This window comes from Bacteroidia bacterium (assembly GCA_033391075.1).
Taxonomy (GTDB): domain Bacteria; phylum Bacteroidota; class Bacteroidia; order J057; family J057; genus JAWPMV01.
Genome location: JAWPMV010000001.1, coordinates 6,688,137 through 6,745,807 on the forward strand (window position 1 = coordinate 6,688,137; position 57,671 = coordinate 6,745,807).

Below are 57,671 nucleotides of genomic sequence, written 5' to 3' on the forward strand. Positions count from 1 at the left end.
CGGATAAATATGTAGCTAAAAATAAATTTTTGTAAATCATCCAAACCACACTCGATATGGCCTGATTGTTGTCTTTTAAAGATTATTCATTCTTGTACAAGATTCAATGGGGAATTTTAAAATCAAAGCTTAATGAACTCAGTTTTAGATGCGGTAATTGTTCTATTTTGGTCTACCTTTTTCTTAGCTACTGTCCTAGGGGTTATTAATGAATATCGAAAGCACGAAGAAAACTACAGCGAGGAGCAAAGCCTCGATGATGATGATCCCGTTTTTCTTATGCAGGGACAAATGGAAAAGTAGCTATCCCTATTCAATAGCTAATCTCTTCAATTATAAATCTCTCTTATCGATTAGAGTTTACCATCGTTTTCTACGTACCATTTCAATGCAATGTGAATCACCTCTTTAAGATTGAGTTGTTTCAATTTTGCAATTTCCTTGGCACGATCAAGGACATTGGTGGGTATGCTGGTACTCAGACGAGTTTCGAACTCCTTATTTAATGTTGAGGTATTTTTCTTTTTCTGAGTCCAGGAAGGATTATTAGGAATGATATCATCGAAGGCATTGTTTTCCAGGGCATCTTCTATAGATTCCAGAAAGCTTTTCCTTCGCTTTTTTGTGTCTGCTGTTTTCGAAGAAGTAAATGCGCTTTTCTTTTCTGACTTTTCATCTTGCAAAGCTTTGAGAAAGTTCTTCCTCTTCGCGGGCTTCTGACCCTTACGCATAGGAATCACGTCTTGAAGCATATCATCTTCAAATACATCTCCCAAAGTTTCCAAGAATTTCTTTGCCATCTATTAAGTTTCTTTTTAAAGAGCTACTTCTACTTGTAATCTGTGAAGGACTTCCTCAGCCAGGCTGGTATAATCTATCGCTCCATTGCAATCAGGGTCATATTCAAAAATATGCTGCCCCAAACTCTGCGATTCTGCCAAGGCTACATTTCCCCTGATCTTGGTTTTGAACACTACCTCATCATATTGCTGAGTGGCATGCTCAAGGATATCTCTATGTAATACTTTACGGTGATCAAATTGGGTAGTTACGATTCCCAATAATTCCAGCTCGCTATTCATGCGGGTTTTAACGGTCCGCAAGATCTTGATAAAGTCTGTCATCCCCTGCAGAGCCAGAAACTCCGGCTGTAAGGCGATCAGTACTACATCGCTCGCTGTAAGAGCTGAAATGGTCAGAGCCCCCAGAGATGGCGGACAATCTATCAGAATAAAATCGAAGTCATCCTTAATGGATGAAAGACTTTCCTGAAGGATAAACTCTTTCCCAACTTCCGTATTCTTTTCAAAGCCGGCCAAATGAACGGAAGCCGGAACGATGAACATATCAGAAATAGGTAGAATCATTTTTCTGATATCCTCACCAAATGCCAAAACCTGGTAAATGGTCCGGTCCTGTTTCTTTAGACCTACGGAGAAAGTCGCATTTGCCTGGGGATCCAAATCCAGGATCAACACACGAGCGCCGGTACGGGCCAGTGCTGCTGCCAGGTTAACGGTTGTGGTTGTTTTCCCTACGCCGCCTTTATGATTAGCAATTGAGATTACACTCATAGAAGTTTTTTTGCAAATCCTGTTTGATCAAAATTAGCCAATCGCTAAGAGAATAAAAAATCTGGAGACTGGAATTTCCGAAAGCATTTTATTTAATTTTTTTAGGACCAATGCTTCAACTGATTTTTTTCAAAAATCTGACTATCAGGAATATATATAGCTTCACATAGTTCATTGCTTTAAATTATTTTTTTTCTCCTTCTTATGCGTGAATTCTCAAATTTCGATCCATTTTATGATACTTGCCTTCTTTTTTGACGAAAGCTGAAATCCCCCTGATAAGATTTGATTATATATGCAAAAGCTATTATCCTTCCTCTATTTTATAACTGAATACCCTTTGAAAATAACCATTGAATCATAAAGGCTGGAAAGATAGAAGGGAGAGACCTAGATTTATGAGAACATTCCGTTTGGGTATAAACAGATCTTTCTTATTTCATGAACCATACTGTAATTGATCACTCTCATACAGAGTGGGATTTCTACTTTTGTACAGTAGAAGACAAGCCAGCATCTATTATGCTGGATCTTGCTCTCATAGATCAAGCACCGATAATAGGAAAAATAGATTTTATTCAGGTTGCTGTAGATCTAAACAGTCCAAATGAACACGGCCTTACTATGCCAGGTGAAGCAGAGGTACTATATGTTATGGAGGACAGACTCGCAGAACATATGTCCGAATCACTTGGAGGCATGTATGCCGCTCGCAACACAACCAATGGACAAAGAATTTTTTACTTCTATTGCAATTCTTCTATCGGGCACGAAGCCATCATAGAAGAAGTAATGGAGAGCTTTGGAGATTATACATATAAGATTAAAGCGCATCTCGATACAGAGTGGGCCTTTTATCTCCAATTTATCTATCCGTCCCGGCTAGAGTATCAGTCTATCCTCAATCGTAGAGTTTTGGATAAGATTGGACAGCATGGGGATCCTATGACTGAAGCCAGAAATGTAGATCACTATGTTCACTTTGAGTCTGAACAGGATAGAGAGGAATTCATTCAGGAAGTAAAGCCGGAAAACTTTCGCATTATGAAAAAAGGATTTGATCCGCTGCGAAATGGACTTCCCTATTCTTTGATCATTAGTAGATTGGAGCAAATGGAGACTGCTACCATTGATGAAGCCGTATTCTACCTCATACAGGCAGCAGAAGCCAGTCAGGGAGAATATGACGGCTGGGAAACCGGTGTGATCCTCGAATAAGTGTTTATTTGAAGATCCTGTAAGCCAACCAGGCTGAGATCAGGACAGAAAGTCCGATCAAGATAAAAAGGTAGGTACCCAAGGCAGGTAATTCAAGGGATAAAGCCGAGAAAGAAGCTTTCATCACTTGATTCAAGCCAAGGACAATGCTCACCGCCACGATTAACAAGGATACAAGATTCAAGCCCGTAGAATTTCTAAATTCTGCGGGCATTAATTTTTTATCATTTACCACCAGCAGAAGAAAGGCTGCAACAAAAGGTAGGAGTAATCCATTGAGTGCCTGCGCCAGAATGATAATCGGAATAGGTTTTACTCCCATTACCCCAAATGCCATACCGCTCACTAATACGATGCCCCAGACTCCTATATAAGATCGGGATTTCTCTCCCCATTCATTTCCCTCTTTGGCAAAGATACTTTGTGCGGTAACAGCTGCCGCGAGAGGAGCCGTTACAGAAGAAGTAAATCCGGCAGCGAAAAGTCCAATTCCAAATAAAACGGCGGCCCAGTTTCCAAGACCACTTTGCATAGCCTCAGCCATACCTGCAAAGCTAAAAGGCGCCTGCATAGTGCTCCCCACTAATAAAATGGCCATGGAAATCAATCCTCCCAGAATAATCGCAATCCCAAGCCCCCATCTCATTTCACGTATGTCCTGATTTTTACTCATGCCTGAGCCTAAAAAAAGGTTGTAAGGCACAATGGTAGTACCAATCAATCCAATGACGAGAATGCCCGATCCTTCGGGGAAAGTCGGGATCAGACTGCTTCCCAGTGCATTTCCCCAACTTACCTCCGAACTCAGCGCAACCACAATAAAAGCAAATCCCATGGTAGCGACCACCATTCCCAAAATGCGAGAAATACGCTGGATATTTGCCAGAAGTAGGACACCCGCTGCAAGCAAGGCAATTACAATGGTAAAGATGAGTTGCCAGTTCATGGCCCCACTTTCCCCAAATAATAAGATAGCCCCCGAAACAGAACCCAGGATATTGCCGGCCTGATAAGCAATTCCCCCTGAAATGATCGCAACGGCCATTGCTACCGGAATGAAATGTCCATGCCCATATCGTTTTACCAGGGCTTGTCCAAGATTTAATCCGGAAGCAAGGGGAATTCTGGCAGCTGCTTCCTGTAAAAGAAAGCAGGCAAAAGTGGAAAAGGTCAAAGCCCATAAAAGGCTAAGTCCGTATTCTGCACCTGAAGAGGCTGCAGTTGTAACGGTACCGGGTCCAATGAATGCGGCCGAGATTACCGACCAAAAGATGATACGACTGAGTTTTATTTTCGCCACCATGGTTTTTTCTGAGGCTTAGGAGTAGTAGCTTGAAAGTTCTTCTTGACAAATAAGTCATTTACGAAGTACATATCCACTGCTCCGGCATTTTTTACCTCAATTTTTCCTCTTGGGGTAGTGCTGGCAACTTTTTCGATCAGTTGCTTGGTTCGAGCGGAGATGTTGATTTTGCCGGGTTCTCCACTGGATTCCATTCGACTCGCCATATTTACCGCATCCCCCCAGATGTCATAGGCAAATTTGTGTTGACCAATCACTCCGGCTACGACCGGTCCTGAATTGATCCCTATGCGAAGTTCCCAGGGAGTCTCTCCTTTGCGAAGCTTTTCGGTCCTCCACTTCTTCATGAAAGCCTGCATCTCTAAGGCTACCCCAACTGCATCCAGGGCATGGTCCTTACTAGGATTGGGTACCCCTGCCGCAGCCATATAAGCATCCCCGATGGTTTTGATTTTTTCCAGTCCGTATTTCCGGGTGATATGATCAAAGGTTTCAAAAGCATAATCCAGATCTGCTACCAGTTTATCCGGTGAAAGGCTGGCTGCTATTTTGGTAAAGCCCTTGAAGTCGGTAAATAATATGCTGACTTCCTGATACTTCTGTGGTTTGGCTTTCCCTGCTACCATGATTTCTTTAACAATGGGTTCAGGCAGCACATCGTATAATAAGCTTTCGGATTTTAGTTTCTCTTTTTCTATGGCTTTGGCATGTTTCCTTCTGGAGCGAATCCTGCCAAACATAAATAGCACAGTCAGCAAGAATACAATCCCGCCTCCAAGTCCTAAGAGTTGATAACGTTCTTCCTCTCTTTTCTGGCGTTCCAATTGAGCTTCCTGTTCGGCTTCGATTTTATTTTTCTCAGCCTCAATCATGGCATTCTTAAGCTCTAGCTTGTCCAGCTCCTGTGCCTTCAATTCAATCTCCGCAATCTTTGCATCTCGCTCCATTTCTGCCAACTGCTTCTCAGTTACCAAAGTCTCAGCAAATTCTTCTTGTTCTTCTATTTTTTGCTGAGCATTTTCGATTTCCTGTTGGGCTATTTTAACTTCATTTTCTGCTTCTTCTTTTTCCAGGCGAGTTTCCAAAACAGCCATGCTTGCCGTTTTGATACGATCTGCATTTCGAGAAAGGGTACTCATGCCCAACTTATTTGCCTGTTCTATGCTTTTATCCAATGCCCCAACCGCTGTCGCATGATCTCCCATTTTATTTTGCAATTGGCCAACCTGAAACATCCCCCATGCATATTCATGTCGATTTTTACTTTCGATGGAATAGCGCACACCCGTTTGATAGGACTTCAGGGCAGCCTGATCTTTCCCACTTTGTTCTTCACAGTGTCCGATCAGTCGGTAGTCTTTGGCTATACTGCTTTTATAGGAGGCTTTTTTAGGGATGAGCTGCTTTTTGAGGCTCACGGCTTTATTGAGATTATCCAGGGCTTTGACACAATTCTTTTTGTTGATGTATAAAAGCCCCATATAACTATGGCTTTGAACCACCCCTTCTTTGCTTCTTCTTTTTTGAGAAAGATCCAGAGCTCCCTGCGCAAATTCGAGTGCCGCATCAGGATTTTGGGAGGATACTTTCCGGGCAGCATCCAGGTACATTTTCACCTTATTGAAATCATCAGGAGCTGCAGCTAATTCATTGCGAAGCTCTTCAAGGCTTTGTGCCTGAAGGTTTATACTGATGACTGCAAGGAAGAAAAGGGAACCAAAAAGGGATCTGAAATTCATGTGGAAAGGCTGTCTTTCGAATGAAACAAATTTACGCATCAAAGCCAGAACAAGGAATCATTTCTGTTTAAAGGAGCAATAATTTTGTCTGGTACAAAATATTTTTAGGGGGAGAAGAATCGTAGCTGAACAAAAATGCGAAAGAAAGAAGTAAAAACCTATTATCTTTAGGCGCCGAATTTCTTTCGAGGAAGCCATATGGAGTTTAGTAAAATTAAAGAGAACCTTCAGCTCTCCTCTCTTTTCTCAAAGTTGACAGAAGAAGAACTAGAACGTGTGGCTCAAAGAGCCAAGTTCCGTCAATTTTTTGCAGGAGACGTGATTGTGTGGCAGGGTCAACCCAGTACGACACTTTTCATCGTTGTAAATGGGATCGTAGCAGTGAAACAGGTATCCTCTGACCGGGAACGCCTATTGGCATATCTGATGCCTGGAACCACCTTTGGAGAGGTAGGGATATTGGAGAATGCTCCTCGTTCGGCTACTGTTGATGCCCTAAGTGAAGTAGATGTTTTGGTCATTCAGAGAAAAGATTTTCTGGATATCATGAACAGTCATCCCAGTGTTGCCATAGAACTTGCCAGAATCCTGGGTCGTTATCTGGTCGATTCCAATAGACGCCATAGTAAGGCTTTTAAGGAAAGTAAACTGATCCTGGTTTTTCATCCGGAAGACAAGAACAATGGTAGTACCAGTTTTTCTGCTTTGCTGGCAGAAGAAATGGCCCATACCCTGCATACCCCTACAGCTCTCTTTGAATATCCCAATCCCTGGCGTATTCTCAGAGGATATGATCTGGGGAAAGGCAGCAGTGTATACCACCATCATGAAGGTTACGATATTCTTTTTCCGACCGGAGAAAGATATCTACCCGTAAACACTCGGGTTACCTTGATGCTCGACAATATTCGAAGCAATTATGATAATATTGTCATTCACGTTCGAAACCATGTGGATGAAGGTGTAGGTATCATGGTCGAACAGGCGGACCAGATCGTTGTGATGGTTTCTCCTACTGATAAAGGGATCAAAAATGGAGAAAGGATCATGAAGCAACTTAAAGGGAAAATCAAGCCCAATGAGACTTCGGTTATTACGATCTCCAATCACGGTCGACCTGAATTTAAAGAGCTTGAACCCATTGCCTGGGCAGACTATACCCTTCCTTTTGAAGAAGCCTTCCCAAGATTCCAACTTCCCAATCGAGTAGTCGAAGAAGTCCCTGAATCATTTTCCAGTTTACTATCAAATTGTATAGAAAGACTGGAGCGAACCAATAGCATAGGGATATTTATTCCAACTACTCTGGATGCAGATCAGGAAGCTGACACTTCAAAATATATGGATCAGGCTATGAATTTTATGGCCGAAAGGTTTGGAGGGGCCACCTGCAAAACAGCCAATGGTGTATGGCACAGTGAGAAATTGGGATTGATTGGAGAAGTCGTGTACATCGTCCATTCCTATATCACACAGGCGGATATGAATAGCCATCTGGATGAAGTAGTAGATTATATCAAAATCCTCAAGAAAGAACTCCGCCAGGAGGCTATGGCTCTTGAGGTAAATCAGAAACTGACTTTGATTTAAGATGTGTAAACGTACTGGAGTCTTGGCTTGTTGGAGTTGTATCCAAAAATTTACACCAGCACGCCAGCACCCCAACACGTTTATGGAAAATTCTATATATTATGGTGTAGGACTATTAAAACGAAACAGCCCATGGGAGACCTCAATGTAAAATCTGTACGCACGCAGGAAGAACAGCAAAAATTCGTAAGGTATTTACTTCAAGATACACATGCATTAGAGCGCATGCTGAAAGAGGAATGGTTTGAAGACGATATCACACGAATAGGGGCCGAACAGGAGATGTGCCTTGTGGATAGATTTTGGAAACCCATGCACATAAATCTTCAGGCCCTAAAGACCATAGATAATGATCTTTTCACTTCCGAATTAGCCAACTTCAATTTGGAAGCCAATATGATGCCGCTGGAGTTTACAGGAAGTAGTATTTCTGATATGCATGCTTCTCTGAAAAAAACCCTGGATACGGCTCAGGAAAAGGTAGAGGCTTTAGGGGCAACCATCTTGCTTTCAGGGATTTTGCCCACTATACGTAAAGCAGATGTTGAGATAGAAAATATTACTCCTTTGGATCGCTATCGTGCGTTGATGGATGGTTTAAAAGAACTAAGAGGGGAAGCTTTTGAGTTGCGAATAGAAGGGATAGATGAACTTAATCTGAAACAGGATACAGCTATGTTGGAGGCTTGTAATACCAGCTTCCAGGTCCACCTGCAGGTCGCGCCCAATGATTTCGTTCGCAAATACAATTACGCACAGGCTCTGGCAGCTCCTGTCATGGCAATTTCTGTGAATTCTCCCCTTTTGTTTGGAAGAAGATTGTGGAAAGAAACGCGAATCGCTTTGTTCCAGCAATCCATAGATATCCGCACCCTGACAGAACACTTTAGAGACAGAAGCCCACGGGTAACTTTCGGAAGCGACTGGCTGAAAAATTCCATTATGGAAATTTATCAGGAAGACCTTGCACGATTTCAGGTCTTGCTTTCCACAGACGTAGACGAAGATGTTTTTGAGAAACTTAATAAGGGAATCACCCCCAAACTTCGTGCACTCAATATCCACAACTCAACGGTTTATCGCTGGAACCGGCCTTGTTATGGTATTTCCCCCAATGGCAAGCCTCATTTGCGAATTGAGAATCGCATCCTTCCAGCTGGTCCAAGCCTTCCCGATACCATGGCAAATGCCACTTTCTGGTTGGGATTGATGAATGGAATGGAAGAGACCTATCCGGATATTTCCCAGGAGCTAGACTTTGCCGATGTGAAAGCCAATTTCTTCAAGGCTGCCCGTTTTGGAATGGATACGCAATTCTGTTGGACAAAGGGGCGGAAGATTTCGCCTGCTCAACTCATATTAGAAGAGCTTTTGCCTATTGCAAAAGCAGGCCTTGAGAAAGCCAAAATTTCACCCAAAGATATCGAGTACTATCTGGGCATCATCGAAGCCCGCTGTAAGTCCGGAATGACAGGTTCCCACTGGATCCTTACCTCATTCTCTAATCTTCGCAAAGAGGGAGTAACCCGGGATGAAACCATTTCTGCCATTACCGCATCCATTTATCGTCAACAACATCAAGGCAAACCTGTCCATGAATGGGAGTTGGCCAAATCTGACGATACCGATTACGAACCTACAGCACTCCTTGTAGAAGAATTTATGAGTACCGATCTCATTACGGTCAAAGAAGATGATCTCATCGATTTTGCTGCCAGTTTGATGGACTGGCGAAAAATCAGGCATGTTCCTGTAGAAGATAAAAAAGGTAAGCTTGTAGGAGTATTGACTATGCGGAGGTTGCTACGGTCTTATTTGGAAAGAAATCATGAGAATAAATCGGAAGATGTACCGACCGTAAAATCTGTCATGTTCAAAAATCCCAAAGGAATATCTCCAGAAGATAGCATTCACAAAGCCATGGAGATTATGCAGGATCATCAGATCGGTTGTTTACCTGTTCTTAAAAATGATACCCTTGTGGGCATGATCACCGAGACTGATTTCCTAACGATTACTGGAAATCTGATTCGAAGATTGGCGAGGAAGCTGAACTAGTTTATGAGAATAGGATTCGACGCAAAAAGACTCTTCCACAATTTTACCGGCCTGGGAAACTATAGCAGAAGTCTGCTGAGCAATCTTTCGCAATATGCGAATGAGGATTGGGAACTTCATTTATATTCTCCAAAGCTATCTTCACATGCCCGAGTACAGGAATTTTTGGACAAACCTTATCATCGGCATACAGGAAAGGGAGTATTGTGGCGAAGTAGAGGCATTAGCAAAGATCTCCAAAAAGATGGGATCGATATCTATCACGGCCTTAGTCATGAGATTCCTTTGAGGGTAGGGGAGAAGGGAATCAAGAGCATTGTAAGCATGCATGACCTGATCTTTCTCCATCATCCCCATCTCTATCCCTTTATCGATAGGAAAATCTATAATTGGAAATTTAAATATGCAGCCAAACATGCGGATAAGATTCTGGCCATAAGCGAAAGTACCAAAGCCGATCTCATCCGCTTTTATCAAACAGCCGAAGAAAAGATAGAGGTCCTCTATCAGGCTTGTGATGAACAATTTTATCAACTCAATCCGCAAGAAGTAAATCGACAGGTCCTTGACAGACACCAACTGCCTAAAGAATATCTCCTTTATGTGGGTTCTATTATAGAAAGGAAAAATCTTTTAGGATTGGTTAAAGCCATTGAGATGCTGCCTACTGATCTGCAAATTCCTCTCTTGGTACTGGGAGAAGGAAAGGCTTATAAACAAAAAGTTCAGGAATACATTGCCAGGAATAAGCTGGAGAAGCTATTCGTGTTTTGCGAAGGGGTTCCTTTCTCCGACTTTCCGGCCATTTATCAGGAGGCTAAATCTCTGATTTACCCTTCTCATTTTGAAGGATTCGGGATTCCCATCATTGAGGCCTTATGGAGTCAAACTCCTGTGATTACCTCCCATACTTCCTCTCTACCCGAAGCAGGAGGTCCGGATTCCCTCTATATCGATCCGAAAAAAGTTGAAGAAATCTCGAAAGCCATCGAAAGGGTTTTGACAGATCCAGCACGAGCAAAGTATATGCAGGAAAAAGGAGCCGCTTATGTAAAGCGCTTCCACGGAAAGCTCCTGACAGAACAACTTGTCAATATCTATAAAAGCCTGTAAGTCTTATTTCAGTACCCATCTTCGCATCACAGAATTTTTCCCATTTCTTAACTGGGCATAATACATACCTTTCGCCCAACCTTTTACCTCCACATTTTCTTCTGCTCCATTTCTACTCAATTGAACAGGGATGGTTTGCATTACATTTCCGGTTAGGTTCAGGATTCTGATTTCAGATGGGCCTGGTTTCAATACCTGATAACTAAGCTTGATGGATTCATTCGAAGGGTGAACTCGCACATCTAAATCAAGCCCCTCATCTTCCTGGCCAACCACTATTTTGGTAACCGGACTATAAGCACTTTTCCCCATGCCGCCTTTCATTTTGATTCGATAAGCTAGAATAGAGGTTTCTACTTCATCAATCAGGTAATCTTTGTACTCATATTCCTGCATATCTTCATGGCTTCCTTTAGGCTCTACCCCTCCAATCGATTCATAATGGATGCCATCCTCAGATCGTAAAACTTCGAAGACTTTTGCATTCACTTCTTTGGAGGTAGCCCATTCCAATTGCACCCCTCCTTCTGATAATTTTCCCCGAATTCCTGCCCATCTGATATTGGGACTATTGGAGATATGGCTGACGGCAAAATTGGCGGGGAAGTAATCTGCCCCACTCAATGTCGTTTTATGAGAAACAATGATCGAGCTATAGCTACTACTTACAAAACCTTCCGGCAAACTTTCCTCATCTATTTGAAATTCCGTCATGCCTTTTTCATAGGTTCGGTAAATGTAGTCTCCCTTTTCATTGGGATATATTGAGAGCACCTCATTCTCCTTCGTATTATGCGATCGGACCTTTAAACCGACCTTGTGAAGGTATCTTTCATCAGCATCCAGCTTTTCATTGAGGTTTTTATCATCATAGACCCGTGTACTGATTTTGTAAGGAGCTACAGCCATACAGGAACAATTGCGAGCACCTCCCTGTATTTTCTGTTTACTGATCAGACTCATCAACTGATAATCCGGATCGATCTTGAAAATATCATGGCTTCCTTCTTCTATCTGATTATTCATTATCCAAATATCTCCTTCTGGTCGAATCTCAAAGCCCGTGATATGTTTCAATGCTTTACCAGCATCAAGTATGGGGCCTAAGGGTCGATAGGAGGATCCATCCATCTTAATCTTATTCAAGGAAGTCAATTTTCCTTTGTCTTGGGTCAGGAAATAGATTTCATCTTTCCTAGTATCGATAGCCATGCGATAAATTTCCCCCGGAAAAGACCTGGCCTTTTCCTTCCAATCCGCAACAAACCTTAGATCAGTCACACTTACTGCTTCCCCCTCTCTTGAAAGGGGAAGCTTCCACAATTTATCGTTCTTGTCCCACATCCAAATTTCATCCGCCAGCGCATGATAGGCATAAGCTTTCAGACAAGATCCTTGATCAGGACAAAAAGGCAGGCGGAGTTTTTCTTCTTTGATGAGATCCGTCCGACTATTTAACCATTGCAAATATGGACCTTCAATTCGCCACCAGGAGGCCGTTTGAGGGTCGGCAATAAGGGGATAAGAATCTGTACCTAATTGACTATTGAGAGAAACGCCTACCTCGGTATTTCTATTGAAAAGGATCAATTGGCCCTGCTTGTTTTGAAGCAGGCATTGAGAAGGCTTTCCCGTATAGGAAAGCAGAAGATTCTCATGGGCCTGATTATTGAGGCAGCTGACAGCATGAATGGGATTCCCCTTTTTATCCAGGCCATTCTCAAAGGCCAATAAATAGGGGGTGTCTGTATTCTCAAATTTTATATGGAGATAGACATCTGCTTTGATTTTCCGCGGCGAGATTCCTTCTAAAAATTTAAACTCCAGTTGGAAAACATCCGCTTGTTTCCGGGAATTTAATAAAGGTTTCAAAAGCTTCTTCATGTCTGGACTTTGGAAGTGCTTTCCCATTTTCCAGGGTTGGTGGTTCCACCTCAATTTCTTCTTTTCTCCCTTTAAACTGATTTCTGTAATAGCGAAATCAGCATTGTCTTCCTGAGGATAAACTTCCAGCCATATACTCTTGATTTTCCTGATATGCTGAAGTTCTGTATTATCAAAAGTTAGGCTAAAGCTATTATTTGTATCCCAACTCCCATATTTCCCAAAAACTCTGGGTCGGATGTTGAAGGTATTTATTTCGGGTAATTCAAAAGAAAAGTCTCCTTGAATTCCTGAAAAGCTTTGTCCTAAATACAAATCATAAGGATCTATACTCCCATTTTTATTGAGATCACTGTAAACGCGAAGGTTTACATTACTCATAGGCAAGTCCTCGGCCTCCATGATCCCATTCTTATTGAGGTCTCTAACGACCGTCCCTTTAAGTTGATAGGATTTGCCAACAGAGACCCATGAAAAGTCTATGCTATATAAAACCGCGGCCATAATAATGCCCGCACTCGAAATGAGGCCAGTAGAAAGCTTTAGTTTGTGGGTGAGATTCGATAAAAGGCCTGTCCTAGCGGCAGGGCTTAATTTTTCTTTCCCGGCTTTTTTCATGCAATACGCTGTATTCGTTTATCATAAGCAGATTGAAATTAATTACAATAAATCGTAAATTTCAATCAATAAACTATCAGGCATTACATAAAAAAAAGGCTCATCCGAAGATGAGCCTTTTTGTGTGTGTAACGGGAACGGGATTAATTTCCTTCTCCTTCTACCGCTTCTTTAACGGCTTCTTTTGCTTCTTCCATAGTAGAATCTACTGCTTCTGCAGCATCTTCCATGGCATCACCTGCAGCATCTGCTGCATTTTCAGCAGCATCACCGGCTGCGTCCATAGCATCACCGGCAGCATCTGCTGCATTATCAGCAGCGTTTTCTACTGCATCAGCGGCATCGTTTGCTGCTTTTTTAGTCTCTTGACATCCAAAAGCAAACAAGCTGAACATGAGGGAAATAGCTAAAAAGTTTAAAAACTTTGCTTTCATTTTTTTAATTAATTTGGTTCGGGCCAAATAAACCCAATTAATTCGACTATTGCAAATATTTAAACTCATAATTAGATCAAATGTAGAAAATATCAAGGCCTGGGGATAAGTGATATATCTACCTGATAGCCAGAGAAAAAGCTATTTTTTTCTCATGATGGCGTAGTTGATCAGTTCGTGAAGTGACTGTCGAGCGGGCGTGTCATCAAAGGTATTCAGGATCTCGCGAGCCTCCTCTACATATTGATGCATGACTTCCTCTGAATAGCTTATGCCATTATTCTCTTTGACGAAGTTTATTACATATCCAACCTTCTTGGGATCGGTATTATGATTTCGAATAATGTTGATCACTTTTCGTCGCTCTTTCCAGCTGGACTTATTGAGGACATGGATCAAAGGCAGGGTCATTTTCCTTTCCTTTATATCAATTGCAAGCGGTTTCCCTACATCATCCGTTCCATAATCAAAGAGATCATCTTTGATTTGATAAGCTATGCCGACTTTTAGGCCAAAATCGCGCATATTTTTGATTTTTTCCTCATCATCTGTGGCACTGGCTGCTCCCGTTTCGCAGCAACAGGCAAATAGAGATGCGGTTTTATGCTTGATGATCTTTAGGTAAACGGCTTCATCTATATTGAGCTTTCGGGCCTTCTCCATTTGCAGGAGCTCTCCCTCTGTAATCAACTTTACTGCATTGGAAAAAATCTTCAGGAGATCGTAGTCATTGTGCTCTAAGGACATCAACATCCCCCTGGAAAGTAAAAAGTCGCCGACGAGTACAGCGATCTTGTTTTTCCAAAGTGCATTTAGAGAAAAGAAGCCCCTTCTCCGATCTGCATCATCTACTACATCATCATGGATCAAACTTGCTGTATGAAAAAGCTCCACCAAAGCAGCGCCTCTATAAGTTGATGGATTGATCCCACCGCACAGATTGGCACTAAATAAAACCATCATAGGTCTCATTTGCTTCCCTTTAGTCTTGATCAGATAGCGCATTACTCTATCCATCAAAGCCACGTCGGTTTTCATAGCAGACTTGAAGTACTTATCAAAGTAAACCAGTTCCTGCGCTATGGGAGCCTGTATGCTTTTTAGAGCTTCTGACATATTAGCTGTAAAAGTACATTATTTTCTTCGCTTGTACCTACAATTTACATATTAACTTTCAAAAGTTACTGAAAGTTTTGGCATTTTCCTTGTCTTTCATATACCCTCCTCAGCATCAGCTTTTACCATATATGTAAAAGAATATACTAGCATTTATTGTTTATGATTATTCTTGGGAAAATTTGTAATTTAATAATGTTTACTTTTTCAAAAACATCGTTAGGGGCAATTCAGTTTCATTTGTCTCAGGATAAGGAGACAGAGCAGCGAAATCACAGCCTAAGACGTTAAACTAGAAGAAAACACAAGCCATTGTCCATAAGCTGACAAGTAGCTCGCTGTTCGTTTCTTAACTCACATTTTGACCTCTGAGAACAAGCTAACTTTCCAACAATGAAGCGACTATTCGCAACGTTAGTGTGCCTCACATTTCTCACTTTCAACGGAAAAGCGACCCATATCGTGGGTTCTGAGCTATTCTATGAATGTATAGATTCTGTGAACCACGAATACAAAGTCACCCTAAAACTTTATAGGGATTGTATAAACGGGCAGGCACCTTTTGACGCCTCCATTACTTTATTTGTCTTTCCTGCTAATGCGGGGCCCAATGGTACCCATATCCAAACTGTAACCATTACAGCGCCTCCTAATACTCCGCAAATTGTTCCCGAAGACTTACCGGACTGTGTTGCGCAAACTCCACGAATATGTGTGGAAGAGGGTATTTATGAGGAAATTGTAACCTTACCCCCTCGAGCTGGAGGATATGATCTCGGTTGGTCCCGATGTTGTAGGAACCAGGCCATTGACAATCTGGCAAACCCGCTAGGGCAGGGGATTACCTATCTGGCGCATGTCCCGGACCCAAATGAGGCGAATTGTAACAATATGCCGACTTTTGATGAGGTCCCCCCAATCTTTTTATGCGTAAACCAGCAGTTTAGTTTCGATCACTCCGCATCAGATATTGATGGGGATAGCCTGGTTTATAGAATCGTTGATCCTTACTCAGGATTGAATACAGCTGGAAGAGGAACTGGAAACCCTATGCAAGGAGGACCTGATCCAACAGTTGATCCTTTCAACAATCCTATGGGACCTCCTCCATACGCGACTGTTCCTTTCCTACCCGGCTTTAGTTTTGATGATCCTTTTGGTTCTGGTGATTTTGTCATTGATCCTCAATCTGGTTTTATGACTGTTACTCCCAATCAAACGGGGATATTTGTCTTTGCTATATCAGTATTTGAATATCGAAATGGAGTTCTCTTAAGTGAAAATCGACGAGACTTCCAGATACATATTATCAATTGTTTACCACAAGGGGTACCTCCGCGAATCAACCATAATACAGCGGGATTAACCACCTCTACAGATGGAGATACCATTTATGCTACTGCAGGGGTTCCTTTCTGCTATGATGTAACCCTGAGGGATACTGTACCCGGAGATGTGCTTTCTGCTTATACGGTTAGTGCGGCTTTTGGAAACGGTAATTTTTTCCCGCCTGCTGCTTCTTTTAATTTTAGTGGAGTAAATCCTATAAATGGGCAGGTATGTTGGAATCCTTCCTGTGGCTATGATGGTGATACAATCCCACTTATTGTGGGAGGTTTCGATATAGGAGATTGCCAGAATGTGGGGGATGTTTTTGATACCGTTTGGGTAATTATTGACGTACCTCCCAACCAACCTCCGACCATCACTCCGGATTTAACGGGATTGCAGGTAAGCAATGATACCATTATCATCAATGCCGGTAACAGTTTCTGTTATCAATTCAATGTAACGGATCCCAATCCGGATGATATCCTTTTTGCATTTGCAAATAGTGCCATCTTCAATAGTCCGGATGGACCTAGTTTCAATATCTTAACCCAGGACCCTCTGGTTGGAGAAATTTGCTGGACGCCAGGTTGTAATTTTGAAGGACAAACGGTGGAATTATCCATCGCTGCTTCTGACATTACTACCTGTACCAATTCGCAACCGGCTAATAATACGCTCTTTGTTCGAATAGAATCTCCGCCAAATGCACCGCCAGCTATTGTTACCGATCTGAGCGCAAATGTCTTTAGCAATGACACCATCTTTGTGTCAGCACTGGATAATCTCTGTTTCGATCTGACAGCAACAGATCCGAATTTGGGCGACATCATTACCCTCTCGACCTTGAGTCCGGTTTTCAATGATCCCAATCCACCTACTCTGACAACTACAGGAAATAATCCTTTGCAAGGGCAAGTCTGTTGGACGCCTTCTTGTGATTATGAGAACCAGGTCGTTCCCTTTATTTTCAAAGTCAATGATCCTGGGGTTTGTTCCAGCATAGGAGAAGCTTTCGATACAGTCTATGTTTCGGTTGCCGTACCTCCCAATGATCCGCCAAATATCGTAGCAGATCTCAGTGGAAATTCATTTAGCAATGACACCATTTTTGTTAATGCTAATGATGCATTCTGTTACGACTATGTAGCAAGTGATTTGAATCTAAGAGATAATTTGAATGCCTTTACGGTCAGTACAATTTTCAATGATCCTAATGGACCTAGCTTTAGCTTAAATGGAAATAATCCTGTATCAGGTCAGATTTGCTGGACGCCATCTTGTGATTTTGTAAATCAAACCATAGAGCTAATTATCGGGGTAGGGGATGATGCTCCCTGTACTTCTTCGGCTCAGGCCTTTGATACGGTTTATATTGAAATTGCCTTTCCTCCGAATGATCCTCCGCAAACTTTTGCGAATCTGGCGAACCTGACTACTGATGGGGATACCATTTTTGTGGATGCGCAAGAATCCTTCTGTTTCAACCTTAATTTTACTGACCCTAATATTGCGGATACGCTCACTGCCTTTGCGATCAGCCCGATCTTCAGTCAGCCAGACGGCCCCAGCTTCACCTTCCAGGGAGTAAATCCTGCTTCTGCTCAGGTCTGCTGGATGCCTTCTTGTGATTATGAAGGTCAGCTCATCGAATTGGTATTTAGAGTTGAGGACAATGGGGATTGTGATAATATTCTCGAAGACTTTGACACCGTTTATGTCAAGCTCAGCGACCCTAATACTATCGCACCAGATGTGGGCCACGATCTATCGATGAACCCCAGTGTGGTGGGCGATACCGTTTTCATAGAAATCGGTTCTGGTATGTGCTATGATTTCTTCGTCGCTGATAATACGCCAGAGAATGGAGTAGACTTCGTTCACGATTTTGATTTTGCAACTTTGGCGGGTACAAACCTAACGCTTACCAGTTTGGATTTTGTACAAAGAAATGACTCTATCATAGGTACCGTCTGTTTTGCTTCGGATTGTTCAAATGGGGGTAGTGTCTTCCGCAGTGTAATAACGGGAAGTGATAAAGAAACCTGCCCTCCCTTTGCCTCCAATAGCGATACGGTCTTTATCAAAGTCAATACAGACTTCCGCTCCTTTGCCGGAAATGATATCTCTTTCTGTGAAGGTAGCGGAGGAGTACAGCTCAATGTTACACCTATCGGTGGTACAGCTCCCTATTTCTTCGAATGGGGATGCGATGATCCCAATGGTGCCTGTGGACTCAGCAGTCCTGCCGTTTCCAATCCCATCGTCAATCCTACCGATACCACTACCTATTTCGTGCAGGTAACTGATCGAAATGGATGTACCTCTGAGATCGATGGAGTGCAAGTCAATGTCAAAAAACTGCCCATCGTCGATGCCGGACCCGATCAGTTCCTCTGTGAAGATGGCATTGGAACCAATTTAGAGGTTAACGTCCTCAATCCCATCGCAGCACCCGGACCCTACACTTACACCTGGACACCCGGAGCTACCCTCAATGATCCTACTTTGGTCAATCCAAGAGCCAATCCTACACAAACAACCATCTATACCGTTGTCGTTAGCTCTGCCAATGGATGTACCAGTGATAATACTACCCTCGATACCCTCAGTACCATTACGGTGCATGTCAATGATAAACCCGTCGCAAGTACTGGACCTACGGTCGATATCTGTTTCGGGGATACCACCATGCTGAGAGGATTTGCCAGTCAAGGAGGACCCGACTACCAATTTGTCTGGACACCTTCTACCGGTTTGGATGATTCTACCTCTCAAACGCCTATGGCTTCCCCCCCTCAGACTACCACATACTCATTGGTAGCCTGGTCTAATGGATGTCAAAGTGATGCCGAGCAATTGACCGTTGTGGTGCATACCTTGCCCACTTCTGATCCCGGTCTGGTAGCTGAAATATGCGGAGGAGATTCGGTGCAGTTAAATGGAATTGCAAGTTCAGAGCCTGGAGCTACGCATACCTATCAGTGGACACCTGCCATTGGTTTAGATGATGCCACTAGTGCTATGCCTATGGCCAGTCCTTCCATAACGACCACCTATACTTTGGTTGCTACTTCCAATTTTGGATGTGAAAGTCCGGAGTATAATATCGATGTAAATGTGCTTCCTGCTCCTCAGGCTTTTGCCGGAGTGGATAGTTTCCTTTGTAGAGGAGATAGTCTTGCCTTGCAAGGAAGTCATACGATGATAGGCGGGCCAGCAACTGGACCGGTATTCTATAATTGGGATCCAAGCCCGACTTTGAATGTGCCTACGATCCCCGGACCGAATGCAGGACCTACAGCAACTACTGTATATACCCTGACTGTTTCCACAGGATCCTGCTCAACAACGGATGAAGTAAAAATCGATGTCTTTGATGAAGTCATTGCGGTGGCTTCTGCTGATACCAGTCGTATCTGTGAAGGGGATTCTGTCCAGCTCTTTGTGAGCGGCGGAACACCAGCTTCAACCTATAGCTGGACACCGGGCACAAGCATCGGAAATCCGGGAGAAGCCAATCCACAAGTGGCTCCAGATCAAACGACCATTTACTATGTTACCGTAACGCAGGGTACTTGTAGTGGAATGGATTCGGTGCAAATTGACGTGAATCCAGCTCCTGGAGCTGATTTCTTTGCCAGTCAGGATTCCGGTTGTAATGATCTGACCATTGCCTTTCTGGAGAACTCTGACAATGGAAGCAATTACATCTGGGACTTTGGAGATGGCTCGCCCATCAGCAATGAGCCCAATCCTGAGCATACTTATACAAGCCCCGGAGTATATACTGCCTCTTTCCAGGCATTTGGTATGGGAGGCTGTATCTCCGATATTCAAACCAAAGAAATTACCGTCTTCCCAGCAGGAGTGGCTGACTTTACTTCCAGTCCGGATCTCGGAGCAGAATTACCGCTGCCCAATGTCGAGATTCAGTTTACCAATCAATCCACAGATGCTGTAAGCTTCCTTTGGGACTTTGGAGATGGTAATTTTTCAACAGAAGAAAATCCCCTACATGTCTACAATGAAGCAGGAGAATATACCGTAAGCCTGACCATCACGGATGCAGGAGGATGTACAGATGTCATCCAATACGGTCCTTACAAAATTTTCATCCCGGGACTTTTGATCCCCAATGTCTTCTCGCCTAATGGAGACGGGATCAATGACAACTTCCGCATTACCTATGATGGAAGGGAAGTCTTCACCATCAAGGTCTATGACCGCTGGGGGAGGTTGATGTTTGAAGATGAAAATTCGCCCATAAATGGTTGGAATGGAAAAGCCTCTAATGGACAGGATGCAAGTGATGGTGTTTACTATTACTCCATTAACATTGGCTCGAAAACCTTTACCGGAAATGTCACTCTCTTGAGGTAAGTCCTAAAAATATTTTATAAAAAAGGCCTGTCTAAGACAGGTCTTTTTTTTTGCATTCAATTTAATCCTCATCAATTAAATTAAATGCTTATCATATAGAAGGATAAGCGTATTTTTGGCGTCTAAGCTTTAACCTAATTTAAGGATCAGGAACTACTATAGCATGAAGCGACTATTCCTCTTAATAGTATGCCTCACATTTCTAGCTTTCAATGGCAAAGGCTCCCATATTGTGGGTTCCGAGCTTACATATGAATGCGTTGATTCTGTGAATCATATTTACAATATCAAAGTGATACTGTACCGAGACTGTATCAACAGTAACACTCCTTTTGATCAATCTATCAGCCTATTCATATTTGCTGGAGGAGCTGCTCAAAATGCCGCTCCCTTACAAACGGTAAACATTCCTATACCTACAAATATTCCTCAAATTGTTCCCAATGATTTAGGAGATTGTGTGGTAGGAAATCCTTCCATTTGCGTTGAAGTAGGAGTCTATGAAACGACGGTAACCCTCCCTCCGCGAGCTGATGGATATGATCTGGGTTGGGCAAAATGTTGTCGAAGTGTAACCATCAATAATATCGCAACGCCTATTGCTTACGGTATAACTTTCGCGGCCCATATACCTGATCCTGGAGACGCGCTATGCAATAACATGCCGACCTTCAATCAATTTCCACCAGTATTCCTCTGTGCAAATCAGCCATTTAGTTTTGACCATTCAGCCACAGATATAGATGGTGATAGCCTGGTTTATTCATTGGTACATCCCTACACAGGCGTAAATCAGATCGGTCGGGGAGCAGGAAATCCAGGTCGTGGTGGGCCTCCGCCAACCGTTGATCCTGTCGGGAATCCTATGGGCCCACCTCCCTATACACGATTGCCTTTTCTTCCCGGCTTTAGTTTTGATGACCCTTTTGGTTCTGGTGATTTTGTCATTGATCCTCAGTCTGGTTTTTTAACTGTTACTCCAGCTATGGTAGGAGTATTTGTCTATGCGATTTCTGTTTTTGAATATAGAGATGGAGTTCTGCTAAGTGAAAATCGACGAGATTTTCAGATCAACATCATTACTTGCCTTCCGCAGGGCGCTCCCCCTTTTATTTCACATTCAACTACTGGTTTACCTACCTCTACCAATGGCGATACCATATATGCTCAGGCAGATGTTCCCTTCTGTTATGATGTAACGCTGGAAGATACCATCCCTGGAGATGTACTTTCGGCTTATACAGTCAGCGCGGCTTTTGGAAATGGCAACTTTTTCCCACCTGCTGCTACTTTTAATTTTAGCGGAGTAAATCCCATAAATGGTCAGGTTTGCTGGACGCCCAGCTGTCAGTATGATGGGGATACTATTCCACTAATCGTCGGTGGTTTTGACATAGGGGATTGTGAAAATGTGGGGGATGTGTTTGATACGGTCTGGGTCATTGTAAATAAGCCTCCCAATCAACTGCCGAGCATCGTTCCGGATTTGACAGGCTTACAGGTGAACAATGATACCATCATCATAAGTGCAGGAAGCAATTTATGCTATGATTTGAACATCACAGATCCCAATCCCAATGATATACTCCATGCTTTTCCATTAAGTAGCATTTTCAATGCTCCCAATGGACCAACTTTTAATATAGTGAGCCAAAATCCTATGCTTGCTCAGGTCTGTTGGACACCTGGATGTGATTTTGAAGATCAGATATTTGAATTTCGAACCGCAGCCTCAGATGTATCTCTGTGTAATAATACCCAGCCGGTTGAAAATCTATTGTTTGTCAAAGTAGTTATTCCCCCCAATGATCCCCCAGATATAGCTTTTGATTTAAGCGCTAATGTTTTCAGCAATGATACCATTTTTGTATCTGCACTTGATAATCTCTGTTTCGATATAACAGCGAGCGATCCAAACCTGGCAGACATCATTACCCTTTCGACCCTGAGTCCGATATTTAATGATCCTAATCCTCCCACCCTGACTACAACGGGTAATAATCCGCTTCAGGGACAGGTTTGCTGGATGCCTTCCTGCGATTATGAAAATCAGGTAATTCCTTTCATTTTCAAAGTCAATGATCCGGGTGTTTGTTCCAGCATAGGAGAAGCTTTCGATACAGTCTATGTTTCGGTTGCCGTACCTCCCAATGATCCGCCAAATATCGTAGCAGATCTCAGTGGAAATTCATTTAGCAATGACACCATTTTTGTTAATGCTAATGATGCATTCTGTTACGACTATGTAGCCAGTGATTTGAATGTAGGAGATAATCTCAATGCTTTTACAGTCAGCAGCATTTTCAATGATCCTAATGGACCTAGCTTTAGCTTAAATGGAAATAATCCTGTATCAGGTCAGATTTGCTGGACGCCATCTTGTGATTTTGTAAATCAAACCATAGAGCTAATTATCGGGGTAGGGGATGATGCTCCCTGTACTTCTACGGCTCAAGCCTTTGATACGGTTTATATTGAAATTGCCTTTCCTCCGAATGATCCGCCAGAGACATTTGCTAACCTGGCGAATTTGACGACAGATGGTGATACCATTTTTGTAGATCCGCAGGAATCATTCTGTTTCAACCTCAACTTTACCGATCCCAATATTGCCGATACGCTTACTGCCTTTGCGATCAGCCCGATCTTCAGTCAGCCCGATGGCCCCAGCTTCACTTTCCAGGGAGTAAATCCTGCTTCTGCTCAGGTCTGCTGGATTCCCTCTTGTGATTATGAAGGTCAGCTCATCGAATTGGTATTTAGAGTTGAGGATAATGGAGACTGCGATAATGAATTGGAGGATTTTGATACGGTTTTTGTAAAAATAAATGATCCCAATACGATTGCTCCTAATCTGGGTCACGATATAAGTGGGAATCTAAATACAGGAGGCGATACCATCTACATAGAAATTGGAGGGAATTTATGTTATGACTTTTATGTAGCTGATAATACGCCGGAAAATGGAGTTGACTTTGTACATGCCTTAGAACTTGCAAGTCTGGCGGGCAGCAATTTAAGTTTAACAAATCTCGATTATGTTCGCCGCAATGATTCTATTATCGGATCCGTTTGCCTAAGCTCCAGTTGTTCTAATGGAGGAAGTCTTTTCAGAAGCATAATTAGAGGAATAGATCAGGAAACTTGTCCGCCTTTTGCCTCCAATAGCGATACGGTCTTTATCAAAGTCAATACAGACTTCCGCTCCTTTGCCGGAAATGATATCTCTTTCTGTGAAGGTAGCGGAGGAGTACAGCTCAATGTTACACCTATCGGTGGTACAGCTCCCTATTTCTTCGAATGGGGATGCGATGATCCCAATGGTGCCTGTGGACTCAGCAGTCCTGCCGTTTCCAATCCCATTGTCAATCCTACCGATACCACTACCTATTTCGTGCAGGTAACTGATCGAAATGGATGTACCTCTGAGATCGATGGAGTGCAGGTCAATGTCAAAAAACTGCCCATAGTCGATGCCGGACCCGATCAGTTCCTCTGTGAAGATGGCATTGGAACCAATTTAGAGGTTAACGTCCTCAATCCCATCGCAGCACCCGGACCCTACACTTACACCTGGACACCCGGAGCTACCCTCAATGATCCTACTTTGGTCAATCCAAGAGCCAATCCTACACAAACAACCATCTATACCGTTGTCGTTAGCTCTGCCAATGGATGTACCAGTGATAATACTACCCTCGATACCCTCAGTACCATTACGGTGCATGTCAATGATAAACCCGTCGCAAGTACTGGACCTACGGTCGATATCTGTTTCGGGGATACCACCATGCTGAGAGGATTTGCCAGTCAAGGAGGACCCGACTACCAATTTGTCTGGACACCTTCTACCGGTTTGGATGATTCTACCTCTCAAACGCCTATGGCTTCCCCCCCTCAGACTACCACATACTCATTGGTAGCCTGGTCTAATGGATGTCAAAGTGATGCCGAGCAATTGACCGTTGTGGTGCATACCTTGCCCACTTCTGATCCCGGTCTGGTAGCTGAAATATGCGGAGGAGATTCGGTGCAGTTAAATGGAATTGCAAGTTCAGAGCCTGGAGCTACGCATACCTATCAGTGGACACCTGCCATTGGTTTAGATGATGCCACTAGTGCTATGCCTATGGCCAGTCCTTCCATAACGACCACCTATACTTTGGTTGCTACTTCCAATTTTGGATGTGAAAGTCCGGAGTATAATATCGATGTAAATGTGCTTCCTGCTCCTCAGGCTTTTGCCGGAGTGGATAGTTTCCTTTGTAGAGGAGATAGTCTTGCCTTGCAAGGAAGTCATACGATGATAGGCGGGCCAGCAACTGGACCGGTATTCTATAATTGGGATCCAAGCCCGACTTTGAATGTGCCTACGATCCCCGGACCGAATGCAGGACCTACAGCAACTACTGTATATACCCTGACTGTTTCCACAGGATCCTGCTCAACAACGGATGAAGTAAAAATCGATGTCTTTGATGAAGTCATTGCGGTGGCTTCTGCTGATACCAGTCGCATCTGTGAAGGGGATTCTGTCCAGCTCTTTGTGAGCGGCGGAACACCAGCTTCAACCTATAGCTGGACACCGGGCACAAGCATCGGAAATCCCGGAGAAGCCAATCCACAAGTGGCTCCCGATCAAACGACCATTTACTATGTTACCGTAACGCAGGGTACTTGTAGTGGAATGGATTCGGTGCAAATTGACGTGAATCCAGCTCCTGGAGCTGATTTCTTTGCCAGTCAGGATTCCGGTTGTAATGATCTGACCATTGCCTTTCTGGAGAATTCTGCAAATGGAAGCAATTACATTTGGGACTTTGGAGATGGGTCGCCCATCAGCAATGAGCCCAATCCTGAGCATACTTATACAAGCCCCGGAGTATATACTGCCTCTTTCCAGGCATTTGGTATGGGAGGCTGTATCTCCGATATTCAAACCAAAGAAATTACCGTCTTCCCAGCAGGAGTGGCTGACTTTACTTCCAGTCCGGATCTCGGAGCAGAATTACCGCTGCCCAATGTCGAGATTCAGTTTACCAATCAATCCACAGATGCTGTAAGCTTCCTTTGGGACTTTGGAGATGGTAATTTTTCAACAGAAGAAAATCCCCTACATGTCTACAATGAAGCGGGAGAATATACAGTAAGCCTGACCATCACGGATACCGGAGGATGTACAAACATCATTCAATATGGGCCTTACAAAATTTTCATCCCGGGACTTTTGATCCCCAATGTCTTCTCTCCAAATGGAGACGGGATCAATGACAATTTCAGAATCACCTATGATGGAAGGGAAGTATTCACCATCAAGGTCTATGACCGTTGGGGGAGGTTGATGTTTGAAGATGAAAATTCGCCCATAAATGGTTGGAATGGAAAGGCCTCTAATGGACAGGATGCCAGCGATGGAGTTTATTATTACTCCATTAACATTGGCTCGAAAACCTTTACCGGAAATGTCACCCTGATGAGGTAAAAGAGAAAGCTCCTGCTTCTAATTCTGAACAGGAGCTTTCTTAAGAAAAAGCCTATTTACTTCTTGAAAATTTTCAATTGGGCTTGTTTAGTATCGGCCATAATCTGAACAAAGTACATTCCTTTTTCATCAGGCATTGCTACTTCCATCTGAGCCTGATTTCTAAGCTTCTCCTGAGAAATCAGTTGCCCATTCACATTGAAGATCGAGATTTGAATCGTAGAGAACATTTCCCCTAAATCAATATGTAATCGATCTTCAACCGGATTAGGGTAGTACTCAATTTGAGATTGAAAGATTTCATCCAATCCAACATTTGTAATCGTAAAACAGTCCGACGTAGTTTCACAGCCTCCTTCACGAATTACAACAGCATAAGTCCCATTAGTTGAAGGAACAAAGCTTTGCTGATTCGCGCCCGCAATTTCTGATCCGTCTGAACAGTCAATCCATTGATAAGTAATTGCTGAATTGGGCAGTTGATTAGAAATAAGAGTTGAACTCATTTGGCTGATCGTAGGATCATAGATAGGAATTTGATCCGTTACCGTATTTAGAACGGTATTGGTTATCACAGCTTCGTTAAAATCGAAATATATACCTGCGCGATTCCGAATTTCCGTTCCAGAGGGCAAATTGGGTTTGGGCATCACCTGATAGATTACATAGCCATGACTCAAAGGCTCGCTCATAGCTGTAGAAGGGAGGTGTATGTTATCAAAACTAAATTTTAAAATTCCTCCTTCTTGTAATTCAGTAATCATGGGTTTATGGCTTTGGCCAATGACTTTAATCGTTGACAAATCCAAATTTACATCCAGGCTATCCAGGATAAAGATATTGATCGCATCTGCATTCCCGGTATTTTGAAATCTGACTTTATAGGTCAAAAGCTGATCATTGAGGATATAGCCTTCTTCGCATGCTCCTTGAGGATTCACCTGTATGTCATTAGGATCAAAGCCATTTATAATATTTCTACAAAGGTTTTCCTGATAGCTCAAACTGTCAAGGCCTCCATAGTTTCTGATAAGCTCAACATAGACACAGGCTTGCTGTCCAATCATAGCCTGGAGACTCACTGCAGCATCCAGCCTTATCATCACATTTGAACTATCATAATTTAGGCTGTCTATATACCAGATCAAGGTATCCCCGATCGTCGTATCGGGCATAGGATTATCAAGTATAAGTAAAGAATCAACCAGAACCCTCAATTCTCCGCTGAAGGGATTACAGCTTCTATTTGATGCATCCAGCCAAATATGGGCAGGAAATCCGGGCCGGAGAGGAGTGGTAAGAACATTTACTTCCCATACAGCTGTTTGACTACTGTCAGGTCCTTCGATCAGGTAATTCGCACTCCTTTCACACCCAAAAGAATCGCTAGCCCTGATTTCATAAAAACCTCTTTGACTAATGCTAATAAAAGAATCTATAACAGGAGGATTTGTATTCCAGAGATAGCTAATAGGTTCGCTTCCCCCCTCTGCATGCAAAGCAATATAAGCGGAATTGGTACAGCTAAGTTCTCTGAGGCTATCAATCACCAGGAAAAAATCAGAACATTCATCCTGTTTAAATTTTGCCACATAAAAATCAGGTTCTGGACCATTAGCATTGAGGGTATAAGTGCCGGGTCCGGGATCCAGATCAAAAGGAGCTATAAAATTTCCCGTAGCGTAGATATCATTTTCCGAATCAAATTCGATATCCCAAATCTCTGTATAATTGGGATTCGTCAGAAAACTTTCGGACCAAATAAAATCCCCATCAGGACTGAATTTGCCAATATAATTTCCTGTGGTATCAGCAAAGCCTACTATTTCTACATTGGGTCCGGGATCAATATCTACCTCTCCATTAATATGCCCTCCCATATACAGAAGTCCATTTTGATCGATTTTGAGGTAAATGATTTCCATAAAGCCCCTGGGCTGGTTTTCAAATGGATAAGCCCAGACCAAATTACCTTGAGGATCGAATTTCTGCAGGTATCCACTTAGGCTACTTCCATTGGAAGCTGAAGTCAAAAGGCGTTGATTAGGTCCGGGATCAAAATCTGCTGTTCCTGCAAATAAACCTGTGCTATACAGATTGCCGAATTCGTCCAGCACTGTATGCCGGGCAGCTCCGGCTATGCTAGGTTCCAAATTTAGCAGCCATAGAATATTCCCTTGTGAATCCATTTTCAGGCTAAACATCGACCAGCCATCATTGGGAGAATTCAGGATATAATTGCCAGAGCCTGGATCAAAATCCGTCATCCCATTATAAGTTCCTACACAGAAGATATTTCCTTGCGCATCTACCTCCAGCGAATTTACGGTAACGAAACTATCACTTTCAAAAAATCGAGCCCATAAAAGATTAGCATTGGCATCCAGTTTTTGGACAAAATCCTTGCTGCGATTCAGAGAGGTATCATTGAAAGTTCCGGGTCCGGGATCAAGGTCTATCGTTCCTTTAAAATCTCCCGCCATGATAATTTCTCCAGAAGAAGCTTGGGTGAGGCTATATATTTGCTTTTCACTTGCTCCACTAAGGCTAAACACATTCGAAAAATTTCCCAAAGAATCCAGACTTAGAAAAAAGTAATCATCATGTGTCATATTGAAACTGGAAACAAATTGACTATCTGGCCCGGGATCAAAATCGAGTCTCCCCCGAAATTTTGCACTCAAAAAGATATCTCCATCAGCAGCGCTTGTAATGCTTAAGTGATATCGGGGAGAAATGCTATCATCGGGAATTATGTTTTTCGCCCATAACAAATTTCCCTGCGGATCGAGTTTTTGAAGAAAGAAATCTTTGTTGGAAAAGGAGCTATTGAAAATCAGGTTAGCGGGACCGGGATCCATGTCCAGGCTTCCTTCAAAACGACCAGCGAGGTATACATTGTTTTGGGAATCCAGCTCTAATCCACTTGAATAACTAAATGCCGGATTGTTGTAAGTTTTTGCCCACTCTAAAGATTCAATCTGCGCATGTACAGATAAAAGCGTCAGCATAAACATGCTTAAGAAAACAGTTTTCATGAGTTGATTGGTTTTCAGGTTAAACAATAAAAAGCCACCCTGAGGGTGAATTCAGGAAATGATTTTAACTACCCAATAAGCTAAGCAGATATATATATTCGTCTGAAAATAGTTGGTAGGAAGAAGTAGTAGGGGAGGTTAAAAACAGAATCCATAAAAAGAACGAGTTCTCAATTGAGGATTTCTTGTTTTCTAAATTTGACGTGCTTCTATACCTAAACAACGCCTGGCATTTTGTATAGGTTGCTTTTATTTCTTGTCGCTAAAACTTATTTGATTTAAAATCTTATCCAGGCCGAAGTAATTATTCTTCTTATTGCTTGCCAAGATTACGTTTTAGCAGATATCTTGCCTCTTCCATTTGCGCTGTTGCTTCATTCAGTTCTCTCCAGCGATATCGTGCGGCCCACTTGTGATCATTTCCTTGCGCAACAGCTGCAATAATTTGTCCCACCACAGGACCCATTTTCATTCCATGACCACTTCCTCCTGAACCTATTGACAGACCCCTGATCTCTGGATGCTGATCTATCCAGAAATGTCCATCCAAAGTATCTGTATAACAGCACCTACGAGTATAGACAATCGGATCATTCGCAAGCTTTGGAAAGGCAAAGGAAAGGAATTCCCGGAGTTCCTGTATATCTGACTCATATACTTTGCGCTCATCCTTGGCAGGATCTAATTCAAGTCCCAGGCCATGTTTCGCCACTTTTACTACTTTTTCGATAGGGTGTAAGGGAAAACCATACCAACCGGTATTTGCTATATCGGCAGCGAATACTGGAAAACGCTCTGCTTCATATAGTTCTGGATTGCTGGCTTTTAGGTGAAAGACCGGATGACCCGTGATTTTCATATAGGGTTTGAGATCAGGGACAAGAAATGGAGTAAAATTACCCGCGCATACAATTGTATGTGCTGCTGAAATTTTAGTCCCTTTAGTAGTCACAACTCCTTTTGCCTGATTATTTTCAATCCATATACTTTTCGCTCCTTCTGTCAGGCTTTCTATCCCGATTTCAACTGCATATTGATTTAGCCTTTGAACAATTCTTCCAGACTCAACATATCCTCCTTCTTTATTAAAAGAACCCTCCACAAAAGCTTTCGGATTGTAAGCTGGGAAACGAGATTTGAATTCTTCATAGCCAATCCTCTCCAGTGGAATCCCACGTTTACTCACATGCTGATAGCTGATTTTTTCGTAAGTATCCTCTTCTGTATCCAAAGCTTGTGCACTGAGCAGAATATAATGGCCTTCATGGTAAAAGATTTCCTCAAAAAGCTCATTCCATTCTCTCCAGATCTGCATGCTTTCCCGGGTCATATCCAGGTATTCCTCATCTGAACCATATTCCATGCGAATTACTTTACTAATATCTGTTCCAGCAGCTAAAGGATCAGGTCCCTCCGTTGGGTTTAATACGCAGACACTAAAACCGGTCTTTCGAAGTTCCAGAGCAGCACTTATTCCGAATATGCCCGCTCCAACTATGAGAAAATCATAATTTTTCATCTTGCTATAAGTTGCTTGAGAGTAGGTAAAATATCCTCAACTCCTTCTATGATCGGGAGTAAAACAGGTATTTCTAATTCTTCTTTGTATTGCTGTTGAAAGTTTCTGGCTTCTGATTCCGTACAATCATGGGTGTTGAGTGCAAGGCCAATCAGATTGCTGTCAAATTTCTCCAGGATCTCTTTTTCAGATGCTAGCGTAGGAATTTCTCCCCAATGCACTTCGTCTTCATAATATTTTCTTTTGGGTGCATGTACCAGGATCACCTGCTTTGCCATACCAGAAATAAGAAATTCGAGCCCGCAAGGACCACTGGGATTTCGAAGGGCTGACTGCCCTTCAATCAATATTATATCCGGATTGCTTTCTTTCCAGCAAGAAAGGATGGCATGTTCCAATTCGCCTGAGACAAAATCATTGAGGGTAGAGTCGAGGATGAAGCCGTACTTTCCTCCCTGAAGCCAACCCGTCTGTCCTGTATAAATCATCTGAATATTGATACCCGCTTTCTGACCAGCCTCCATAATCATACGACAAGTTGTCCTTTTCCCCAAAGCACAATCCATTCCCATGACAGCGATGATAGGCACGTCCACTTTGAAGATTTCTCCTGTCCAGAAATGAAGGTCTGTAGGTTTTTTCGGTCGGCGAATATCTAATAGCTCGGCCCCATGCTCAAAAGCAAGTTTTCTTAGCTGCTCTCGGTCGTTCAAATAATCATGCAAGCCATTTACAATCGAAATTCCTTTCCCCAAAGCCTCTTCAATGATGGGCAACATTTCATCCGGTAATACACCTCCAACTGTTGCAACCCCTATGATTAAATACTGAACCTCAGGAAATATTTCCAAAGCTTCTTCCAGTTGGGATAAAATGGGAATGTTCCGTTTTCTTCCGTCCAGTAGTTCTCCGGCATCAGCAGTTGCATGCTGATGATCAATAAGAGCCTTTATTTCAAATCGATCTGTTCCGCGGACCAAACCATGAGCCGTTTTGGCATTGTCGGTCATATAATATCCTTGAGTAAGGACAAGAGCAGGAGTTTTCATAGAGAGTAAAATTTTGCGAAATAATGATACTCAAAAATAATGGGACATCAAGTTTTCAATCCCTCCTTTTGACAGGATATTTATCTGATTTCCCTTGCTTTCAATGAGGGCTTTCTCTTTCAAATCCTTTAAGACCCGATTTAAACTCCTGATCGGCAAGGCCAAATAATCAGCCAAATCTGATTTACTGAGCCCTGCTTCTTCATTCTCCCACAGCAAAAGAAATTTGAGGACTTTGTATTCGGCGGGGAAAATTTGTTGATAAGAAGCCCTTCTTGCCGTATTCCTCAATCGATAGGCAAATTCTCTAAGGATCAGTTGATTGAAATCTGAATCCTCTTTTAACAGGCGATCAAAAAATCTTCGCTTTATTCTAAATACCTCTAAAGAAGTAAGTGATAAAATGTTGCTCAGATTTTCTGAACCAAGTACCGCTTCCACCTCTCCGATTATTTCTCCTTTGCCCAGAAATTCCAATACATACTCTCTCCCATTTTCTTCCCGAATAAAACATTTGGCTATACCTTCAATCACCAGGAACAAATCAGCGGAATCATCTCCTTGCCAAAGAAGATTTTCATTTGCTTTAAACCGCTGTAGCAGAATATCTCTTGCTTCCGGATGCTTTTCCCTCCATTTTTCGAAGAATTCAAGAAGCTGTTGATTTGTTTTAATCATTAAGAACTAGCTTTGGGACAAATGACCTTGACAAGCTATTATATTGTCGGTGTTCATTCAAAAACATTTTCGAAAAAATGCGACACATTTTAATAGATACAGATACTGCCTCCGATGATGCCATTGCCCTCATCATGGCCTTAAGAAATCCAAAGGTAAAAGTGGAAGCTATTACTCTGGTGGCGGGTAATGTTCCCATTGAGATGGGCTTGCAGAATGCCCTCTATACCTGTGATTTATGTGGTGTGAAAGTACCCCTTTATCGAGGGGCTGCCAAGCCGATGATGCGAGAACTTGAGACTGCCCAATTTGTCCATGGGAAAGATGGAATGGGAGATATAGGTTTGGATTTGCAGGGTCGAAAAGAAGATGAAGGAAATGCCATAGATGTAATCATCGATACGATTCACAAGTTTGAGGGAGAATTGGAATTGGTAACCCTAGGTCCTCTTAGCAATATTGCCCTCGCCATTTTGAAAGACCCATCCATTGTAGCCAAAGTAAAAAAATGCACCATCATGGGAGGAATAGGGGAGGGTGTAGGTAATATCACTCCTGTTTCCGAATTCAATATTTGGGTTGATCCGGAAGCAGCGAAAATTGTCTACGATTCCGGTATGAATATGCAAATGGTAGGCTGGGACATTTCGCGGAAATACGCCACCTTTGATGATGATGAATCCGCAAAACTCAGAAGCATAGGTACCAAATACGCCCACTTTACTGTAGACATACAAAAGACACTGGTAGAGTTTTCAAAAAACGTAAGCAAACTTGCGGGTTTTGACCTTCCTGACCCGATCGCTATGGCAGTTGCACTTGATCCAACAGTAGCCACCCGCATCGAAACACATAATGTCGAAGTCATTTGTCATGAAGGGAGTACTCGCGGCCAGACCGTAGTCGATCATTCAGATTCTACTGGAAGGCCGATGAATATGAAGGTAGTTCTGGAAGCTTCCCGAGAAAAATTTCTGGAATTTCTGTATAGCTCTTTAACAGAATAATCATGGACTATACTCAATTACCCAAAGTCGAATTACATCTGCACCTGGATTGCTCCTTAAGTTATGAGATCGTAAAGAAATTCCGTCCAGGGACGACTTATGAGGAATATAAATCCTCTTTCATCGCTCCTCCTAAATGCACGGATTTGGCCGCTTATATCAGTCGAGCCATTAGCGGAGTGGAGCTTATGCAAACAGAAGAGCAATTGCGATGGGTTACTCTGGACCTGTTTGACCAGCTAAAAGCAGACAAGGTAATTTATGCTGAGATTCGATTCGCTCCTTTGCTCCATACCCAGCAAGGACTGAAAGCAGAGGAAGTAGTTCAAATCGTACATGATGCCGCTGAGGAAGGCATACAAAAAACAGGAGTAAGAGCAGGAATTATCCTCTGTACTTTGAGACATTATTCAGAGGAAGAAAGTATGAAGACCGTTCAGCTGGTGGAAAGATTTCAGGGAACTAAAATCCTGGGCTTTGACATTGCTGCAGATGAAGCGGGTTTCCCCATCGATAATCATATTCAGGCATTTCGGTATGCCAATGAAAAGGGAATCCCGTGTACAGCTCATGCAGGAGAAGCTAAAGGAGCGGATAGTGTATGGGAAACTTTGGAGAATTTTCAACCCAAAAGAATTGGGCATGGCGTAAGAAGTGCCGAGGATGACAAACTTTTAGCCCATCTAAAAGCAAACAACATCCATCTGGAAGTTTGTCCTACCAGCAATGTGCAAACCCATGTTTTTCAAAGAATTCAGGACCATAGCTGCAATAAGATCTACGAAGCCGGAGTATCCATGAGCATCAATACGGATGCGAGGACCATTTCCAATGTTAGCCTTGCGGATGAATATCAAACCCTGGAAAAGATATTTGGATGGGAAAAAGCGCATTTCCTGAAATGCAATCTGGAGGCCATTCAGCATGCCTTTATTTCGGAGGAAGAAAAGACAGAATTGAGGAAAGTGATACTAGAGGCTTATAAGGATTGAATAAAAGCTCAGTCTGTTATCCCGGAAAACTTTGGGAGCAAGCGAACAAAATTTATCCGGAATCTTTTGCAGCTGCCAGGGATCCCGGATATTTTTTCCATTCCATCGTAAAAATTCTGGGATGACAGTTTGTTTTAGATTTATTTTGGCTAAGCCATAAAGGAAAAAGCATCCACCCTCCCGTTTACAAATTATTGCGTACCTTCGCGCTATGCAGATTACAGATGAATTGCTGGATCGAATTGAGGCTTTGAGCATGCTTAGTTTCAAGCCGGAAGAGCGTGAAAAAACCAAAGAAGGTTTTCAGCGCATGCTGGATTTTGTCGCCAAACTGCAAGAGCTGGATACGACGGGTGTTGAGCCCCTCATTCACATGACGGATGAGGTAAATCGACTGATCCCGGACGAAGCAACAGAACCCCTTCCTCAAAAGCTCGTACTCAAAAATGCACCGGCAAGTGATGATGCCCATTTCCACGTGCCGAAAGTGCTAAAAAAGTAAGTTCGAAATAGCTGATACATGGATTTGAAGAAATTGCCTTTCCTTCCACTGCATTATTTTTATGTGCTGTTTGAGAAATTCCAGAAAGGCCTTTTCCTGATCTTATTTACTTGCTTAGTCGGAGCCGGTTTATGGACTCTGGCAGGTTCGGTATGGCCGGAGTTCTTCTCATTGGAAGTACTTGAATTGGCAGAAAATGAGGTAGACAAAGTCCTGATACAGGAAGTTGAACATAACTATCGTTCATTCGACCTTTCCCTCAATGCCTACAGAAGCTGGGTGAGTTTTTCTGCCGGACCTATTCTCCCCAAAGCAGGAATTGTTTATGCATTTACACTGCTCCAAATTCTGGCCTGGTCTGTTTTCCTTGCAACTGCATCTGAAATAAAATCTCGATGGGCGTATTTGTTCTATATTCTCTATGCTCTTTTCCTCTTTAGTTCAGATGTCTTTAGCTATATCATTTCGGATGAAAGCCTGCTGAGTGCAGTAGGGAATCTGGATTTCATAGCCAGAACGCTCAAGTTCTTGCTGGCGATTCCTCCCATTATTCTTGCGCTCTGTTTTCAGATGGATATACTAAAATGGAAAAGGCCCTTGAGGTTATTCATGTTTCTCGCATGGAATCTCATACTTTTTGCCTTGCCGTTCGGCGAAGGGAATTGGCAAGCCTTGCATCAGGTCGCAGTAAATGGATATACCTACAATGTTGCCCTGGCTTTGCTCTTCTTTTTCTTTTTGGGAAAAGAGCCTACAAAAATACTGTTCGCCGCTGCGACTAACAGACCTATAAAAAGTGCTCGTTTGGATTATAGATTGATCCTGAGCTTCTGTATCATCCTCTTGATAGTCGAATTCCTCTGGCTCTTTGAATATGTAAATTTTGGGTTCCTTTCTGATTATGAATTGGGATTCCGACCTATCTATTTGATTGTTCTTTCAGCTATCCTGATGGTATTTACTTCTCAGAACCATTATCATCAGGTGAAAGAAATTTTTGGTACCCAATCCAACTTCAGTTTCATCCTTTTGAGCTGGGCGTTGATTGTCATGAGTTTCATGGCTTATCAGTATTCTATGGGAGATCCTCTCATAAATTTCACCCTGGAAAGAGCTGCTGTAATCTTTTTTCTCAGTATGGGTATCCTCCATACGATTTTTGTTTTTGCCAATCATCTTCCCCTTCTCAAAGGCAAGGTCAATCTTTATTATCTGATGGCTAATGGAAGAGGGAGATTTGAATTCTGGATCATCTGGACTGCCGGAATCGTTTCAATCATTACTGCAGGAGGATATGAAAATTGGAAAAGCTGGAATCTCTTCCAACACAGTTATTACAATCAGGCCGGAGATCAGGCTTTGATAAATGGAGATGCAGATAGAGCTACAACTGCATATAATCTTGCCAGGGGAAATAGTGGGATTAGTCCCAAAGCCAATTATAATCTGGCTTCTATTTTGGTTGCCAATCCTTATAAAGTCGCAGATGCAGTCAGGCACTACCAGGATGCCAGCCGGCTGATCGAATTTCCTTATGCACGCATCAATGCTGCGGCTTTGCTGGCCTTAAACAATCAGCCAGAGGATGCACGTAAAGTATTGTCAACAGCTAGAGAAGTAAGTCCTTTCGTAGAAAACAATCTGGGACTCATATTTTTGAAAGCGGGAGAAGTAGATTCAGCCATTGTACATTTCAAAAAAGCATTACTGGCCGATCCTGCTAATTCACCTATTTATAGCAATCTCTCCTTATTATATCTGGATCAGGGCTTCCTAACAGAATCGCAAGAATTTATGCGCTTCGCAAATGAGTCGGGTAAAAGCCAGGCAAGTAGAAGCAATCAACTCTTTCTACAACTCAAACATCCTGAACTATATTTTGAAACTCTTCCTGCCGATTCGGAGGATGACCTTTTCTTTCGCTACAATCAAATACTGACGGGCCTGCAAAAGTCTGTCGACACCTTCAATACCCTAGAGATTCGATCTCTTTTGGAGGAAAGCGAAATGCAGTCTCCGGATATCCTGCTGCTCGATGGCATGCGCCTGTTTTACCAGGACTCTATCAAATATGCCATGACACGGACGGACTTCATCGACGAAGCCTACGAATCCTATGCAGCTGATGCAAATTATCTCATGGCTCTGGGTTTCTACCAAAAGGGAATCCCGGAAATGGCCTTGAAGTATTTCAATAAATCGGGAGCAGCAGGTAATGGAAAAGCCCTTTTGCATGCAGCTCAAATGGAAATTGAACTCGGCCAGCCAGATAGTGCCAATGCACATCTTTCTTTATTGAGTGTAAGCCAGGAAGAACTCTATGACGAAATAGCCAAAGAGCGAGCCATGCTACTTTTGCCCTATGTCCAAAATGACGTCTTCGTCTCAAAAATGGTCAATTTGGATGCCTTGAGTTTTAACGACAACATACTCTTGGGTATGTATTCGGATAGCCTCAATCAATACATCACAGCACTCAATGCCTTCAGAAAGGCCATAGAACAAGATAGTTCATCGACAGCTCCCTATCTGGAACTTGGAAAAATCTATAATAAATACAGTGACTCACTAGCTATCAGCAATCTTCAATACGGACTAACAGAAACGGGAAAAGCAGAAGATATTCCCTTACAGTTAGAACTGGCAAGAGCCTATTTGAAACAAGGACAGATGTCCCGGGCTGAAAAATTATTTCAAAAGATTGAGCCGAATGTTGTGTTGGAAACAGAAAAATTACGATTTTCGGGAGAGTTGGCCCTTGCTAAAAAGGATACTGTAAAAGCGATTGAACATTATGCGTCGCTACACGGACATCAAGCCATGGATCAAGACGCGATCTTGCAACTTTGTAAGATCTTCAAGGAGCAAAAGAATTATGAGGCTGGAAACGCCTTAATTACCGAAGCCCTTGAAAGCAATACAGAAAATGCCGAATATTGGTATTACTATGCTGTCTTCTCCAAAGGCTGGAATCTGGCGGACGATGCTGGATACGGTGCCTTGAAGGCCATAGAATTAACGTATTTGTCCCAGAGAAAAAAGGAAATCGAAAGAGAGTTTTCTCAAGAAATACGTACCCTTAGTTCAGAATAACGCATGGACACTAGAAACACCGTTGCAGCAAAAGGTTCCAAGTTCTTTGATCGGGACCTGAGCTGGCTTTCCTTTAATTATCGGGTTTTACTGGAAGCTACTGACAAAAGTTTGCCCCTCTACGAGCGAATCAAATTCCTCGCTATCTATTCTTCAAATCTGGATGAATTTTTTCGGGTGAGGGTCGCCTCTCTCAGAAGTTTATTGGGCGTGAAGAAGAAAAGCCTGGATTTAGTTGGCCTGGAGCCCGAAAAGCTTCTGGCCCAGATTTATGCAGAGGTAAATCGACAACAAGAAGAGTTTGGAGCCATTTTCCAACAAGACATACTTCCCGGCCTCAATAAAAATGACATTTACTTATTGCAGGATGGTCCCAAAGAGGATGTACACAAAGAATTTATAGAGAAATTCTTCGAGGAAGATGTATTTCCCTTTATCCATACAGAACTTTTGCGGAGAAAGAGGATCAAACATTTTCTCAGGGAAAATGCTTTGTACCTGGCCATCAAACTGTATAGCAACTCAAGGATAGCATTAAAGGAAGAAAAAGAGACGGGAAATACAGAAAGGCGTTCAAGAAGAGCTATAATTCAAATTCCGACCCATTATTTCCCTCGCTTTATAGAACTACCAGCAATCGGAAAGAAGCGTTATTATATGTTTCTGGATGATATCATTCGCTTCAATCTGGATAAAATCTTTCCAGGTTATGAAGTTGCAGGTGCTTATTCATTCAAGCAAAACAGAAATGCAGACTTACTGATTGATGATGAGTATGGGGGAAATTTGGTAGAAAAGATCAGAAAGAGCCTTAAGAGAAGACAAACGGGTGTGCCCGCACGTTTTCTCTATGATAGCGAAATGCCTAAAAACCTGCTGCGTTATCTGAGAGATACATTTAGCCTGGCAAAAGAGGATTTACTGGCTGGAGGAAAGTACCACAACTTCTCTGATTTCTTCCGCTTTCCAAATCCACTAGCGCCCGAATTGGAAGGAAAAGCCTATCCACCTTTGCCACACCTGGAACTGGAATCCAAAACTTCAATGTTGGATGCGATTTCGGAGAAAGACTACATGGTTCATTTTCCTTATCAGTCGTACGACTATGTCATTCGCTTCCTCACAGAAGCCGCCAATGACCCAAATGTCGAAGCTATTCACGCTACTCAATATCGCGTAGCTGCCAATTCTGCTGTGGTAAATGCCATGATCCTGGCCGCGCAAAATGGGAAGAAGGTCTCTGTATTCGTAGAACTAAAAGCTCGATTTGACGAAGCTCTGAACCTTCACTCAGCAGAGGAAATGGAACGGGCAGGAGTAAAAATCATTTATAGTTTCCCCGGACTCAAAGTACATGCAAAAACGGCTTTGGTCTTGAGAAAAGAAGGTAAGGATACCAAAGGCTATGCTTTCCTCAGTACAGGTAACTTCAATGAAAAGACCGCAAAGATCTATGCAGATCATGGATTCTTTTCTTCTGATGATGAAATCATTAACGACCTGAAAGGAGTTTTTGAACATCTGGAAGGAGGAGGGAAATCCAAGCCCAATTTCAAGCAGCTCCTCGTCGCTCAATTCAATATGCGACCGGACTTGGAAAAGCTCATCGATCGGGAAATAGAGCATGCAAAGGCTGGCAGAAAGGCCAAGGTCCTTGTAAAACTCAATAATCTTGAGGACAAAAAAATGATCCGCAAGCTCTATGAAGCCAGTAATGCCGGAGTCAAAATCACAATGATTATTAGAGGAATTTGTTGTTTGCGGCCTGGAATACCCGGATTGAGTGAGAACATTAAGATCACGCGCTTGGTGGATCAATTCCTCGAACATGCTCGTGTTTTTATTTTCCACAATCAGGGAGAAGATGCCCTGTATATGGGATCTGCGGATTGGATGAAACGAAATCTAAGCAGAAGGATAGAAGTTGTTTTTCCTATCAAAGATAAAAACCTGAAAAATGAGGTAATCAAAATCATTGACCTTCAACTGGCCGATAATGTGAAAGCTGTTAGCCTGGATAAAGACATGATCAATACCTCCATCAAAAATGATAAATCCAGTGTTCGAGCTCAAATAGATGCTTATGAACTGATCAAGGCAGGTAAGCTGATCTAAGATCAGGACGAAAATATATCAAAGGCGAAGCTGAATTTTATTTAGCTTCGCCTTTCGATTTTACTCAATTTATAGCTTATGAACTCCTTTGTCGATTTTTCTCCGGAAGTAAAGGATGCCCTGGCAACAGGTAAAGCCCTGGTTGCACTTGAATCAACCATCATTGCTCACGGCATGCCCTATCCGGAAAACAAAAAGACAGCCCTGAATCTTGAAGCAATCATTCGTTCCAAAGGAGCCATTCCGGCTACGATGGCTATACTGGGAGGCAGGATAAAGGTAGGATTGACCGGAGAAGAACTCGAGTACCTTGCTACTGCTCCTGATGTAGTAAAAGCGAGCCGAAGAGATATTTCCTACCTCATTTCCCAAAAAAAAGATGCGGCCACTACTGTAGCTGCTACGATGATCTGCGCAAAATTGGCCGGAATCAAAATCTTTGCCACAGGTGGAGTAGGGGGCGTACATAGAAAAGCTCAGGAGAGCTTCGATATATCAGCTGATTTGCAGGAATTGGCTCAAACACAAGTAGCAGTCGTTTCTGCAGGCGTGAAATCAATTCTGGATATTCCCCTGACGCTCGAATATCTGGAAACCTATGGAGTGCCTGTCATTGGAGTAGGGACAGAAGAATTTCCGGCCTTTTATACCCGAGAAAGTGGATCGAAATGTCCCCTTCGGCTTGAAAGCTCTGCTGAGATTGCGCATCTGCTTCATACACAATGGGCATTAGGCTTCAAAAATGGCGCTTTGATCGCCAATCCTATTCCCACAGAATACTCTATGGATAAAGGAAAAATAGATCAGGTCATCGAACAGGCGATAGAAGAAGCAGAAGCCGCAAATATCGCAGGAAAAGAACTCACCCCTTTCCTCCTCAACAGAATTAAAGAACTCACTGAGGGAAATAGTCTCTTTTCCAATATCCAACTCGTCCAAAATAATGCAGCCGTAGCCGGAGAAATTGCCGTAGAACTCAATCAACTGGAAAAACAAAATCGCAGTTAAGCGATTCTTTGTATATGAAAGAGGCCGATGTCATAGTTATTGGAGGAGGATTAGGCGGCTGGTGTAGTGCCATTCATTTGAGAAAGGCAGGCCTAAAGGTCATGCTCATCGAAAAACGTCAATATCCCTTTCACAAATTCTGTGGAGAATATTTATCTGCCGAAGTCGAGCCCTATTTGTCCAGTCTGGGTCTTTCGCTTGAAAAATCAGGAGCAAATCGGATCAGAAAATTTAAGTTAAGTTCGCATACTGGAAAGTATGTTACTTCTAAACTAAGCATTGGAGGATTTGGGATTCGCAGATATACACTTGATTATCAATTAGCTATACTTGGTCAAAAAGAAGGCATCAAACTCATCGAAGGCAAAGAAGTACGAAAAATTCAATTTGAATCAGGATATCACAAACTCATATGCAAAGATAAATCAAGCTATCGTGCAGAGCTCATCATTGGAGCCTATGGTAAAAGAACGGGCCTGGACAAAGAGCTGAAGCGGGATTTTTTAGGAAGTAGTTCCAGTTATATCGGAGTAAAACAGTATTTCGATTATGATTATCCAGCTGCTGAGGTTTCTCTCCATAATTTTGAAGGAGGATATTGTGGAATGGCCCGCATGGAAGACGGGAGCTTAAATCTTTGTTATCTCAGTAAAAAAGAAATCCTAAATAAATATGGAGGCATTGATGAGTTGGAATCAAAGGTCTTAAGTAAAAATCCCTTTATAAAAGAAGTATTCCACTCATCGCGCAAACTCCTGGACAAGCCCATAGTTATATCCAATATATATTTTGAGGAAAAGAACTTGGTGGAAAATCACGTCCTCATGTGTGGAGATGCAGCAGGAATGATATTTCCCCTGGCAGGAAATGGAATGGCAATGAGCATACACGCTGCTAAAATCCTTGCTGAGCAAATTGTGTTGTTTAAGCAAGGGAAATTGAGTCGAACGGAATTGGAAAATAGCTATCAAAAAGAATGGAATGACAAGTTTGCCTCGCGCTTATCCTGGGGACGCAACTTTCAGCCATTTATGGGAAGTAACCGACTTTCCTCATTCGCAGTTTCCAGTCTAAAACTGCTGCCTCCTTTGCTTCCTGCTATCATCAAGCGAACACACGGACATTATCTCGATGCCTACACTCAATAAAAGATCAAAAAAACAGGAAGCTTTGGATAATCTGAATCTTTCTGGCAAGAAGCTGGAGCAAACGCTCAGACAATTGGCCTTTATCAACAAAAGTCTGGGCAATACCTCTTCCCTGATTGGGGAAGTATTGAAAGTAGCTGAAGAACATCAACTAAAAGAAATCAAAGTCATTGACCTGGGATGCGGAGGAGGAGATGTATTGACTGTATTGGCAAAAAAACTAAAAAGAAAAGGAATCACATACTCATTGGTAGGGATTGATGGAAATATGCATGCTTTGGAACATGCAAAGAAAGCAAGTCAGGACATTTCTTCTCTAAGCTTCAAACAAGCTGATATACTGGCAAAGGACTTCGAACTAGATACCTGCGATATTTTGATTAGTAGTCATTTTATGTATCATTTCGAAGAAGAGGCCCTCATCCAATTTCTACGAAAACACATAACTTCTGTCAAATACAGCATCCTCATCAGCGAACTTGAGCGGAGCAAATGGTCTTTTCTACTTTTCCGTATATTTTCACCCCTCTTTGGTTTTAACCAATTGGTTAAAACTGATGGCTTGACTGCAATCCAAAGAGCCTATAAGAGATCGGAAATCAAACAACTCCTCTCCATTTTTGGTCAGGGAACTGTTCAAATCATTCCCAAATTTTTCTTCCGAATGATTATCAAAATCAATCCTCAAGGCCTATGATCTTTTCGCAGTTTGCCACCCGAAGTAGAGAGCAAGAGATCATGGATGACCTTGAAATGGAAGGAAATCTTCTGGAGAAGACCCTCGACCAACTCGCCTGGATCAGTGTCTGGTTAGGAGGAAATAACATCACCTGGACAGGCCTGAAGAAAATAGTCTCTAAGTTTCCCCAAGCTAAAATCAACTTACTTGACCTGGGAACAGGTGGGGGAGATGCCTTGAGATATTTGGCTAAAAAAAGTCGGAATTCCAGACAGGAATTTTCTTTCCTTGGATGGGATGCAAATCAGGCAACACTCGCCTATGCGACCAAAATGTCAAAAGCATATTGTAATATTGCCTATCAAAAAGTCAATATACTTGATCCTGATACGACTTATCAGGGAATAGATATTGTAACTTGTGCGCTCTTTCTGCATCATTTTTCAGATGAGGAAATTATAGCGCTTATCAGCCAATTGAAATCAGATGGTGTTCAATACCTCATCATCAATGATCTCCAAAGACACTGGCTTCCCTACATTCTGTTTATGTTGGTGAGTAAAGTCTTGAGATTTAGTAAAATGGCGCATCATGATGGTTTGCTTTCCATAAGGAAAGGATTTAAAAAACAGGAATTACAAGATCTATTGAAAGAGTCTCAATCTGAAGTGACATACATCGGATGGAAATGGGCATTCCGCTACTTAATCGTTGCAAAACTCACTCCCTGATTAGCCTTACAACAGATTTACCTAAAAATATTTTTAGACGTCTATAAATTTTACCTCATACATGAGTTCTGCCAAAATACTCGCAACTGCCATTGAACTTCCTGCTTATAGCAAGACTACCGAGGAGATTCTGGAAGATATGTCCCAACATCTGGAGGGACATGACGAGAGATTTAAACGGAAAGTCTTGCGAATCTTTAAGTATGCTGAAGTAGATCGCAGGTATTCTATCATGCCAGCAGATCGGGTTTTGGCACCTCTGAGTTTTGAGGAAAAGAATGATCTGTATATAAAATCCGTCATTGATCTTTCGGAGAAAGTATTGGTCAAAGCCCTCAAAAATGCAGAGATGAATCCCGATGAGATCGATTATATCATTACCGTCAGCTGTACAGGATTTATGATCCCTTCAGTAGATGCCTTTCTGATCAATCGATTGAGGATGCGACAAGATGTGGTCCGACTACCCGTAACGGAAATGGGATGTGCAGCAGGGATTTCCGGCCTCATTTACGCCAATAATTTCCTCAAAGCACATCCGGACAAAAGAGTAGCCCTGATTGCTGTAGAATCTCCCATGAGTACTTTCCAATGGAATGATTTCTCCATGGTCAATATGGTGAGCGCAGCAATTTTCGGAGATGGAGCTGCCTGCGCGATATTAGGTCCGAGTGATAAAGCAGCTCCCAGCATTGTCGATACTGAGATGTTTCATTTCTATGATGAAATCGGAATGATGGGATACAATGTGCGGAATTCCGGTTTTCAAATGGTACTTGATCCACAGGTTCCTCAGAAAATCGAAGAGAATTTCGATCAGATTATCCACCCCTTTCTCCAAAAAAACCATAGCAATATCCAAGAGATCGATCACCTCATCTTCCATCCGGGAGGTAAAAAGATTGTGAAAATGGTAGAAGGTCTTTTTGGCCAAATGGGAAAAAATATCGATGCAACTAAAAAGGTATTGAGAGAATATGGAAATATGTCCAGTGCTACTGTACTTTATGTTTTGGACGAAATCCTAAAAAAGCCTATCTCTGTGGGAGAGAAAGGTCTGATGTTAAGTTTTGGACCGGGCTTCTCTGCACAAAGAGTATTACTAGAATGGAAATAAATAGAACCTTTATAGATAAAGGATATTGGGCCGTCATATTGGGGGGATCCAGTGGGATAGGATTGGCGAGTGCAAAAAAACTGGCGCAGGAAGGCATGCATCTCTGCATCCTACACCGAGACAGAAAAAAAGATCTCCCTCAGATCGAAGCACATTATGATTCCTTTCGGCAGTTTGGGGTAAAAGTCCTGAATTTTAATTTGGATGCTACCCGCTCTGAAAATATTGAAATGGTCTTGAAGGAGTTGAAAAATGAGATGGGAGAAAATGAGGGAGTCAGGCTTCTCCTCCATTCGATCGCTAAAGGCAACCTCAAACCCATGACCGATGCGCAGGGAACCAAAGAGAATAGCCTGAATGAAAAAGCAGGAGTGGAACAAACGCCACTTTCGCAAGCTTTCAAAGATTTACAATCGATCTTGCAAGATGAAGGTGCAGATATAGACAGACCTGTCCTGACCCGCCAGGATTTTGAGTTGACAATAGAAGCCATGGCATTGAGCATCTACGAATGGGTTCAATTTATCCATAATGCTTCCCTCTTTGCTGCGGATGCTCGTGTGATAGGGCTTACAAGTGCAGGCAATACCAAAGCATGGAGAGATTATGCCGCAGTAAGTGCTGCGAAATCAGCTTTGGAAGCCATCTGCAGATCAATTTCTCTGGAGTTTGCGAGATTTGGTATTCGATGCAATGTGGTGCAACCCGGTATTACAGATACTCCCTCACTTCGCATGATTCCCAGCAGTGATATTCTAAAACTCAATGCAGCTGTTCGTAACCCTTTCCAGAGACTCACACTTCCAGCCGATGTAGCCAATGCACTTTATCTCCTATGCACAGATGAAGCAGCCTGGATTAATGGAGCGGTGATTCCGGTTGATGGTGGAGAAAAGAATGCCTAATTCTATGGAGCTTGCAGAAGAAATCAGAACTTTGCTGCCCTATAAGGAGCCCTTTCTATTCGTAGATGAGTTGGAGTCAGTAGATGAAAAAGGAGCAAAAGGCAGTTTTACCTTTCAGGAAAGTATGCCCTTCTATGAGGGACACTTTCCCGATAATCCCATTACGCCCGGCGTTATCCTTATCGAATGTATGGCACAAATCGGATTGGTAAGCCTGGGAATTTTTCTTTCTGGCGCATACCAGACAAAAGAGCATATACCCTTTGCCTTTACTTCGTCAGAAGTTGAATTTTATAAGCAAGTCTTACCTGGTGAAAAAGTAGTTGTCCATTCCGAGAAAATATATTTTCGACTGGGTAAACTAAAATGCAAAGTATCTATGAACAATGAGCAAGGTGAGACGGTTTGTAAAGGAATCCTGAGTGGGATGAGTATCAGGAATAGGTTTTTATAGGAAAACAGAAAGAGTCAATGCAACACAAACGCATAGTTATAACGGGTATGGGAGTGGTATCACCGAATGGTATTGGCCTGGGTGATTTTGAAGAAGCCTTACGTGCGGGGAAATCCGGAATCAGAAAGATGGAAAAAATGGAGAAATTGGGTTTCTCCTGTCAGGTCGGCGCCGAACCGGAAATCAGCGAAGATTTACTCAATCAATACTTTACTCCCCTGCAACAAAAAAGACTAAGTGCAGACGGCCTGATATATGGATTGATCTCTGCCATAGATGCCTGGAAAGATGCAAAACTTCCCTATGGAAAAAATGAAGAGCCGGATTGGGATAGTGGATGTATTATGGGGCAAGGCTTGGCTGGAGCAGACGTAATCCGCGAATCAACCTATCAAATAGATGAAGGCAAAGTAAAAAGACTGGGGAGTACCACCGTTCCGCAAACCATGTCGAGTGGGATTAGTGCACATCTGGGAGGAATGCTGGGACTGGGAAATCAGGTAAGCAGCAATGCCTCAGCCTGTGCTACAGGAACCGAGGCGCTGATTATGGGTATGGAGCGAATCAGAATGGGCAAGGCCAAGCGTATGCTTTGTGGCGCATGTGATAGTAGTAGCGTTCATGTTTGGGGAGGTTTTGACGCTATGCGGGTCCTTACCCGTAAGCATAATGATTCTCCTCTAGAAGCTTCTCGACCTATGAGCGCATCTGCCTCTGGTTTTGTACCCGGAGGTGGGGGAGCAGCTTTGGTTTTGGAAGAATTGAGTTCTGCTTTGAGAAGAAACGCTCACATTTATGCTGAAGTCCTCGGAGGTTTTACCAATTCCGGAGGCCAAAGAAATAAAGGCTCTATGACGGCCCCAAATCCAGAAGGAGTGTTACGATGCATTCATGGAGCAATTGCAGATGCAGAAATATTGAGCAAGGACATTGATCTCATTTCAGGCCATCTTACCTCTACCATCTTTGACCCTCGCGAAGTTGAACTTTGGGTAAATGCTCTCAAAATCAAACGAGATAACTTCCCTAAAATACAAGCCCTCAAATCCATGACAGGCCACTGCCTGAGTGCATCCGGAGCAATAGAAGCAGTCGCCGCAGTATTACAGATACATAAAACTTTCGTCCATAAAAGCCTAAACTGTGAGGATCTACATCCGGAAGTAGAGGCAGTTGTTCCAAAAACATCTATTCCTTCCAAGACAGAAAACATCCAGGTCGATACAGTGGCCAGTAGCAGTTTTGGCTTTGGAGATGTGAATAGTTGCATTATTTTCAAGCGATTTCAAGGATAGAACCTAAAGACATTAGCTAATATGAAGCCCGAAGAAATAACAGAAAAACTCAAGAAGATCATGAAGGCCTATCTTGAGGAAGGCATTGATCTCGAAAATATCACCTCTGACACAGACCTGATCAATGATCTAAAAATAAACTCTATGCACCTGGTAGATATCATTCTCGATCTGGAGGACGAATTTAACATAGAGATCAGCGATGATGATGCAGAACAGATGTTGACCGTTGGGAAATCCATCGAGGTAATTCAAGCGCAGCTGGCCAAATGATCGGCACGGACATCATAGACCTGAATTATCAAGATCATCCCAGTCGATGGAAAGAAGAACGTTATTGGCAGAAAGTATTAGTAGAGGAGGAATTAGTATGGGTGAAAGCGCAGGAAAAGCCCTTTATAGCATTTCTGATTTCCTGGGCGATAAAAGAAGCAGCATACAAATTGGTATGCAATATTGATCACCAGCACAGATTTATACCTAAAATATTTACTATCAATTATTTAAGGGAAATCAAATATTACGATTCGATATATTATAAGGTAAATTCTCCCTATGGGGAGCTGTTTGCAGAGCTTAAAAGCACAGCTACTTTTATTCAAGCAATTGCTGTCTTTAAACAATCAGATCTTCATCAAGCAAAGACCTATTCTTTTCCCTTATCAGAAACAGACCTTCGTTCACAATCTTTCCAGACAAAAAAAATTATCCTGGAACATTTCTCCAAGAATTCTTCTTTCGACAATAGAATTCTTGAGATTAGAAAGAAAAATTCCATTCCTGGCCTTTATATTTCAGGAAAAGAAAGCCAAATCGAGCTTTCTATCAGTCATCATGGTCATTGGGGAGCCTTTGCCTATGTGGATACGCCTTTATGATACCTAAAAGACAGAGCCTACTTGTTCTCCTGCTCATTCTGATGGGTACTGTCTTTATGGCCTTTCAGATTCCCAAACTCACATTTGATTACGATATAGAAAACTTCTTCCCGATTGGCAGTGAAGAAACCGCCTACTTTGATAGCTATAGAGAAATTTTTGGCAGTGACAATGATTTCATCCTGATTGCTATAAAGCCCAGCTCCGGAATTTTCAATCAATCCTTTCTACAAAACCTCCAACAACTGACTGATTCTTTAGAAAGTCATCCCTTGATTGAAAAAGCTTATTCACTCAGCAATATCTATGATTACAAATTCATCCCAGGATTTCGGAGAGCAAGAAAAATCCCGTTTATCCATCCAAAGGATGCGAGTAAGATGGACCAAGATAGTCTCAAACTCATGCAGCATCCTGTTTTACCCGGATATCTCATCGCTCCGGACGGAAGTTCCGTTCTTATCTACCTTAGTAATAAGGCATTTGCAGATGCAGATGAATGTAAGAGCCTAAACAGGGATCTCAGAGAAATTCTTTCAGGCTTTGAAGTGGGTAACTATTATTTATCCGGGAAATGTATCGGGCAAAGCACTTTCGCAAATACCATTCAAAAAGAGATAGGCATCTTTATTATAGCTTCTGTACTGGTCATTATGCTGGTGCTCTTTATCATGTTCAGAAGCCTGCCAGCACTCATTCTTCCGCTTATCGTTGTTGGACTGGCTGTTCTTTGGACCATAGCGACTATGGTTTTACTCGATCGGCCGCTGAGTCTGGTTTCCAATATCATTCCCAGTATGCTTTTGGTGATTGGGGTTTCGGATGTAATTCATTTGCTTTCTCATTATATCAGCCTGAGAAAAAATGGATGGGAGAGCCAGAAAGCCCTCAAAGAAGCCATCCGGAAAGTCGGGATTGCAACCCTGCTCACCAGTATCACTACCATTCTGGGATTTTTGAGCTTGCTGAGTACTCGTTTTTTTCTTTTACATGAATTGGGATTGTTTGCCAGTCTGGGGGTCTTCCTCGCCCTGATTATGACCTATGCCATCATTCCTGCACTCATTCAATTTTTTCCACAGATTCGATTTAGCAATACCTCTGTCAAACAAAGGCTGCATGATTTTTTAGTCCGCTTATTTCATTTCACCCAGGAACATGCAAAAAGAATCGTACTCGCCTCAATGGGACTCTTACTCCTCTTCGCTTTTCTCACTACATATTTAGAAGTCAATATTTTTCTTCTCACAGATTTGAGAAAAGAGCATCCCCTGGTACAGGATTTCTCTTTCATTAGCGATAGCTATGGAGGGAGCAGGCCGCAGGAAATTTCTGTAAAACTTCGAGATAGCAGTGAACATATTTTTTCGCCTCAGGTATTAGCAGAGCTGGATAGGGTAGAGGCCTATTTAGAAAATGAGTATAAACTTCAGAATATCAATTCTCCACTAAGTTTTATAAAAAGTGCCAATCAGGTATTTAACTCAGGCAGAAGTTCCGCTTATCAAATCCCGGATAGCAATACCCTCCAATTTTTGCTAAGCCAAAATATTGAAGAGGAATTCAAAGCAAATAGTGATCGCATCTTGTTCAGTTCAGACTATAGCGAAGGTCGCATTATGGGATTTTTACCGGATTTGGGCAGCAGAAAGGTATATCAGATGAATGCCGACTTCCATCGCTTTCTGGAAGAAGAACTTCCAGAAAGAAAATGTGAATATCGATTTACCGGCACCTCACATTTGTTGGAACTCAATACCGAATTCCTGGCCATGGATATCTTAAGTGGATTGACATTGGCTATTTTGGGCATCAGTCTTTTTATGGGATTGGTATTACGTTCGGCTAAAGTTGTGCTTATAGCCCTTTTACCCAATATTCTTCCCCTACTATGTCTGGCCGCCATCATGGCAATCTTTGGGATCAGTATAAAAATATCTACTGCGATTATATTTTTAATTGCATTGGGTATCAGTGTGGATGATAGCATTCATTTTCTAAGTCATTATCGATTGGAAAGAAAAGAAAATGGTGTTTTGGAGTCTGTCAAAAACACCTATATCCATACCGGCAGGGCTATTATCCTGACTTCAGTCATTTTATCTTTGGGCTTTTTGGTTCTTTGTTTGTCAAATTTTCTGGGAACCTTTTATATTGGCGCCCTGGTAGCGCTGAGCATGATCCTTGCCCTAATTGCAGATCTTCTCTTATTGCCTGCCTTGATCCTATTATTTCTGAAAGAATAATTCATGCAAGAGATTTTAAGCCCTTTAATTGAACTTCCCTGGCAAAAGTGGATGGTGTATGTGCTTTTTTATGGTATTTGGGGAGTGGCCATGAATCAAGTGGGGATAATTGCCAAAATCGCACGCTTTAAATACAAGGCGCAAATCATCAGCTGCTACATTTTGTACATGGTTCCTGTATCCATTCTTTTGAGTCCATTGCCCTGGTATGAGCAATATTTTTATGGTCTCTTTTTTATGGGCATACTGGAATTGGGCGGCTATTCGATCAAGTCTTCAATCGCTTATGAAGACAATATTCTGGACAAGATTTTCAGTCCTAGAAATTTCACCCTGGCAATGACCCTCTTCTTTTCCACTTATTTCCCTTTAGGAAACTGGATTGTAGACGGGCTTTATGCTGCAATATTTACCTAAAATCAAAATTCATAAATACTCATTAGTATGTTTATCCATCACGTATTTTTCTGGTTAAAAGAAGGAGCTGATCACGCAGCATTTAAAGCTAGTCTGGATGCCCTCATCAAAAGTCCTATGGTTAAAGAAGCTCATGTGGGCCTGGCCGCTAAATCAGATCGGGAGGTCGTAGAAGATTCCTTCGATTTCTCTTTGCTTGTCTTTTTCGAAACCAAAGAAAAGCACGACATCTACCAGACTACAGACGAAGTTCATCAGGTCTTCATTGATAGCTGCAAAGATATGTGGACCAAGGTCCAGGTTTTTGATGCGATTTAGATTTAGCTCGCACGTTTGGGCTTAGATCCCATACGCTCAGGACAGGATTGGGCAAAAGCCGGCAGAATCTGTAGGCGATGAAAGCAAACACCGCCTTTATTCAGATCGAAAAAATACTGGAGGAATTGAACCTTTGAATCACAAAGGTGTATGTACACTTGAATTCGGATTCAAGCTATATTCACCTATATCAAAAAATACGTTCAAGATGTATAAATTCCTTCCCATCTTTCTCCTCTTTTCTTTTGGACTACAGGCACAAACGCCTCAGAAGGTGTACCGGATCACCAAAGAGATGAAAAAGCCTGAATGGTACCAGGAACAAATACAGGCATGGAAAAAAGTGGTCGAAAAGAATCCCAAAAATGGAGATGCCTGGATGAATTACTACTGGGCTACTAGAGCAGGAGGACAGGTTTCAGGAGGTCCCTGGCCACAAGCAGCCATGGAGAAAGTAGTTACTGACCTTCAGAAAGCTATGCCCAATAGTTTTGAATACTACTTCCTCTCATCCTTTACCAATGGATCTGATTTCGATGAGAAATTAGAAATGCTCAAAAAGGCCTATGAGGCAGATCCCAGTCGCCTGGAATTGAATGAAGAATTTGCCCTTCAATATGAAATCAAAAGAAACCTGGGCAAACGTAAAGAATTCAACCTCAAATGGTACCAAAGCAATGAGCTTTCTCCTCATTTGCTAGCCATCAATTACAATGTCTTGATGAGCCTGGATCGCAATGCAGTAGTTATTACCCATGGCGATAATGATACCATGCCTTTATGGCTTCTGCAGGACGCTTTGGGAGTAAGACCGGATGTTACGGTTATCAATGCTTCTTTAGCTAATCTGCCAAAGTATCGCGCCAAACTTATGGAGCAGCTAGGCATTTCTAAAAGTAAAGCTGAGCAGGTAAAAGTAGATGTACCTTCTATGGTTAAATTCCTGTCTGCAGAAAATATCCCGGTACATATCGTTCTGACTTTAAAAGAAAGCCTATATGAGTCCATCAAATCGGATTTGTATATGGTGGGACTGACCTCAAAATACAGCGAGAAAAGGTTTGATAATATCCGTGTGCTGGCCGATAATGTGGAGAATAAGTTTCGAATGAATCATATTGAGGATATCTTCTCCTATCTTTCCCCTGAATCGACGGTACGCTACCACATGGGAACATATTTAGCTCCCCTCATGCGATTGCAAAAGCATTATGAAGAGAAGGGAGAGAAAGGAAAGGCAAAAATCAATAAAGATCGACTCCTGCAAGTAGCAGAAAGGTGCGGGAGAACAGAGGAAGTCAAAAAATGGCTATCCAGATAGTGAAAGAGATTCAGCAGAGAAATATCAAAAACGGGCTGCAAATCCCGGATGAAATTCTCATCGGGCGCATTGCTGCACTCGATGAGGCTGCTTTTACGGAAATCTACAATCGCTATTCGAACAAGATGCTGCGCTACTTTTATCGCATGCTCAAACAAAATCCCGAGATCGCCCAGGACTTTGTACAGGACCTATTTTTAAAACTCATCGAGAAAGCGGATGCATTCAATCCCAAACTCAAATTCTCGACCTGGTTCTATACCCTGGCTTCCAATATGGTAAAAAATGAATACCGCAAATGGAAGGTTCGTGATCTCTATGACCAGGAACAAAGCCTGCATCCAGGTAGTTTTGATCCTGATCTGGAAAAGCAATTGGATGTCAAAGCTTTTAATCAGGAATTGATCAAAGCATTGGATCTACTTTCACCCGATCAAAAAAATGCCTTCATACTCAAGTATCAGGAAGGTCTGTCTCTCAAAGAAATAGGCCAGATCTGTCGATGTGCAGAAGGTACGGTGAAATCGCGCTTGTACTATGGTTTACAAAAACTGGCAAATAAACTCGCCATTTATCGTTCTTAAGATTTAATACCTAAAAGGATGAAACATATATTTTCTGAAAGTGATATTTGGGCGCTGATCGAAGAAAAAGACTTCGCCCAATTGAGCGAGCAGGAGAAAAAAGAAGTCCTGCAATTTATGAGCGAGAAAGATTACCTCCATCAGAGGGAATTGCATCTCAGTATCTCAGAAAGCTTATCAGTTCTGCCTCCGGAATTGAAGATGAAGCCTGCAGTTGCCTCTCAGATTTTTGAGCAAGGGAAAAAGAAAAGAAATTCTCTGATCAAGAAATTTGCTCGCTTTCAAATTCCAGCCTGGCAAGCCGCTGCCGCTGCTTTCTTTATGGCTTTTGCCTTCTATACCTGGGGAGCTACTTCTCCGGTCAATCGAACTCAAAGCAGCCCTTCTGGTTTTACCAATGACAGTCTGGCTGGGATTTCTTTGGAAGAGGACAGTTCCCTTAATAGCTTTCTGATTGAAATTTGATTTGCGTTTATGTTGCAGGAAATCCCCATCGTGGATGCTGAAGTTTTGTATGATCCCATTTTTCTTTCTGTTGAGGAAAGTGAAAAGCTCTTTATGCATTTGTTAAATGAGATTCATTGGGAACAAGACGAAATCATGATGTTTGGGAAAAAAGTCCTGCAACCTCGTAAACATGCCTGGTATGGAGATGAAGGTATAAGCTATACCTATTCTGGTCTGGAAATGAAAGCCAGATCCTGGACAGCTCCCCTCAGAGCGATAAAGGAAAGGATTGAAGAAGTATTTTCCGCAAATTATAATAGTGTCCTCTTAAACCTCTACAGAGATGGCAAGGATAGCATGGGATGGCACAGCGATGATGAAAAGGAATTGGGAAAGAATCCTGTGATTGCCTCTTTGAGTTTGGGACAAATCCGTCGCTTTCACCTAAAGCATAAGCAAAAAAAAGAGATCGAACCCCTCAGATTTGATCTCGATAATGGGAGTTTGCTCATTATGGCAGGAAGTACGCAGCATTTTTGGAAACATCAGATTTCTCGTACCGCTAAAGAAGTACAGCCACGCATTAATCTTACCTTCCGATTGATAAAATAAGGCGATTCATTTCGCTCTCCTCAAATCGCTTAGGCTAGCTGTTTTAGGGTTTAGCTTTTCTTGTCGTTAGTACAAATCTCTTCCTGGAAAATATTCCATATACACGCCTGCAAACAAAGGTTACACGCTGAATAATTAGGCCTTCCAAGTTTGGTGTTTTTTAGGTATTGAGTGGGTTTCAGAAACTCATTTACAAATTATTACCTATGAAAAAAATCAGCTTAATCCTTTCTTTTTTACTTTTTATGTCTTCTTTTCAGAGCCAGGCTCAAGAAGACTTTTTTACAACTGAGGGTGTTGCCCTTTCAAATCTAGATCAGGACTTGATTGCTGTTTCTTTCTTGCGAGCAAACTTCGGCTCAAGGGACAGAAGCTTTTACATCGTAGTGAATCAAGGACAGGATTGTATGAATGTCAACGGAATAATGAATCGTGTGAAATTTGTTAAAAGCTGTGGGGGCTTACTAGATGAAAACGGAGAACCCATCAAAATAGCAAACTATGTGAAAGCCTTGAATCTCCTGGAAAAACAGGGATGGAAATTGCTTACGATTGCTGTTGATACCGGATTGGAAGGACAGTCAGAACCTGAATCGCATCAATATATATTCAGGAAAAGAGAAGTCTTCAGTCCTTAAGAAAAAAGAAAATGGCCTTGCACGCATGTCTAGCTTGAATTTGTAGAAACTCAATGCTCTTCATTGCTAAGAAAGAATTGGAATAGCTGAATCCGGTTGATTATATCGACCGGATTTTTTATTGGACCTAAGTTATTTGGATTTGCCGCCAATCAATCTGGCAAGCCAAATGAGGGCTATTGCACCAAAGGTGGCTGTCATTACCGATGGAATCAATCCTGAACCGGCAAAGAAACCCAGTTTCCCAATCATCCAGCTACCAAACATCCCACCTATTAAACCGAGGATCAGATTTCCAATTAGTCCGTGCCCTCTTCCTTTCATGATTTGGCCGCTGAGCCAGCCTGCGAGGATTCCTACTATTGCACCGTAAAGCATGTTGATGTGATTTTTATTAAAGCTATTGTTTAGCTGCATTTTAAAGACGTAGGGGAGTAGGGAAAGGTTTAAATGGATTAAAAATTAGCGTTCAATTGCTGGGCTGCAATTATATCAGCTTTTCCAAAGTTGTCATCCTGGTCTTAAGCCAAGAGCCGGGATCTCTTGCAAGCTCAATGAATAAGCTAGTGATCCCGGATATCTGATAGATTCTGGGATGACAGACTATTTGGTTCTAAGTAGCCTGTCACATTTATCTTGCGAAGGGCCCTAAGAGAAGTAAAAACAAGGAATGAAAAAGTGAGAAGGAGGTTTTCAGCAAGTACTACTTGCCCGTTCTCTCAAATTAGACATCTACATTCTTAATTCCTTGTTCCTTGTTCTTCATTAAATTCAGGTCCCTCGACTGGGCTCGTGATGACACAGTTTGTTTAGCCTTTAAACCCAAAGGAAAATGCCTCCTCAGATATAAATCCGAGAAGGCATCAAAGTGGGTTAATTAGATTGCTTCTTGAGAAAAATTAGGGGACTCAATCCCAATTTGGGAGAGTCAACCCTAACCCCTAGCTTCTGTATCTGGCGTAATGCCTAAAGACATTACAATAGTAGGGATTAATATTTCACAATGCAAACTATTTTTATTTTGTAATAAATACAGGGTGGAAATATCAAGCTTCTTTTGGTTCTTTTTTACTTAACCAAAAATTGTTATAGCCTTCGCCTATGGTCATAGACAGCTTCTGGGATTGTACCAGTTCGAGGATAGCTAAGAAACTGAATACCACGTAAATGCGGTCTCCGACTTCCATAACAAATGACACAAAATCAAAGCGATCTTTTACAATCACTGCTTCAAGCATCCGATTTTTTATATCAGTTACAGTGTAAGGATATTGGCGAATTACATGCTTGGGTTTCTGCAATTGTTCGTGATGTCTCTCCCAAATTCTTTTGAAGGCACGCATCAATTTGTAAAGATCCATTCCCACCAATTCTTCTTCGGGATATTCAGTTTTGAGAAAGTACTTTTCTTCTGCTTTTGCGAAACCTCTAGTCTCTCTCAATTGTTGCTCTTTTTCCATATTGGCGATATCCTCAAGTACAGATTTGTAGCGTTTATACTCGATCAATCGTTTTACCAACTCTTCCCGTGGATCTACAACTTCTCCTTCTTCATTGAGGACAGGGCGGGGGAGAAGCATCTTGGCTTTGATGCGCATCAGGGTGCTGGCCACCAGAATAAACTCTGCAGCCAACTCAATATTGCGAGCCTCCATTTCCTGGATATAGGAGAGGAAGTCTTCAGTTACTCTGGAGATAGGAATGTCATAGATATCAATTTCATCTCTTTCGATGAAAAATAGCAGAAGGTCGAAGGGGCCTTCAAACTCCGGCAAATTGATTCTATATGTGGCTTCCACCTGAGACATAAGGCCGTCAAGATACAATATTCAACAATTAATTGAAGGAGAAGTAATCCACAGTTTGTGGGGAAGTGAGAAAAGGAAAGAAGGGGATATTCTCAGATTCTATTTTAGAATATTCAAGAGGTGAGTGATAGAATTTTGAAAGCGCTCTCGATCATGATTAAATTTTACTTCCTGCTTCATACCCATCACAAAAGTCATCAACAAATCAATAAATGAATCCCGATCAATTTTGTAATCCCAATTTAGCTTCTTTAGATAAGTTGAAAACTTTTTATGAATCGCCTGATGATGCCCCATTAAACTCTCCCTAATAAAATTATCTCTCCCACCTAATTCAGCACTGGTATTAGCAACCAGACAGCCTTTTCTTTTTTCATCGGAAAGCATTTCATCCAGGATTGCTGTCAGGATTTTCATCAAGGCTGCTTTTATATCTTTTTCCTCAGTAAATACTTTTTCAAAGGCTTCCAGTCTCATTGACATATAAAGATCTAAGCAGTTCTCAAAGAGCTTTCGTTTGCCCTCAAACGTATCGTAAAAGCTGCTTTTACTGATCCCCAAAAAAGAAGTCAAATCCGAAAGAGAAGTAGCTTCATAACCTTTTTCCCAAAACAAAATCATGGCCTTATTCAGGGCCTCATTTTTATCAAATGATTTAACTCTTGGCATAAAACTTCTTTCAACAAAGATAGAAAAAAAATTATACCGTACCGATTGGTCCAGTATTTTTATTATATTTGGACCGATCGGTTCAGAATAATAAATAAAGTGATCATGAAAAGAAATATATACAAAGCTTCGATAGCTATTGTAGGAGGATTGTTGCTATTGATTATTGCAGTGTTTAATACTCCCTTTTTCCTCTCCGACATCAGACCTGATGAATTTCGTGGGGATTACACGCTCAGCCATTCTGGGAGGCCGTTTTTAGAGAAAAGTCAGCTCGCACACGGGATGCAGAAATGGATGAAGCAGGATTCTATCCTCTTCGAAATAGAGCATGACATTCAAAATCCTTTAGCAAAATTCAAACTCGCTCCAGATGATAACTCCCTCCATCGATATTCGATGATCAGCTTTCCCAAAAATAGAGGATCTTCATATTATCGATCTACAAAGACGGATCCTTCTTATCTCATTGGCAAGGATGAACAAGGAGTTTATAAGGAAAGTAATGGAGGCAGAGCCTACGATCAACATAATATTGATTTCTTCTATCATGCCATCCTTC

Annotated in this window: 45 protein-coding genes (1 of these 45 only partly in view); 31 read left to right on the forward strand and 14 right to left on the reverse strand. The window is 42.2% G+C overall.

What is annotated here, in order from left to right:
- Nucleotides 1-132: 132 nt before the first annotated feature.
- Nucleotides 133-303 carry a hypothetical protein gene (locus R8P61_26780; protein ID MDW3650709.1) on the forward strand — a complete coding sequence of 57 codons (171 nt, stop codon included), beginning with the start codon at nt 133-135 and terminating at the stop codon, nt 301-303.
- Between the two features lie 50 nt (nt 304-353).
- Here R8P61_26780 and R8P61_26785 read toward each other — a convergent pair whose 3' ends face one another.
- A complete protein-coding gene (locus R8P61_26785; protein MDW3650710.1) occupies nt 354-800 on the reverse strand; it encodes a hypothetical protein in 447 nt (148 codons plus the stop codon).
- 15 nt (nt 801-815) lie between these two features.
- Complete coding sequence (locus tag R8P61_26790; protein ID MDW3650711.1) at nt 816-1,574, reverse strand: ParA family protein; 759 nt, start codon at nt 1,572-1,574, stop codon at nt 816-818.
- A gap of 441 nt (nt 1,575-2,015) precedes the next feature.
- Between R8P61_26790 and R8P61_26795 the strand changes: the two genes are divergently transcribed.
- On the forward strand, nt 2,016-2,792 hold the full coding sequence (locus tag R8P61_26795; protein ID MDW3650712.1) for a DUF695 domain-containing protein: 777 nt from the start codon (nt 2,016-2,018) through the stop codon (nt 2,790-2,792).
- Nucleotides 2,793-2,796: 4 nt separating this feature from the next.
- On the opposite strand, the gene R8P61_26800 is transcribed toward R8P61_26795, so the two are convergent.
- Both R8P61_26800 and R8P61_26805 read right to left on the reverse strand, forming a co-directional pair.
- Nucleotides 2,797-4,095, reverse strand: a complete 1,299-nt coding sequence (locus tag R8P61_26800) for a divalent metal cation transporter (protein ID MDW3650713.1) — start codon at nt 4,093-4,095, stop codon at nt 2,797-2,799.
- Nucleotides 4,080-5,834 (reverse strand): adenylate/guanylate cyclase domain-containing protein, encoded by a 1,755-nt coding sequence (locus R8P61_26805; GenBank protein ID MDW3650714.1) that lies wholly within the window; start codon nt 5,832-5,834, stop codon nt 4,080-4,082. Before R8P61_26805 ends, R8P61_26800 begins: the two co-directional genes overlap by 16 nt.
- A gap of 198 nt (nt 5,835-6,032) precedes the next feature.
- On the opposite strand from R8P61_26805, the gene R8P61_26810 reads away from it, so the two are divergent.
- The 3 genes from R8P61_26810 (at nt 6,033) to R8P61_26820 (ending at nt 10,595) form a co-directional block, all read left to right on the forward strand.
- Nucleotides 6,033-7,424, forward strand: a complete 1,392-nt coding sequence (locus tag R8P61_26810) for a cyclic nucleotide-binding domain-containing protein (GenBank protein ID MDW3650715.1) — start codon at nt 6,033-6,035, stop codon at nt 7,422-7,424.
- Between the two features lie 132 nt (nt 7,425-7,556).
- On the forward strand, nt 7,557-9,482 hold the full coding sequence (locus R8P61_26815) for a glutamate-cysteine ligase family protein (GenBank protein ID MDW3650716.1): 1,926 nt from the start codon (nt 7,557-7,559) through the stop codon (nt 9,480-9,482).
- A gap of 3 nt (nt 9,483-9,485) precedes the next feature.
- Nucleotides 9,486-10,595, forward strand: a complete 1,110-nt coding sequence (locus R8P61_26820; protein ID MDW3650717.1) for a glycosyltransferase family 1 protein — start codon at nt 9,486-9,488, stop codon at nt 10,593-10,595.
- Between the two features lie 3 nt (nt 10,596-10,598).
- Here the strand turns inward: R8P61_26820 and R8P61_26825 are convergent, their stop codons facing one another.
- From R8P61_26825 to R8P61_26835, 3 genes are all read right to left on the reverse strand, one after another.
- Nucleotides 10,599-13,097 (reverse strand): T9SS type A sorting domain-containing protein, encoded by a 2,499-nt coding sequence (locus R8P61_26825; protein MDW3650718.1) that lies wholly within the window; start codon nt 13,095-13,097, stop codon nt 10,599-10,601.
- 143 nt (nt 13,098-13,240) lie between these two features.
- A complete protein-coding gene (locus tag R8P61_26830; protein MDW3650719.1) occupies nt 13,241-13,600 on the reverse strand; it encodes a hypothetical protein in 360 nt (119 codons plus the stop codon).
- Between the two features lie 72 nt (nt 13,601-13,672).
- Nucleotides 13,673-14,647, reverse strand: a complete 975-nt coding sequence (locus R8P61_26835; GenBank protein ID MDW3650720.1) for a polyprenyl synthetase family protein — start codon at nt 14,645-14,647, stop codon at nt 13,673-13,675.
- 393 nt (nt 14,648-15,040) lie between these two features.
- Here R8P61_26835 and R8P61_26840 point away from each other — a divergent pair, with 393 nt between their 5' ends.
- Both R8P61_26840 and R8P61_26845 read left to right on the forward strand, forming a co-directional pair.
- Nucleotides 15,041-20,359, forward strand: a complete 5,319-nt coding sequence (locus tag R8P61_26840; protein MDW3650721.1) for a PKD domain-containing protein — start codon at nt 15,041-15,043, stop codon at nt 20,357-20,359.
- A 268-nt stretch (nt 20,360-20,627) separates the two neighbouring features.
- On the forward strand, nt 20,628-25,841 hold the full coding sequence (locus R8P61_26845) for a PKD domain-containing protein (protein MDW3650722.1): 5,214 nt from the start codon (nt 20,628-20,630) through the stop codon (nt 25,839-25,841).
- Between the two features lie 56 nt (nt 25,842-25,897).
- Here the strand turns inward: R8P61_26845 and R8P61_26850 are convergent, their stop codons facing one another.
- From R8P61_26850 to R8P61_26865, 4 genes are all read right to left on the reverse strand, one after another.
- Nucleotides 25,898-28,879 carry a T9SS type A sorting domain-containing protein gene (locus R8P61_26850; protein ID MDW3650723.1) on the reverse strand — a complete coding sequence of 994 codons (2,982 nt, stop codon included), beginning with the start codon at nt 28,877-28,879 and terminating at the stop codon, nt 25,898-25,900.
- A 313-nt stretch (nt 28,880-29,192) separates the two neighbouring features.
- A complete protein-coding gene (locus R8P61_26855; protein MDW3650724.1) occupies nt 29,193-30,398 on the reverse strand; it encodes an FAD-dependent oxidoreductase in 1,206 nt (401 codons plus the stop codon).
- On the reverse strand, nt 30,395-31,447 hold the full coding sequence (locus tag R8P61_26860; protein MDW3650725.1) for a DUF1611 domain-containing protein: 1,053 nt from the start codon (nt 31,445-31,447) through the stop codon (nt 30,395-30,397). Before R8P61_26860 ends, R8P61_26855 begins: the two co-directional genes overlap by 4 nt.
- A 30-nt stretch (nt 31,448-31,477) precedes the next feature.
- Nucleotides 31,478-32,125, reverse strand: a complete 648-nt coding sequence (locus R8P61_26865) for a Crp/Fnr family transcriptional regulator (GenBank protein MDW3650726.1) — start codon at nt 32,123-32,125, stop codon at nt 31,478-31,480.
- 77 nt (nt 32,126-32,202) lie between these two features.
- Here R8P61_26865 and R8P61_26870 point away from each other — a divergent pair, with 77 nt between their 5' ends.
- The 23 genes from R8P61_26870 (at nt 32,203) to R8P61_26980 (ending at nt 54,632) form a co-directional block, all read left to right on the forward strand.
- Complete coding sequence (locus R8P61_26870; protein ID MDW3650727.1) at nt 32,203-33,132, forward strand: nucleoside hydrolase; 930 nt, start codon at nt 32,203-32,205, stop codon at nt 33,130-33,132.
- Between the two features lie 2 nt (nt 33,133-33,134).
- The gene (gene add / locus R8P61_26875; GenBank protein MDW3650728.1) at nt 33,135-34,124 is read left to right on the forward strand and encodes an adenosine deaminase; all 990 of its coding nucleotides are present in this window, start codon (nt 33,135-33,137) and stop codon (nt 34,122-34,124) included.
- Nucleotides 34,125-34,335: 211 nt separating this feature from the next.
- The gene (gatC, locus tag R8P61_26880; protein MDW3650729.1) at nt 34,336-34,626 is read left to right on the forward strand and encodes an Asp-tRNA(Asn)/Glu-tRNA(Gln) amidotransferase subunit GatC; all 291 of its coding nucleotides are present in this window, start codon (nt 34,336-34,338) and stop codon (nt 34,624-34,626) included.
- 18 nt (nt 34,627-34,644) lie between these two features.
- Nucleotides 34,645-37,719, forward strand: a complete 3,075-nt coding sequence (locus R8P61_26885) for a hypothetical protein (GenBank protein ID MDW3650730.1) — start codon at nt 34,645-34,647, stop codon at nt 37,717-37,719.
- A gap of 3 nt (nt 37,720-37,722) precedes the next feature.
- Complete coding sequence (gene ppk1 / locus R8P61_26890; GenBank protein ID MDW3650731.1) at nt 37,723-39,834, forward strand: polyphosphate kinase 1; 2,112 nt, start codon at nt 37,723-37,725, stop codon at nt 39,832-39,834.
- A gap of 78 nt (nt 39,835-39,912) precedes the next feature.
- Nucleotides 39,913-40,842, forward strand: a complete 930-nt coding sequence (locus R8P61_26895) for a pseudouridine-5'-phosphate glycosidase (protein MDW3650732.1) — start codon at nt 39,913-39,915, stop codon at nt 40,840-40,842.
- A 14-nt stretch (nt 40,843-40,856) separates the two neighbouring features.
- Nucleotides 40,857-41,990 (forward strand): FAD-dependent monooxygenase, encoded by a 1,134-nt coding sequence (locus R8P61_26900; protein ID MDW3650733.1) that lies wholly within the window; start codon nt 40,857-40,859, stop codon nt 41,988-41,990.
- Entirely contained in the window at nt 41,974-42,687 is a 714-nt protein-coding gene (locus R8P61_26905) for a methyltransferase domain-containing protein (GenBank protein MDW3650734.1), read from the forward strand. The genes R8P61_26900 and R8P61_26905 overlap by 17 nt, the downstream gene beginning before the upstream one ends.
- Nucleotides 42,684-43,400 (forward strand): methyltransferase domain-containing protein, encoded by a 717-nt coding sequence (locus R8P61_26910; GenBank protein MDW3650735.1) that lies wholly within the window; start codon nt 42,684-42,686, stop codon nt 43,398-43,400. Before R8P61_26905 ends, R8P61_26910 begins: the two co-directional genes overlap by 4 nt.
- Nucleotides 43,401-43,461: 61 nt before the next feature.
- Nucleotides 43,462-44,517: a type III polyketide synthase gene (locus R8P61_26915; protein MDW3650736.1), complete on the forward strand. Its 1,056-nt coding sequence runs from the start codon at nt 43,462-43,464 to the stop codon at nt 44,515-44,517.
- On the forward strand, nt 44,508-45,422 hold the full coding sequence (locus tag R8P61_26920; GenBank protein MDW3650737.1) for an SDR family oxidoreductase: 915 nt from the start codon (nt 44,508-44,510) through the stop codon (nt 45,420-45,422). Before R8P61_26915 ends, R8P61_26920 begins: the two co-directional genes overlap by 10 nt.
- Nucleotides 45,415-45,876, forward strand: coding sequence for a hydroxymyristoyl-ACP dehydratase (locus R8P61_26925; protein ID MDW3650738.1), 462 nt, complete (start codon nt 45,415-45,417; stop codon nt 45,874-45,876). Before R8P61_26920 ends, R8P61_26925 begins: the two co-directional genes overlap by 8 nt.
- Before the next feature lie 17 nt (nt 45,877-45,893).
- A complete protein-coding gene (locus R8P61_26930) occupies nt 45,894-47,171 on the forward strand; it encodes a beta-ketoacyl-[acyl-carrier-protein] synthase family protein (protein MDW3650739.1) in 1,278 nt (425 codons plus the stop codon).
- A 21-nt stretch (nt 47,172-47,192) separates the two neighbouring features.
- Nucleotides 47,193-47,444: an acyl carrier protein gene (locus tag R8P61_26935; protein ID MDW3650740.1), complete on the forward strand. Its 252-nt coding sequence runs from the start codon at nt 47,193-47,195 to the stop codon at nt 47,442-47,444.
- Entirely contained in the window at nt 47,441-48,049 is a 609-nt protein-coding gene (locus R8P61_26940; protein ID MDW3650741.1) for a 4'-phosphopantetheinyl transferase superfamily protein, read from the forward strand. Before R8P61_26935 ends, R8P61_26940 begins: the two co-directional genes overlap by 4 nt.
- The gene (locus R8P61_26945; GenBank protein MDW3650742.1) at nt 48,046-50,295 is read left to right on the forward strand and encodes an MMPL family transporter; all 2,250 of its coding nucleotides are present in this window, start codon (nt 48,046-48,048) and stop codon (nt 50,293-50,295) included. Before R8P61_26940 ends, R8P61_26945 begins: the two co-directional genes overlap by 4 nt.
- 3 nt (nt 50,296-50,298) lie before the next feature.
- Complete coding sequence (locus tag R8P61_26950) at nt 50,299-50,712, forward strand: hypothetical protein (protein ID MDW3650743.1); 414 nt, start codon at nt 50,299-50,301, stop codon at nt 50,710-50,712.
- Nucleotides 50,713-50,739: 27 nt separating this feature from the next.
- On the forward strand, nt 50,740-51,030 hold the full coding sequence (locus tag R8P61_26955) for a Dabb family protein (GenBank protein ID MDW3650744.1): 291 nt from the start codon (nt 50,740-50,742) through the stop codon (nt 51,028-51,030).
- Between the two features lie 208 nt (nt 51,031-51,238).
- Nucleotides 51,239-52,351 carry a hypothetical protein gene (locus tag R8P61_26960; GenBank protein MDW3650745.1) on the forward strand — a complete coding sequence of 371 codons (1,113 nt, stop codon included), beginning with the start codon at nt 51,239-51,241 and terminating at the stop codon, nt 52,349-52,351.
- On the forward strand, nt 52,336-52,935 hold the full coding sequence (locus tag R8P61_26965) for an RNA polymerase sigma factor (protein ID MDW3650746.1): 600 nt from the start codon (nt 52,336-52,338) through the stop codon (nt 52,933-52,935). The genes R8P61_26960 and R8P61_26965 overlap by 16 nt, the downstream gene beginning before the upstream one ends.
- Nucleotides 52,936-52,953: 18 nt before the next feature.
- Nucleotides 52,954-53,400, forward strand: a complete 447-nt coding sequence (locus R8P61_26970) for a hypothetical protein (protein ID MDW3650747.1) — start codon at nt 52,954-52,956, stop codon at nt 53,398-53,400.
- A gap of 9 nt (nt 53,401-53,409) precedes the next feature.
- Nucleotides 53,410-53,994 (forward strand): alpha-ketoglutarate-dependent dioxygenase AlkB, encoded by a 585-nt coding sequence (locus R8P61_26975; protein ID MDW3650748.1) that lies wholly within the window; start codon nt 53,410-53,412, stop codon nt 53,992-53,994.
- 206 nt (nt 53,995-54,200) lie between these two features.
- Entirely contained in the window at nt 54,201-54,632 is a 432-nt protein-coding gene (locus R8P61_26980; GenBank protein ID MDW3650749.1) for a hypothetical protein, read from the forward strand.
- Between the two features lie 132 nt (nt 54,633-54,764).
- On the opposite strand, the gene R8P61_26985 is transcribed toward R8P61_26980, so the two are convergent.
- From R8P61_26985 to R8P61_26995, 3 genes are all read right to left on the reverse strand, one after another.
- A complete protein-coding gene (locus R8P61_26985) occupies nt 54,765-55,010 on the reverse strand; it encodes a GlsB/YeaQ/YmgE family stress response membrane protein (protein MDW3650750.1) in 246 nt (81 codons plus the stop codon).
- A 668-nt stretch (nt 55,011-55,678) separates the two neighbouring features.
- Nucleotides 55,679-56,440, reverse strand: coding sequence for a segregation/condensation protein A (locus R8P61_26990; GenBank protein MDW3650751.1), 762 nt, complete (start codon nt 56,438-56,440; stop codon nt 55,679-55,681).
- A gap of 99 nt (nt 56,441-56,539) precedes the next feature.
- Nucleotides 56,540-57,109, reverse strand: coding sequence for a TetR/AcrR family transcriptional regulator (locus tag R8P61_26995; protein ID MDW3650752.1), 570 nt, complete (start codon nt 57,107-57,109; stop codon nt 56,540-56,542).
- A 105-nt stretch (nt 57,110-57,214) separates the two neighbouring features.
- On the opposite strand from R8P61_26995, the gene R8P61_27000 reads away from it, so the two are divergent.
- On the forward strand, nt 57,215-57,671 hold the 5' portion of the coding sequence (locus R8P61_27000; GenBank protein MDW3650753.1) for a hypothetical protein. 350 nt of this gene lie beyond the right edge of the window; 457 of the gene's 807 nt are visible here — the first part of the coding sequence; the start codon lies at nt 57,215-57,217; the stop codon falls past the right edge of the window.

What these genes read in the sequence shown, in the direction of transcription:
- R8P61_26780 (MDW3650709.1), top strand. Translation starts at nt 133, where the DNA reads ATGAACTCAGTTTTAGATGCGGTAATTGTTCTATTTTGGTCTACCTTT.
- R8P61_26785 (MDW3650710.1), bottom strand. Translation starts at nt 800, where the DNA reads ATGGCAAAGAAATTCTTGGAAACTTTGGGAGATGTATTTGAAGATGAT.
- R8P61_26790 (MDW3650711.1), bottom strand. Translation starts at nt 1,574, where the DNA reads ATGAGTGTAATCTCAATTGCTAATCATAAAGGCGGCGTAGGGAAAACA.
- R8P61_26795 (MDW3650712.1), top strand. Translation starts at nt 2,016, where the DNA reads ATGAACCATACTGTAATTGATCACTCTCATACAGAGTGGGATTTCTAC.
- R8P61_26800 (MDW3650713.1), bottom strand. Translation starts at nt 4,095, where the DNA reads ATGGTGGCGAAAATAAAACTCAGTCGTATCATCTTTTGGTCGGTAATC.
- R8P61_26805 (MDW3650714.1), bottom strand. Translation starts at nt 5,834, where the DNA reads ATGAATTTCAGATCCCTTTTTGGTTCCCTTTTCTTCCTTGCAGTCATC.
- R8P61_26810 (MDW3650715.1), top strand. Translation starts at nt 6,033, where the DNA reads ATGGAGTTTAGTAAAATTAAAGAGAACCTTCAGCTCTCCTCTCTTTTC.
- R8P61_26815 (MDW3650716.1), top strand. Translation starts at nt 7,557, where the DNA reads ATGGGAGACCTCAATGTAAAATCTGTACGCACGCAGGAAGAACAGCAA.
- R8P61_26820 (MDW3650717.1), top strand. Translation starts at nt 9,486, where the DNA reads ATGAGAATAGGATTCGACGCAAAAAGACTCTTCCACAATTTTACCGGC.
- R8P61_26825 (MDW3650718.1), bottom strand. Translation starts at nt 13,097, where the DNA reads ATGAAAAAAGCCGGGAAAGAAAAATTAAGCCCTGCCGCTAGGACAGGC.
- R8P61_26830 (MDW3650719.1), bottom strand. Translation starts at nt 13,600, where the DNA reads ATGAGTTTAAATATTTGCAATAGTCGAATTAATTGGGTTTATTTGGCC.
- R8P61_26835 (MDW3650720.1), bottom strand. Translation starts at nt 14,647, where the DNA reads ATGTCAGAAGCTCTAAAAAGCATACAGGCTCCCATAGCGCAGGAACTG.
- R8P61_26840 (MDW3650721.1), top strand. Translation starts at nt 15,041, where the DNA reads ATGAAGCGACTATTCGCAACGTTAGTGTGCCTCACATTTCTCACTTTC.
- R8P61_26850 (MDW3650723.1), bottom strand. Translation starts at nt 28,879, where the DNA reads ATGAAAACTGTTTTCTTAAGCATGTTTATGCTGACGCTTTTATCTGTA.
- R8P61_26855 (MDW3650724.1), bottom strand. Translation starts at nt 30,398, where the DNA reads ATGAAAAATTATGATTTTCTCATAGTTGGAGCGGGCATATTCGGAATA.
- R8P61_26860 (MDW3650725.1), bottom strand. Translation starts at nt 31,447, where the DNA reads ATGAAAACTCCTGCTCTTGTCCTTACTCAAGGATATTATATGACCGAC.
- R8P61_26865 (MDW3650726.1), bottom strand. Translation starts at nt 32,125, where the DNA reads ATGATTAAAACAAATCAACAGCTTCTTGAATTCTTCGAAAAATGGAGG.
- R8P61_26870 (MDW3650727.1), top strand. Translation starts at nt 32,203, where the DNA reads ATGCGACACATTTTAATAGATACAGATACTGCCTCCGATGATGCCATT.
- add (MDW3650728.1), top strand. Translation starts at nt 33,135, where the DNA reads ATGGACTATACTCAATTACCCAAAGTCGAATTACATCTGCACCTGGAT.
- gatC (MDW3650729.1), top strand. Translation starts at nt 34,336, where the DNA reads ATGCAGATTACAGATGAATTGCTGGATCGAATTGAGGCTTTGAGCATG.
- R8P61_26885 (MDW3650730.1), top strand. Translation starts at nt 34,645, where the DNA reads ATGGATTTGAAGAAATTGCCTTTCCTTCCACTGCATTATTTTTATGTG.
- ppk1 (MDW3650731.1), top strand. Translation starts at nt 37,723, where the DNA reads ATGGACACTAGAAACACCGTTGCAGCAAAAGGTTCCAAGTTCTTTGAT.
- R8P61_26895 (MDW3650732.1), top strand. Translation starts at nt 39,913, where the DNA reads ATGAACTCCTTTGTCGATTTTTCTCCGGAAGTAAAGGATGCCCTGGCA.
- R8P61_26900 (MDW3650733.1), top strand. Translation starts at nt 40,857, where the DNA reads ATGAAAGAGGCCGATGTCATAGTTATTGGAGGAGGATTAGGCGGCTGG.
- R8P61_26905 (MDW3650734.1), top strand. Translation starts at nt 41,974, where the DNA reads ATGCCTACACTCAATAAAAGATCAAAAAAACAGGAAGCTTTGGATAAT.
- R8P61_26910 (MDW3650735.1), top strand. Translation starts at nt 42,684, where the DNA reads ATGATCTTTTCGCAGTTTGCCACCCGAAGTAGAGAGCAAGAGATCATG.
- R8P61_26915 (MDW3650736.1), top strand. Translation starts at nt 43,462, where the DNA reads ATGAGTTCTGCCAAAATACTCGCAACTGCCATTGAACTTCCTGCTTAT.
- R8P61_26920 (MDW3650737.1), top strand. Translation starts at nt 44,508, where the DNA reads ATGGAAATAAATAGAACCTTTATAGATAAAGGATATTGGGCCGTCATA.
- R8P61_26925 (MDW3650738.1), top strand. Translation starts at nt 45,415, where the DNA reads ATGCCTAATTCTATGGAGCTTGCAGAAGAAATCAGAACTTTGCTGCCC.
- R8P61_26930 (MDW3650739.1), top strand. Translation starts at nt 45,894, where the DNA reads ATGCAACACAAACGCATAGTTATAACGGGTATGGGAGTGGTATCACCG.
- R8P61_26935 (MDW3650740.1), top strand. Translation starts at nt 47,193, where the DNA reads ATGAAGCCCGAAGAAATAACAGAAAAACTCAAGAAGATCATGAAGGCC.
- R8P61_26940 (MDW3650741.1), top strand. Translation starts at nt 47,441, where the DNA reads ATGATCGGCACGGACATCATAGACCTGAATTATCAAGATCATCCCAGT.
- R8P61_26945 (MDW3650742.1), top strand. Translation starts at nt 48,046, where the DNA reads ATGATACCTAAAAGACAGAGCCTACTTGTTCTCCTGCTCATTCTGATG.
- R8P61_26950 (MDW3650743.1), top strand. Translation starts at nt 50,299, where the DNA reads ATGCAAGAGATTTTAAGCCCTTTAATTGAACTTCCCTGGCAAAAGTGG.
- R8P61_26955 (MDW3650744.1), top strand. Translation starts at nt 50,740, where the DNA reads ATGTTTATCCATCACGTATTTTTCTGGTTAAAAGAAGGAGCTGATCAC.
- R8P61_26960 (MDW3650745.1), top strand. Translation starts at nt 51,239, where the DNA reads ATGTATAAATTCCTTCCCATCTTTCTCCTCTTTTCTTTTGGACTACAG.
- R8P61_26965 (MDW3650746.1), top strand. Translation starts at nt 52,336, where the DNA reads ATGGCTATCCAGATAGTGAAAGAGATTCAGCAGAGAAATATCAAAAAC.
- R8P61_26970 (MDW3650747.1), top strand. Translation starts at nt 52,954, where the DNA reads ATGAAACATATATTTTCTGAAAGTGATATTTGGGCGCTGATCGAAGAA.
- R8P61_26975 (MDW3650748.1), top strand. Translation starts at nt 53,410, where the DNA reads ATGTTGCAGGAAATCCCCATCGTGGATGCTGAAGTTTTGTATGATCCC.
- R8P61_26980 (MDW3650749.1), top strand. Translation starts at nt 54,201, where the DNA reads ATGAAAAAAATCAGCTTAATCCTTTCTTTTTTACTTTTTATGTCTTCT.
- R8P61_26985 (MDW3650750.1), bottom strand. Translation starts at nt 55,010, where the DNA reads ATGCTTTACGGTGCAATAGTAGGAATCCTCGCAGGCTGGCTCAGCGGC.
- R8P61_26990 (MDW3650751.1), bottom strand. Translation starts at nt 56,440, where the DNA reads ATGTCTCAGGTGGAAGCCACATATAGAATCAATTTGCCGGAGTTTGAA.
- R8P61_26995 (MDW3650752.1), bottom strand. Translation starts at nt 57,109, where the DNA reads ATGCCAAGAGTTAAATCATTTGATAAAAATGAGGCCCTGAATAAGGCC.